The organism is Marivirga sp., assembly GCF_051117495.1.
GTDB lineage: Bacteria > Bacteroidota > Bacteroidia > Cytophagales > Cyclobacteriaceae > Marivirga.
Map to the genome: position 1 here is coordinate 1 of NZ_JBNPEF010000014.1, position 43,098 is coordinate 43,098.

The 43,098-nt window shown below is 35.2% G+C and carries 34 protein-coding genes; 26 read left to right on the plus strand and 8 right to left on the minus strand.

Translation table 11 applies throughout. The features are described 5' to 3' along the window. Window positions 1-399 precede the first annotated feature (399 nt). Complete coding sequence (locus ACFE0M_RS07645; protein WP_434545164.1) at window positions 400-2,664, minus strand: TonB-dependent receptor; 2,265 nt, start codon at window positions 2,662-2,664, stop codon at window positions 400-402. Window positions 2,665-2,736: 72 nt separating this feature from the next. After that, on the minus strand, window positions 2,737-3,057 hold the full coding sequence (locus ACFE0M_RS07650; RefSeq protein ID WP_434545165.1) for a hypothetical protein: 321 nt from the start codon (window positions 3,055-3,057) through the stop codon (window positions 2,737-2,739). A gap of 222 nt (window positions 3,058-3,279) precedes the next feature. On the opposite strand from ACFE0M_RS07650, the gene ACFE0M_RS07655 reads away from it, so the two are divergent. The 20 genes from ACFE0M_RS07655 (at window position 3,280) to ACFE0M_RS07750 (ending at window position 24,075) form a co-directional block, all read left to right on the plus strand. Then, window positions 3,280-5,541: a TonB-dependent receptor plug domain-containing protein gene (locus ACFE0M_RS07655; RefSeq protein ID WP_434545166.1), complete on the plus strand. Its 2,262-nt coding sequence runs from the start codon at window positions 3,280-3,282 to the stop codon at window positions 5,539-5,541. Window positions 5,542-5,552: 11 nt separating this feature from the next. After that, complete coding sequence (locus ACFE0M_RS07660) at window positions 5,553-6,929, plus strand: HmuY family protein (RefSeq protein WP_434545167.1); 1,377 nt, start codon at window positions 5,553-5,555, stop codon at window positions 6,927-6,929. Between the two features lie 2 nt (window positions 6,930-6,931). Further along, on the plus strand, window positions 6,932-7,372 hold the full coding sequence (locus ACFE0M_RS07665) for a DoxX family membrane protein (RefSeq protein ID WP_434545168.1): 441 nt from the start codon (window positions 6,932-6,934) through the stop codon (window positions 7,370-7,372). Continuing rightward, entirely contained in the window at window positions 7,369-8,307 is a 939-nt protein-coding gene (locus ACFE0M_RS07670) for a DUF6607 family protein (protein WP_434545169.1), read from the plus strand. The genes ACFE0M_RS07665 and ACFE0M_RS07670 overlap by 4 nt, the downstream gene beginning before the upstream one ends. A 111-nt stretch (window positions 8,308-8,418) precedes the next feature. Further along, on the plus strand, window positions 8,419-8,742 hold the full coding sequence (locus ACFE0M_RS07675; RefSeq protein ID WP_434545170.1) for a DUF6686 family protein: 324 nt from the start codon (window positions 8,419-8,421) through the stop codon (window positions 8,740-8,742). A gap of 118 nt (window positions 8,743-8,860) precedes the next feature. After that, entirely contained in the window at window positions 8,861-11,209 is a 2,349-nt protein-coding gene (locus ACFE0M_RS07680) for a TonB-dependent siderophore receptor (RefSeq protein ID WP_434545171.1), read from the plus strand. A 48-nt stretch (window positions 11,210-11,257) separates the two neighbouring features. Beyond that, window positions 11,258-12,586, plus strand: coding sequence for a PepSY-associated TM helix domain-containing protein (locus ACFE0M_RS07685; protein WP_434545172.1), 1,329 nt, complete (start codon window positions 11,258-11,260; stop codon window positions 12,584-12,586). After that, window positions 12,552-13,724: a PepSY-associated TM helix domain-containing protein gene (locus tag ACFE0M_RS07690; protein ID WP_434545173.1), complete on the plus strand. Its 1,173-nt coding sequence runs from the start codon at window positions 12,552-12,554 to the stop codon at window positions 13,722-13,724. The genes ACFE0M_RS07685 and ACFE0M_RS07690 overlap by 35 nt, the downstream gene beginning before the upstream one ends. Window positions 13,725-13,978: 254 nt before the next feature. Continuing rightward, window positions 13,979-16,357, plus strand: coding sequence for a TonB-dependent siderophore receptor (locus tag ACFE0M_RS07695; protein WP_434545174.1), 2,379 nt, complete (start codon window positions 13,979-13,981; stop codon window positions 16,355-16,357). 105 nt (window positions 16,358-16,462) lie between these two features. Further along, entirely contained in the window at window positions 16,463-17,617 is a 1,155-nt protein-coding gene (locus tag ACFE0M_RS07700; RefSeq protein WP_434545175.1) for a PepSY-associated TM helix domain-containing protein, read from the plus strand. An 89-nt stretch (window positions 17,618-17,706) separates the two neighbouring features. Next, on the plus strand, window positions 17,707-18,030 hold the full coding sequence (locus ACFE0M_RS07705) for a nucleotidyltransferase family protein (RefSeq protein WP_434545176.1): 324 nt from the start codon (window positions 17,707-17,709) through the stop codon (window positions 18,028-18,030). Then, window positions 17,999-18,340 (plus strand): HepT-like ribonuclease domain-containing protein, encoded by a 342-nt coding sequence (locus ACFE0M_RS07710; protein WP_434545177.1) that lies wholly within the window; start codon window positions 17,999-18,001, stop codon window positions 18,338-18,340. Before ACFE0M_RS07705 ends, ACFE0M_RS07710 begins: the two co-directional genes overlap by 32 nt. 75 nt (window positions 18,341-18,415) lie before the next feature. Further along, on the plus strand, window positions 18,416-19,114 hold the full coding sequence (locus ACFE0M_RS07715) for a DUF7255 family protein (RefSeq protein ID WP_434545178.1): 699 nt from the start codon (window positions 18,416-18,418) through the stop codon (window positions 19,112-19,114). Window positions 19,115-19,235: 121 nt separating this feature from the next. Next, window positions 19,236-19,541, plus strand: coding sequence for a DUF4160 domain-containing protein (locus ACFE0M_RS07720; protein ID WP_434545179.1), 306 nt, complete (start codon window positions 19,236-19,238; stop codon window positions 19,539-19,541). Next, entirely contained in the window at window positions 19,538-19,828 is a 291-nt protein-coding gene (locus ACFE0M_RS07725; protein WP_434545180.1) for a DUF2442 domain-containing protein, read from the plus strand. The genes ACFE0M_RS07720 and ACFE0M_RS07725 overlap by 4 nt, the downstream gene beginning before the upstream one ends. A 231-nt stretch (window positions 19,829-20,059) precedes the next feature. Further along, window positions 20,060-20,869 (plus strand): DUF3108 domain-containing protein, encoded by an 810-nt coding sequence (locus ACFE0M_RS07730; RefSeq protein WP_434545181.1) that lies wholly within the window; start codon window positions 20,060-20,062, stop codon window positions 20,867-20,869. A 14-nt stretch (window positions 20,870-20,883) separates the two neighbouring features. After that, window positions 20,884-22,566, plus strand: a complete 1,683-nt coding sequence (menD, locus tag ACFE0M_RS07735) for a 2-succinyl-5-enolpyruvyl-6-hydroxy-3-cyclohexene-1-carboxylic-acid synthase (RefSeq protein ID WP_434545182.1) — start codon at window positions 20,884-20,886, stop codon at window positions 22,564-22,566. Further along, window positions 22,563-23,408 carry a 1,4-dihydroxy-2-naphthoyl-CoA synthase gene (locus ACFE0M_RS07740; protein ID WP_434545183.1) on the plus strand — a complete coding sequence of 282 codons (846 nt, stop codon included), beginning with the start codon at window positions 22,563-22,565 and terminating at the stop codon, window positions 23,406-23,408. Before menD ends, ACFE0M_RS07740 begins: the two co-directional genes overlap by 4 nt. Before the next feature lie 77 nt (window positions 23,409-23,485). Next, the gene (locus ACFE0M_RS07745) at window positions 23,486-23,728 is read left to right on the plus strand and encodes a DUF433 domain-containing protein (RefSeq protein WP_434545184.1); all 243 of its coding nucleotides are present in this window, start codon (window positions 23,486-23,488) and stop codon (window positions 23,726-23,728) included. Next, window positions 23,725-24,075, plus strand: coding sequence for a DUF5615 family PIN-like protein (locus ACFE0M_RS07750; protein WP_434545185.1), 351 nt, complete (start codon window positions 23,725-23,727; stop codon window positions 24,073-24,075). The genes ACFE0M_RS07745 and ACFE0M_RS07750 overlap by 4 nt, the downstream gene beginning before the upstream one ends. 244 nt (window positions 24,076-24,319) lie before the next feature. On the opposite strand, the gene creD is transcribed toward ACFE0M_RS07750, so the two are convergent. The 4 genes from creD to ACFE0M_RS07770 are packed head-to-tail and all read right to left on the minus strand — an operon-like array spanning window position 24,320 to window position 27,891. Then, window positions 24,320-25,687: a cell envelope integrity protein CreD gene (creD, locus tag ACFE0M_RS07755; protein ID WP_434545186.1), complete on the minus strand. Its 1,368-nt coding sequence runs from the start codon at window positions 25,685-25,687 to the stop codon at window positions 24,320-24,322. A 52-nt stretch (window positions 25,688-25,739) separates the two neighbouring features. Next, complete coding sequence (locus ACFE0M_RS07760; protein ID WP_434545187.1) at window positions 25,740-26,036, minus strand: winged helix-turn-helix domain-containing protein; 297 nt, start codon at window positions 26,034-26,036, stop codon at window positions 25,740-25,742. After that, entirely contained in the window at window positions 26,033-26,677 is a 645-nt protein-coding gene (locus ACFE0M_RS07765; RefSeq protein WP_434545188.1) for a hypothetical protein, read from the minus strand. The genes ACFE0M_RS07760 and ACFE0M_RS07765 overlap by 4 nt, the downstream gene beginning before the upstream one ends. Before the next feature lie 41 nt (window positions 26,678-26,718). Next, a complete protein-coding gene (locus tag ACFE0M_RS07770) occupies window positions 26,719-27,891 on the minus strand; it encodes a hypothetical protein (RefSeq protein ID WP_434545189.1) in 1,173 nt (390 codons plus the stop codon). A 212-nt stretch (window positions 27,892-28,103) separates the two neighbouring features. Here ACFE0M_RS07770 and ACFE0M_RS07775 point away from each other — a divergent pair, with 212 nt between their 5' ends. From ACFE0M_RS07775 to ACFE0M_RS07800, 6 genes are all read left to right on the plus strand, one after another. Further along, window positions 28,104-31,355: a SusC/RagA family TonB-linked outer membrane protein gene (locus ACFE0M_RS07775; protein ID WP_434545190.1), complete on the plus strand. Its 3,252-nt coding sequence runs from the start codon at window positions 28,104-28,106 to the stop codon at window positions 31,353-31,355. Between the two features lie 11 nt (window positions 31,356-31,366). Beyond that, a complete protein-coding gene (locus ACFE0M_RS07780; protein ID WP_434545191.1) occupies window positions 31,367-32,782 on the plus strand; it encodes a SusD/RagB family nutrient-binding outer membrane lipoprotein in 1,416 nt (471 codons plus the stop codon). A 29-nt stretch (window positions 32,783-32,811) separates the two neighbouring features. After that, on the plus strand, window positions 32,812-33,582 hold the full coding sequence (locus ACFE0M_RS07785; protein ID WP_434545192.1) for an SGNH/GDSL hydrolase family protein: 771 nt from the start codon (window positions 32,812-32,814) through the stop codon (window positions 33,580-33,582). Next, entirely contained in the window at window positions 33,575-35,053 is a 1,479-nt protein-coding gene (locus tag ACFE0M_RS07790) for an SLC13 family permease (RefSeq protein WP_434545193.1), read from the plus strand. Before ACFE0M_RS07785 ends, ACFE0M_RS07790 begins: the two co-directional genes overlap by 8 nt. A 51-nt stretch (window positions 35,054-35,104) precedes the next feature. Continuing rightward, window positions 35,105-36,604, plus strand: a complete 1,500-nt coding sequence (locus ACFE0M_RS07795) for an Ig-like domain-containing protein (protein ID WP_434545194.1) — start codon at window positions 35,105-35,107, stop codon at window positions 36,602-36,604. An 88-nt stretch (window positions 36,605-36,692) separates the two neighbouring features. Then, window positions 36,693-37,772, plus strand: a complete 1,080-nt coding sequence (locus ACFE0M_RS07800; RefSeq protein WP_434545195.1) for a hypothetical protein — start codon at window positions 36,693-36,695, stop codon at window positions 37,770-37,772. 101 nt (window positions 37,773-37,873) lie between these two features. On the opposite strand, the gene ACFE0M_RS07805 is transcribed toward ACFE0M_RS07800, so the two are convergent. Together ACFE0M_RS07805 and ACFE0M_RS07810 are read right to left on the minus strand one after the other, a co-directional pair. After that, window positions 37,874-38,428 (minus strand): hypothetical protein, encoded by a 555-nt coding sequence (locus ACFE0M_RS07805; protein ID WP_434545196.1) that lies wholly within the window; start codon window positions 38,426-38,428, stop codon window positions 37,874-37,876. An 87-nt stretch (window positions 38,429-38,515) separates the two neighbouring features. Next, on the minus strand, window positions 38,516-43,098 hold a 4,583-nt coding region (locus ACFE0M_RS07810), incomplete at its 5' end, for a gliding motility-associated C-terminal domain-containing protein (protein WP_434545197.1).

Consider the following 43,098-nt stretch of genomic DNA (forward strand, 5'->3'; position numbering starts at 1 on the left):
TACAGCGGTTCGTCAAGCATAATATAGCCGCTCTTTACACCAACTATACCTCGATTCTACTTTTGGGATAGGGCTAGCAAAGCCTCCCTATCGGATTTTCGAATCACCTGACGTTCCGTCCTTCATCATTTTGTGAGACCTCCGTAGCTCTTACGGCTCGTTACCCATGACTACTATGACTTCTGCTGACTTCTTGGCTCATAGAAACCGAATCTATTCCAAGACCTCCCCAGGTAAGGACATATTCCTTCCTCCGATTCCTGCGGCATCTACCTAATAGAGATTGCTGGTTACGGGCTTTGCAAAGATGTGCTTGCTTACCCTCTCTATCTGGCCTCCGTATGCCGTTCCTGTTTGTCAGTACCGGAGTTTGTAGTCCCGCTTTCTTCACTGCATTCCTCACGGAAAACCAGCTTGCGGCTTACTAACAGGCTTCACCAACTTGCCTGCAAGGGACTTGCACCCTCTGGAATAATATGGTATCTTCGATACCAGATGCCCATACTGGGCACACACAAAACCATCTACGGGAGCATAGATATCACGAAATTGTGGATTTTCTATATTTCCTCTATACACAGTATCAAAAGCCGTTTGCCTGGTGTCTGTAAAATTCTCAAAGTTTAGAAATACAGAAAACATTTCACTAAACCGCTTTTCAGACATTAATCCAAAAATCCAATAGGATTGCCCCATTTCACCATCATTAAGCCTTTGCGGACTGAAATAGTAAGCTTCTAATCCCAACCAGAAATTCCCATGCTTTTCGTACATTAATACATTGTTTAATCGGTGCTTCGCAACCAATGGCATCTGAACAGTAGTATTATTATTGGTTCTATTAACATCAGCGAAAGTATATCCTGTGAAAAGTTTAAAATCTTCATAGCCCCATTTCAAGTTTAATTCAATTCCTTTAGAATCGATATAACCAGCTGACTGAATAAATTCAAATTGATTTTGAACTGGAAGCAAATTCAATGGATTCTCTATTTGAGTATAGAAGAATAAAGCATTAGATGTCAATGATAATTTTTCGGTAAAGCTATAGCTATAATTAATATCAAAATTAGCTCCGTAAGAACGCTCAGCTGATAATTCAGACCTATTCAGGGGTCTCACACTTTGAAATTGCCTGGTTTCTGCTTCTTCAGAAAATACGGTTGGCGTTTTATAACCTAAGCCTCCTCCCATTCGAAATGTAAGCTGAGTTGTTGGGTTGTACATTAGCGACAATCTTGGTAAAGGGAAAAACCCATATTGATTATTGTAATCCAATCTTAAACCACTCTCCACTGCAATATTTTTGGAGAAATCATAAGTATTTTGCAAAAATATACCTGCAGTATTTTCCTGGAAATTATGATTAAAACCACTGCCACCCTCGCTTTGATCAAAATTATCAGTCCATAAATTTAATCCTCCAATCCACTCTGAATTTTCCATGACATAATTGAAGTTTAACTCACTAAATGAAGAAAACTGCAATCCTGAAAAACTATAATCTGGAATTTCTATGGTTCTATCAAAATAGCTAATACTATTTTTAAAGGAAGCTTTAAAATTATCTTCAAAAGAATGATCAATTAAAACCTGACTAGAGACACGATCCGTTTCATTTAACTCAAAATATGGGTTATTGACATCCTTTCCATTTATAAAATCAATGTTTCCACCCAAACGCTCCTCTTTTACCATATTTAACCCAATTTCTATTTCAGTTTCCTCTCTAGGATAAATAAAAAGTTTAGGGTTAAGCGTAAATCGATCAAATTCTGGTATTGCGGTTAATCCTATACCTGCCGGATCATAGGCAGTTCCTTTATTATAGGAAGCAAAAATAGTAGTTCCTATTTTCTCATTTCTATTGGCATAAAAACTGCTAACATCCAATCCTAATGCTGATGTTCCATTAAACATCATACTCAACTCAGGCTCACTTTTAGGATCCTTGGATATCAAATTCACTAATCCAGCTATGGCACCTCCACCATACAAGGTAGAGTTGGCACCTTTAATAACCTCCACTTGCTTTAAATCCAAAGGGGCTATTTGCATCAAGCTCAAACTACCCGAATAACCAGAAAAAAGTGGCAATCCGTCACGCAAGAGTTGCGTGTACTTTCCGTCCAAGCCTTGAATCCGAATACTTGAATTATAACTTGTAGCAGAGGTTTGCTGCGTTCTTATACCAGTACTTTCATTTAATAACATACGGATGTCACCTGGCTTCATATTGCCTTTTTCGGCTAGTTCTTCCCCCGCAATCACTTCTATTCTTGTGGGAATATCATCGATGGTCCGGCTCGATCGGGTAGAACTAACCACTACCTCCTCCATTTCATCATGCTCATGATGAAGCTTAAATGTTAATAATTCAGAGGCATCTTTAGAAGGAAATACTAATTCGAACGTTAAGGTTTCATAGCCCACAAAACTAATTTGAAACCGATGTTTTCCTTCAGGAATATCACTGATTACAGTTTTTCCATTGGTGTCAGTTACACCTCCAAGTTCTAACTGTTCAGCATAGATAGTGGCTCCTATCAATGGTTCTTCGCTTTCTTCGTCAAGTACTAAAGCGGCAAATTGGTATTGGGCATAAAGATCTAGGCTATTGATAGTCAATAGCAAAGCACTAGCAAAAAATACTTTCTTAAGCATAATAAATACAGATTAAAATAAATGAATTAATTGAATCACTTTATTTGAAAATAAAATGTTGTTGAATTCTAATTATGATATCTGCATGGGTGGCTTTAACAATCTGAAATGAGCTTCTTTTTTAAGATAAGTTTCAAGAAAAGGAGAATAGACATTTGATTTTACCAAATGATCATAAAGTGCAATTAGAGGAGTATCTATTATAATATTTCCAGTACAATTCCCACAATTAAAAAAGGGTGAACATGGAAAATCCTCTTGATGGCTCTTGGGTTTTTCATTTTCACAAGAAGTTAATTCATTATCTGCACAAAGATCTTCCTGCTCACAGCAAAACGAAAGTGAGCTGGATAATACGATCATGATGAGTATAAATGAACTAATTCTCTTCAAAGTAAAATTTCACGTTTTAATTAGTACAAAATTAGGTCATTTTCTCATAAAGCCTAAAGCTTAGATAGCTAAATCTACTATCAGCTATTAAATCAGTCCTCATAATGGTCTATCATTTCTATCAATCAATTTTATAAAACCTATAAATTATTTTTATTTGGATTGATTATAAATAGTGTATATGTTTGCATCATTATTTTTAATCAATCTAAATATACTTAAATGAAAATAATTATTACCACTCTAATTTCTTTAATGCTTGGAGGAAAGCTTTTTGCTCAAGTTAGTATTGAAATTACAGATCAAAAAGGAAAGCAATTAGAGGAAGTATTAGTTAAAATTATAAGTATAAACTCTTCACAGGAAGACTTAAAATGGACTGACAAAAACGGGCAAACACTATCAAAACTACATCCCCCACTCGCTATTCAAGTATCGCATTTAGATTATGAAACCATAATCGATACCATTAAGACATCAGGAAATCACCAATATAAACTTACCGCAAAGAATTTAAATCTTAGAGAAGTGGTCGTAACAGGGCAATATGAACCAGAATCAGCAAAAAATGCAGTATATAAAGTAAGAAGTATTGATAAAGAGCGATTTGAAAGACAGGCGGCCAATGATATTCAAACCGTACTTTCACAAGAACTGAATATCCGTTTCAGCAGGGATAATGCTACCGGAAATGCCAATTTTCAAATGCAGGGTTTAAGTGGACAGTATGTAAAGGTTTTGGTAGATGGAATTCCTTTAACAGGTAAAAGTGGGACAAATAACGCCATTGACCTTAATCAAATTGATGTCAATAACATTGAGAGAATTGAATTAGTGGAAGGCCCAATGGCTGTAAACTATGGAGCTGATGCTTTAGCGGGTGTTATTAATATCATTACCAAAAAAACCAATCAGGATAGACTAGCAGTAGGAATCACCCTTCATGAAGAAAGCGTTGGAAATGACTATTCTTGGTTTGCTGAAGGAATTCATTCCCCTTCTGTGCAGCTAAGCGGTAAATTATCGAACCAAATTAGCGCTTTGGCCAGCTCCAGAAGATATGTTTTTGGAGGCTGGGTTGGTCAAGGAAATGAAAGAAACAGAGAATGGCATCCTAAAAATCAATGGCTGCATAATGCTAAGCTTAATTATACAAATGAGAACTTAGACCTTACCTATTCATTGCAATTGATGCAAGAGGAAATCCTTAATAGAGGATATATTAATAACAATAATCCTTTGCTCGACCCTTTTGCTATCGATGAAAGTTACAATGCCAATCGATTGATGCATCAACTACAAGCAAATTTCGATATTGGAAACTGGAATATTCATTCTGCTAATTCATTTACAGATTATAGCAGAGTGAGTAAGGAATTTCAAACCAATCTAGTTACCCAAACCGAAAGATTGACCGCTGATAGCCAACAAGATACTATTTTCTACAGAGATTGGTTTAGTAGAAATACCTTTCAAGGAACTATTGCTACTCTGGGCCAATGGAAGATAAATGGACAATTAGGTCTAGAAGTTCAATATGAACAGGCAGGGGGAACTACACTTAGCAGCGGTGATAAGGATCTGTGGAATAGTGCAGCTTTCATCTCCACAGAAATAAAGTATGGCAATGCCCTAAAAATCAGACCTGGAATTCGCTATACAGTCAATAGCATATTTGAAACGATCCCTACTCCAGCCCTCAATATCAAATACAGTTTATCGGAAAAACTACAATTGAGACTGGGATATGGCAGAGGGTTTAGAGCTCCTTCCATAAGAGAGCTCTATCATGAATTCATAGATGCCAATCACAACATTTTAGGTAACGAAAATCTGATTCCTGAAACATCGCACAATTTCAATGCGGATGTAAATTTTGAAATAAGCCAAGGTCAAGAACTCAATATCAGTGCCTTCTATAATGATATCAGCAATATGATTACCTATTTTATTCCTCAGCAAGCTTCAGCAGCCACTACTTATCGGAATTTAGAAAGTTTTAGAACGAACGGAATCAATGCCAGATGGAATTACAGCTACAAAAATTTCAATTCTAATTTAGGTTTAGCCTATATCGGCCGTTTTCAAAGACTATCAGCTGAGTACGAAGTAAACGAAATGCTTTACTCCCCTGAAGCGAATGCTAACATCAACTATGACTGGGAAAAACCCAGAATTAATTTTGGTCTTTTCTACAAGTTCACTGGAGCAAATCAAGCTTACCGTGAGATCTTAAATTACGAAAATAACACCATAGTGGAGCTCCAACAAATGAATGCTTTCCACTGGTTAGATTTCACACTTTCGAAGGCGTTTGACCATGGATTTAAACTCTCCACTGGGATAAAAAATCTGACCAATATCACTAGCATACAAAACAACTTCACAGGAGGCGGAGCCCACAGTGGCAACAATAATGGACAAACGGCCATGGCCTACGGAAGAAGCTATTTCCTAAGAATTAATTATCAGTTTAATCAATAAAATAAATAAAGATGAATAAAATAAGTACTATTTCTTTAATGCTCTTAAGCCTCATAGTTGCGCTTACTGGATGTCAGGAAGAAGAGCCTATTGCTCCTATTAATTTAAATTTCAATAGCACTAGTGTCAACATAAATGATGAGAATCAAGAAGCTCAAATTAGCTTAGTCTTCTCGAGAGCTGCCAATCAAGCTGGAACGATCTCAGTCAATATCGATAACTCAAATTTGGTTTATGGTGAAGAAAATGATTTCTATACTGAACCAGCAGCAGAAGGCGATGAATTGAATTTGAATTATGAATCAGGTCAGAGTGAAGTAAATTTTATTGTAAAAGCGGGTAGTGGATTGAATATCGACCGTGATGAAAGAATTGAATTTTCCATTAATTCGGCAGAAACTTTTCAAATCGGTCAAAATGCTAGTATTGAGGTAGCCTTTTCTGAGAATTTCATAGCAGAATCAGGCACATTGGAAATGAATGCCGGTGGCCCAGAATTCACCCAGCAGGCTTTTGTTGATCTAAGCAAAATCAACTCAACTTCCATAGATAAAAACACATGGGATTTAGGTTTTTATAATGGTGATGGATACCATGTAATGCTAAATTCTACAGCCCAAGTGATGGCGAGACCACTTGACAAAACAGATTTGGCAAGCGTAACAGCTGAAGATACAGTAGGATTTGCTTCCGTAATGCAAATTGGTTTTACTGCTACACCTCCTGCTGCCGCTTGGGTGGACGAACCGAATGGAGATTTTAGTCAAACAGCCATTGCCCCCATCTCTTCAAATGAAGCCGAAAACAAGGTTTACATCATCAAAAGATTGGGTGAAGGAAGGGATTGGAAAAAAGTAAAAATCACTCAAAATGGTGATGGATATACCATTGCTTATGCAAATATTGGTTCTAACGATATCGGAACTAGCGAAATCACTAAATCAGAAAGCCACAATTTTATCCATTTCGACCTAGACAATGGTATGACTGATTTCGAACCTAATAAAGAAAGTTGGGATTTAATGTATGGAACCTATACAGAAAAATTTCCTTTTGGCCCTAATGAAATCCCATACAGCTTTAATGACTACATCATTATAAATCGCCATAACACTTCCACTGCCATGGTGATGATTGAAGAAAACACTACTTATGAAGGATTTAATCTTCAGCAAGCTGAAACTTTAACTTTTAATAGCGAAATCAATGCCATTGGCTCTTCATGGAGACAAGGTGGTGGTCCGGGTAGTGCCCCCGCTGTTTTTAACGATAGATTCTTTGTAATAAAAGATAGCCAAGAAAATTATTACAAAATAAGATTCATCAGCATGTATGATGAAAATAATGAAAGAGGCATTACCACTTTTGAATTTGAAATCTTGAACTAATCATGTCAAAATTCATTAGCATATTCTTCATAATAGCTCAGTTAAGTTTAGGGAGTTTATTTGTGTATGCAGGTGTTCGGAAATTTCTTCCGAGCCCTGCCCGCAAATCCTCCTCAACTGAGTTGGTTACTGGAAGCACCAAGGAGCAAATGGTGAAATTCATAGGCGGACTCAAAGCCAATAGCTATTTCTGGCCATTTCTAGGAATAGTGGAAATAACGGCAGGACTTCTTTTGGTAAGCCAATTTTTTGCCGTTGCAGGAGCTTTCCTTCTTATTCCAGTAAGCTTAAATATCTTTCTATTCCACATTTTTTTAAAGCCAGATGATGTGAGCGGTGGAATTATGTCTGCTCTTTATCTACTGATCAATATTTTAATCATTAGTAAAAAATACAAAAGCTTAAAATCAATTTTATACACAAATAAACCCTTTCAATTATGAAAAAAGTTAGTCTAATACTCATGCTTGCAGTGTTCGTGATGAGTGCTCAAGCGCAGAAAAAGAAAAAAGCCAGCGACATTCAAGCCATTAAAGACATGTGCGGTTGCTATGAAGTAGAATTCAATTTTGCCGAAACCTTCTCGCCTATCGAAGATTATGAATTCCATGATAATTACCGTTCAGGTGCATTGGAATATGTATTCCCAGTAGAAGAAAGAAAAGATAAAATAGTACTTCAGCACTTATTGGTAATTGGAGACACCATGATTATTAAACATTGGCGTCAAGATTGGCTATATGAAAATACTGATCTCTATTCATTTCACAAAGACAACACTTGGAAATATCAGGCATTGGATAAAAATGACGTGAAAGGACAATGGACTCAGAAAGTTTATCAAGTAGATGATGGCCCTCGCTATGAAGGAACTGCAACATGGGTTCATGTTGATGGCAAGAGCTACTGGGAAGCAAAATCAGATGCTCCGCTTCCAAGAAGAGAATTCTCCAAAAGAGACGATTATAATGTAATGGCTCGTGAGAACAGACATGAAATCACAGAATACGGATGGCTGCATGAGCAAGACAATCAAAAGGTGCTGCGTGAAGATGGGGAAGATAAAGTATTGGCTTGGGAAAAAGGCTGGAATACTTATACCAAAACAAAGGACGATAAATGTGCGGTTGCCAAAGAATGGTGGGATGAACATGAAGCTTACTGGGCTGATGTAAGAACTGTTTGGGACGAGCTATTTGCTTCAAAGAGTACTGTGAAAATCAAGAAAAAAGTGAACGATAAAGTCTTGTTTATGCAATTATTTGTGTTGCAAGATGAATTGCTAGCAGAAGATTACGAAAGCGAAAAAGCCCAAAAAGAAATAAAAGCAGTCATTCAAAAATATTTGGATAGTGAGCAAAGACTGACCATGAATTAAGTGATTCTTAAAATACGCATTAAAATCAATCGATTGTAAAAAGTCCTCAGCGAGTCGGTTTTGTGAAACTCTTCACCGGCTCCTTTGAGGAACAAAAAAAGCCAATTAATCATGTGTGAAAATAAAAATTCCATCACCCTTTTTGAATCCGGAAGAAATAAGATAAGCTACTGCAAAGGCTGTAAAACTTACTCTCTCATATTTAAAACCACTTGTTTTAGCATACCTGAATCACACTATGAAGAATATCACACTCTTCTAAAATCATTAAGTCCAAAAGACTTCCATTATTTTATTGAGGATAATTATTACACTTTAATCAAAAACCCTATTTATCCTGTAGGTTTTTGCCTCTCCCCAGAAGACGCTTCCGATTTAATAGAAATGATGGAGCAGGCTAAATTGGTAGAAGAAGCATTTTCTAATCTTATATAACTGAGTAAAAACTTATCAATAAAATTTATTAAGATTTAATCTAAATAAATTGCATATTAAAAATCCAGCTATAATATTTGCATTGTTTTTAATCAATCTAAATAAACATATACTAAAAATGAAACATATTTTACTCTTGGTCATGCTAGCCTCTACTTCCTTTGTGGCTTTTGCCCAAACAGGAAGCTTGGAAGGAAAAGTTAAAGACGAACTTGGAAATCCAATCCAGTTTGTAAATGTAGTGGTTGACGGCACATCAAATGGCGCAACTACTGATGTGAACGGAAATTATAAAATTAAAAATATCCAAGCGGGTGAAAAACTTATACGTGCTAGCTATATCGGATATAAAACACTCAAACTACCAGTCGAAATTAACGAAAATAGTACTGCTACTTTGGATTTCACTTTAGCCGAAGCCATTGATGCGCTGCAAACTGTAGAAGTTATAGGGAGAAAAGAAAAGTCTTATAAAAATGACAAAACCTTTTCATTAACTAAGATGGAAATGCGATCTCAGGATATTCCTCAATCTATTTCCTATGTAACCAAAGAGTTGATTCAAGACCAGAATGCATACCGTTTGAATGACGTGGTTACTAATGTGGCAGGTGCAAATCAATTCTCAGTTTATGATGATATTACCTTAAGAGGATTCAGAAGTAGTGATAATAGATACATCAATGGCTTACGATATACTGCCAACTTTTGGACTTCTCCTTTATTAGTAAATGTCGAAAGAGTTGAAATCATAAAAGGTCCCTCTTCTGCCCTATTTGGAAATGCTTCTCCTGGTGGGATTATCAATATGGTAACTAAAAAGCCTTTAGATGAACAGCAAATTGGGATTAATTTTCAAGTAGGAAGTTTCAATACCATTCGAACAACAGCAGATTTTACTGGTCCTGTAAATGATGATAAAACGCTCCTATATCGTTTGAACGTGGGATATGAAGATGGGGATTCTTTCCGTGATTTAATCTATCACAAAACTTTTGCCGTTGCTCCTTCCATTTCATTTGTTCCAAATGAAAATACTAGATTAAATTTCGATTTAAGTGTTAATGACGTTAAAACGAGATTAGATAGAGGAAGACCTACTCTGGAAGGAGATCAAGATTTACTATCAACTCCTATCAATACCAATATTTCACAGCCTAATGATATCTTAGCACAAAACACTATAACTTCTACCCTATCGTTTTCACAAAAATTTAGTGAAAATATAAGCTTTAATGCGTCATATTTAAGACATGCCATTGATGAAGAAAACAAAGAGCACAGAACATCCAATCAATATATAGCTCCTGACACTATCAAATTGAGATATAATGATAGATTAGTTGGTTTTACAAACGACAATGTAACCGCCTATTTCAATTTTAACTATGATGCTTTCAATATGGAGCATAAAACTTTAGTAGGATATGATTATATTGGTTTTGGAGATTATTTTTATACTGAAAAAGCAGCTACTGAAAGTACTGTAGGGGTTATAAGTGTTTTAAACCCTGCTCAATATCCTAGAAATACAGCAAACTATAATTTCACAAGTATTTCAACAGTATCTGATTATCCGGAAGCCTATAGCATTCATGCCGTATATTTACAGCATTTAGTAAAATATGGGGATTTACAGTTTTTGGCCAGCTTACGTAGAGAATCCATCATTTTTCCATCATCTAACTGGAATGTTGGTGGTGAAACGGATGATAATCAAACAGCTTATATACCAAGATTTGGGTTAACGTATTCCATCACACCAGCCATTAATCTCTATGGTACTTACACTCAAGGTTACCAACCTGTTGCCCCTGCAACAAATCTAAACCCAAATGCTGGAGGTCCATTTGACCCACAATACAGTAATCAAATAGAATTTGGAGCTAAAGCAGAATTCTTAAATAATAGAGTTGCTACAAACTTAAGCGTTTACCAAATTGAACAAAATAATATTTTGGTGAATGCAAATGATGCCAATAACCCTGAATTATTAACTCAAAGAGGTCAAGAGGTTGCTAAAGGTGTGGAAATTGAAGCTATCGGAAGAGTTTTACCAAACTTTAGCATTTCAGTTAATTACGCCTACAATGATGCTGTAATCACGGAAAGCGATGTAGAAAGCGAAATCGGTTTAGTGAAAGAAAATGCACCAAAGCATATGAGCGGTTCTTGGCTAAAATATACATTTGATGAAGGAAAAGTAAAAGGATTGGGCATAAGCCTTGGTCATAATTTTGTATCTGAAAGAAGAATGTTTGATAGGTTTACTAGCGGTGAGCCGTTATTCTTGCCTTCTTACCTTGTATTCAATGGTGCTATTCATTATTCGGTTGATAAATATAGAATTGCATTCAACTTGAATAATATCACCAACGAAACTTATTTCTCTGGTGGATACGGCTTTGCCAGAAACTTCCCTGGTGCACCGAGAAACTTTATGATTAGTGTAGGTTATAATTTTTAATAATTAATCATAGTGGGGCTTCCTTATTTGGAAGCCCTTTTCCTGTTTATGAAGCTTAATAGAAAAAAGTTTTTTCAAATTCATAGTTGGATAGGCATTCAGTTGTCTATCCTTTTTTTCCTTGTATGCTTTTCAGGAACCTTAGCAGTACTCAGCCATGAAATGGACTGGCTTTTCAATCCTGAAATGCGTGCGGAACCTCAAAAAGAATTAGCTTCTAGAAATCTTATCTATGATAATTTTAAAAAAAGTTTCCCTGATGCGGAATTGACCTATTGGGCAAAATCAAATGAGCCCTATTTATGCGATATTATGTATGCTTACAATGCAGAAAAAGACCATACAAAATACGTTTTTGCCAACCCGTACAAAGGTGAAATTCAAGGCTCTTCAAATCTAACTATACAGCGTTTTTTTAGGGATTTTCATTACTATCTTTTTATCCCATTCAACCAAATTGGGAATTATATTGTACTTGTTTTTGCCTTTTTCTTATTGGCTTCCACCATCACTGCGCTGGTATTTTACAAAAAATGGTATAAAAAATTATTTCAGCTTACGCTAAATAAAGGGCCGCTTGTTTTATGGAGAAGTGCTCACCGTTTAATTGGGCTGTGGTCATTACCTTTTGCGTTGCTATTTTCTATTACCGGAATCTGGTACTTCGTAGAGCGAGCTGATGTAGGAAATCTAAGTGAAAAATTAGACACAAATGTACCCGAACTAGATGCGAAATTCTATGCTGATTATTCAAAAAAAGATAAATTTAACTTCACAATTGACATAGACAAAGCAATTAGCATAGCTCAAAATGAAATTCCCGGCTTGAAAGTTGAGAAAATCATACTTCCTCGTAAACATGGAAACTTTATCTATTTAAATGGGGAATCTCATGTTCCCCTAGTCCGAAGCAGGGCTAATCGGGTTTACATCAATCCATATAATTTTGAAGTTGCCCATGTACAAAAAGCTGAACATCTTAATTGGCAAACCTATATAAATGATATTGCCGATCCCCTGCACTTTGGATATTGGGGCGGAATATGGGCTAAAATCATTTGGTTTATAATGGGATTGGGCATTAGTGGACTTATTTTATCCGGAACATGGATTGCCATTAAAAGGACTTTCAAAAAGAAAAGAAAGACAGCTAAGATGAATAAAGTAATGAGGTTTGTTAATTATACGATCACATTAGGGTTTGTATTCTTCATGTATGGGATGCTCATAACATATTACAAAGTGGGCTTCCATGTACTCCTCATGGTGAGTATAAGCCTTATTATAACCTTGATTTCAGTCTATTTACTCTATATAAAACCTTTTAAGACTAAACAAAAAAGTGGGAAAGTCGAGCACAAAAAAATTTATTCGTAAAATCCATTTGGTTTTAGGTTTGATTTCAGGAATTGTCATTTTCCTGAGTATTCTTCCTGCTTCAATATTTGTTTGGGAAGAAGAACTCACCAAACTACGAGACAATGAACTGATTTATGTTAAGCAGCAACAAAACCGGCTAGAGCTCTCAGAGCTTGTAGATATTGCAAAAAATCATTTACCCTCATCGAAAGAATTATCTTATGTAAGCATTTATAATGACCCCACAAGGTCAGTTTTATTTGAAACCTATAAGGATAATGAAAATCCTGGTTTGACATTTTTCTCAGAATATGAGTATTGGGATAAAATTTACCTCAATCCGTATTCCGGGGAGATTCTAGGAGAAACCAATATGATTTATGACTGGATTTATCTTTGTCGGGTAATGCATCAACAGCTTTTATTGAATTATGAAATAGGCCATTGGCCGGTTGGCATAGCTACTTTAATTATGTTTGCCATGTTAATTAGCGGATTGTACTTATGGTGGCCAAAGAAAATTAAAAACACCACTCAACGCCTAAAAATTAAATGGAATGCCAAATGGAGAAGGTTAAATTTTGACCTGCATAGCAATTTAGGTTTTTACAGTATAATTTTCATTCTGTTTTTTGCTATAACTGGCCTAGTTTGGTCTTTTGATTGGTGGACAAATGGCATCTACCGACTATTGGGCACCAATTCAGAAGAAGTTTTTAAAGAAAATTATATCGAATACAATACGGACAGCATTCCGATACCTGAAACACCCATAATAAACATAGTTTATGAAGATGTTATTTCCCAACGGGAAAAATGGTTATATGCCAATATAAGTTTTCCTAATGAAGCAAAAGAAAACCCAACTTACAGTGTCTATTTACCTTTCAAAGGCTTTTCCGGCTGGGATCTTTGGGATACTTATACATATAATGCCGACAATGGTAAAATGAAAACCAAACTAGTTCATGAAGATAAAAGTACAGGCGAGAAATGGAGGAATTCAAATTATGCTTGGCATGTAGGCAGTATTTTCGGTTGGCCCACAAAAGTTTTAGCATCCATCATCTCCATTATATGTGCTTCACTGCCCATTACAGGATTTCTACTATGGTATGGAAGGAACAATAAAAAGAACAAAAAAACAATAAGCTAAATTACAAAAGGCCTGAAATTTTATAGTCAGATTATGTTGCTTTCTTAAACTTTAATATTGTATTTTTCATAGAGTCACACATCATTTTTTTTAATTTCTCAGACACTCATACAATTTCTTTAAGCATACCGAGCGAGATATATAAAAAATCTATTAAGATTTATTCTAAATAGCTTGCGGAAAAGAAATTCACACTACATCTTTGCATTGTTTTTAATCAATCTAAATAAACACTTAAAAATCCATTAATCAATATGCGCAAATTTTTACCCCCGATACTTTTTTTATTAATCGGCATGCAAACAGCTTTTGCTCAGCAAAGCAAAATCACCGGTACTGTTACCAAAACAGATGGCAGTCCAATTGAATTTGTAAATGTAGCCTTGAAGGAAGAAAATACTGGAGCAGTTACTGACCAAAATGGAAAGTACACTATTTCCAATATTGCTCCAGGCAGATATACGTTAATCTGCTCTTTTGTCGGCTACCAATCTGCCGAGAGAGAAATTCAAATTCAAGAAAATGAAAATTTAAACATCAATTTCTCTTTGGAAAATGATGAACTTCAATTGGATGAAATCACGGTAACTTACAGGCAGAAAAATAAATTTTATAGAGATAGTAGTTTAGTAGTCGCAAAACTTCCATTAAAAAACATTGAAAACCCACAGGTTTATAACTCCATCCCCAAAAAGCTTTTAGAAGAGCAAGTGGTGACTAATTTTAATGATGCCATGAAAAATGCTACTGGGGTCACCAGACTATGGGAATCTACCGGCCGTGGTGGAGATGGTGCTGAATATTTCACTATGAGAGGTTTTGCAGTTCAGCCCACTATGATTAATGGAGTTCCTAGCTTAAGCAATGGCGTTTTAGACCCGGCTAACGTAGAATCCATTGATGTAATTAAAGGACCATCCGGGACCTTATTTGGCAGTCCACTGGTATCTTACGGTGGATTAATTAATGTGACTACTAAAAAACCACAAGACAACTTTGGTGGAGAATTCAGCTTTGTTAACGGAAATTATAACCTTAACAGAATTGCAGCGGACATTAATACGCCTTTGAATGACCAAACTGCATTTAGAATCAATACTGCTTTTAATGAACAAAATTCATTTCAAGACGCAGGATTTAGAAAATCATTTTTCGTAGCGCCATCTTTTAAATTTGAAGCTTCTGAAAAGTTGACATTTTTGATCAATACAGAATTCATGCAAAATGAAGCTGCCAATGCACCGATGATATTCTTAAATCGTTTTGTGCCAGTTGCCTTTGATAACATTGATCCATTTGAGAAAAACTATTTAAACTCATTTACCAGTAATGATTTAACTATAGAAAACCCTACTTTCAATATCCAAACACAGGCTTTCTATGAAATTAATGATAACTGGACTTCCCAAACTGTAATTTCTAGAAGTAACGCGAAAACCGATGGTTATTATCATTACTTATGGGATTTAGGAGATGGTGATTCTTTCTTCAGGTATATGTCAAAGCGTAATGGAGAAACGCAAACTACTGATATTCAACAAAATTTCATTGGAGACTTTAAAATTGGTGAAATCAGAAACAGAATGATAGTGGGTGTTGATTATTATCAATCCAATATTTTAAACAGTAGCACCGGATGGGTAGGAAATGGAATCGTAACATTGTCAGATGCTAATGATACAGGAATATTAACCCAAGCAGGGGTTGACAGCCTTTTGGTAGGTTCATTTGAGGGAGTTTCCACCGCAACAAGTGAAGTAACTAGCGCTTATTTATCAAACGTAATTAATTTTCTTCCCGAACTATCTGCTATGGTAAGTTTAAGAGTTGATAATTTCAAAGGAAGTACAGCATATTGGGTACAAGAAGAAGTTGAAAGCCAAATGGCTGTTTCTCCTAAGTTTGGATTGGTTTACGAACCTATTAAAGATAAAATATCGGTATTTGCCAATTACATGAATGGTTTTTCAAATGTAGCACCTGTTCAGGTAGCGGATGAAAATGGGGAAAACTCAAGGCTGAAAACATTTGAACCGGAGCAAGCTAATCAATATGAGGTGGGTTCTAAGTTTAATTTATTTGAAGATAGAATTTCACTTACTGCCAGCTACTACAATATAAATGTAAGTAACAAATTAATGAGCGACCCTAACAATGTGAATAACAGCATTCAAGGTGGTGAAGTAGAAAGTAAAGGTTTTGAATTTAGCACTATTGCCAATCCGATAAATGGGTTAAATATTGTGGCAGGCTTCAGTAAAAATATGGCTGAAGTTGTGGAAGATAATCCTGAAAATGGCTACTTAGGATTAAGACCTGAAGAAGCAGGGCCTTCTGAATTAGCTAATTTATGGATAAGCTACACACTTCCTAAATCATCCTTGAAAGGGTTGGGAGTAGGTTTTGGTGGAAATTATGCGGGTGAGCATATTGCACTCAACAGAAATGAAACCGGAAGCTTTACTTTGCCATCTTATCAAATTTTCAATGCTTCACTTTCATATAATACATATAACTATAGTATCATTTTAAAAGTGAATAATATATTGGACGAGAAATACTATTCTGGTTGGTCAGGAGTAATTCCTCAACAATTAAGAAATTTCTCTATCAACCTTAATTACAAATTTTAATCTGAATAGATACATTGAAAAATTTCAAGAGGGAAATTGCACCTCCAGCTCGGACTTCGGTCCGGGCTTTTTCTTTATCTAACTTTTTATAAAAGATAAATTTTCATGAAGAAGTATATTGGCAAAATTCATCTCATCCTTGGTTTAGCATCTGGACTCGTAGTATTTATAGTAGCTATAACCGGTTGTTGCTGGGTATTCAAAGAAGAAATCAAAGCATTAACGCAGGAAGAGATTATCATTGAAAAAAAAGGAAATGAATTCCTAACAATCACTGAGGCGGAAAAAATTGCACACGAAGTCTATCCCAATAAATTAATTCATGGAATACTCTATGATGATACCTCAAAGCCGGTTGAGGTAATCTTTTATCAACCTGAGCCACTTTTTTATTCTTCCGTTTTTCTTCATCCCACTCAAGGTGATATTCTTAAAACAGAAAACCATTTAACAGGCTTCTTTGCTTTTGTATTAGATGGTCATATTCACCTTTGGTTACCGGAAGCAATCGGAACTCAAATAGTGAAATGGTCAACCGTACTGTTTTTTGTGTTAGTATTGAGCGGTATTTACCTTTGGTGGCCAAGAAACAAGAAAAACCGAAAGCAACGCTTCAAATTTGATTGGAAATCCACCACCAAATGGAAGCGTAAGAATTTTGACCTCCATAGTATAATAGGTTTTTATAGCTGTTTGTTTGCCTTATTATTTATTATAACAGGCTTAATCATGGCATTTCCTTTAGTAAATGAAGGAGTCTATAAGGCCATGGGCGGAGATAAAAAAGCTACCTTTTTGATTCCTGATGGGAGCACCTTAAAGAAAGACAATGACAACAAACCAATAGATTTACTTCTATCTAAATTAGAAAAAGAATATCCCTCAGCTAGGGATTTTGAAATACATCTTCCTTACACTGATTCTGCATCCATTTATGTTGAAATCTCAAATCAAGATGGTGTTTTTTATAATTCTGATTTTGTTTTCTATGACCAAAATACACTGGAAGAAATTCCTACCCCCACCTATTATGGAAAATATGATATCGCAAGCTTGCCTGATAAAATCATCAGGATGAATTATGATACTCACATTGGAGCCATTGCTGGACTCCCAGGTAAAATATTAGCTTTCTTAGCCAGTTTAACGGTTGCTTCTTTACCTGTAACAGGATTTTTGTTGTGGTTTGGTAGGAAGTTTAAAAAGAAGAGAAATAAAGCTAAAACTAAAGATATAAGAAGTTTAGCAAGTGTTTCATAATTATTAGGTAAGACAATTTTTATATGCAAAGCCAATATCAAAAAGGTTAATTGAAATGATAATTACTCAAATTTTGTTAAATTGGTGTTATGGAAATAATTAATCAACATCTAGCTGAATTGAAAAGCCTATGTGATAAATACCATGTTGAGGAATTATATGCAATTGGCTCTATCACAAAAGAATCCTTCTCCGATAATAGTGACATAGACTTTTTAGTTCAATTTGAAGGTGTAGAACCGATTGAATATTTCGACAATTACATGGATTTAAAAGCCGATTTAAAAAAGCTTTTTTCAAGAGATATTGATTTAGTTGAAAAGCAAACAATTAAAAATCCAATACTTAAAGAATCTATTAACAGAGATAAAATATTGCTCTATGGACGAGAAGATTCTAAAGTGGCTATTTGATATAAAATTAGCCATAGCAGAGATAGAAAGCTATTTTCAAGATCTTCCAAAGGATTTTAATCAATATTCAAAAAATTTGATTCTAAAACGCGCAGTTGAACGAGATTTAGAAATAATAGGAGAAGCTGTAAACCGAATACTCAAAAAAGACCCTGATTTCCCAATTGAAAATGCATATAAAATTGTAGGATTGCGTAATCACATCATTCACGCTTATGACAACATTTCAGATGAAAACTTATGGGCAATAATCCAAAAACATATCCCGTTGCTAAAGCTTGAAGTACTTAAATTGATTGATTCAGAATGAAAGGAACAAATCAAATGTTAGGAAATTTATTTATTCACTTCATACTCCCTTCTTAACTTTTCATAATTTTGCTTAATGGCAACATTATCAATTACCCAAAATAAACTTATCAATCCACTCCAGCAATATCTGGAAAAAATAGACATCAGAACTGATTTTTTGAATGTAGAAATTGATTTTAAAAAACTCTATCAACAATACATCTCTCATTTCAATGAATTAGGTGAAGAAATGGAACTTGAGTGGAATAATTTCTTAGAAGCCAATTTAAATTTTTCATTCGACTTACTACATCTCCAACCAACTGATTATCATTTGATTTTTGAGCCAGAATATCATTTAAATCGCTACAGACTCAAAACTTTAAGGAACAGTTTTTATCAAGACATATCCTTCTTTGACCTACAGAAATGGAGAACTTATTGCCGATCAAAAGAGAAAGAAGCTTTCAAAGGCGGTTTAACTAATGAAATCTGGACTTATCCACTAGCCGAGAAATTATTAGGAAAAGCAGATGAACCTGGTTATTTCGGAGGAAATGGCAGTTCGGGTTGGAAGCTGCACGCCATTGCCAATTTCTGTTTAGATTTGTATTGTCATCAGCATAAAATTAAATTCCTTAGATTATCTTCTTATGACAGCTTTATGGCGCAGGGAAAAATTGAATTATTAGGAAATTCTTTAAAATTAAGGAAGCAAGAGCAGCCCATTCAGCAAATGATGAGTCGTAAAATTGGATATAAAATGCCAAAGAATGAAGATTTGTCAAATTAATCATTGAATTGACAATATAAAATATATATATGTAATTATATTATAACTTTGTTTTGATTAATCGTTAAACTCTTAGTAACAACATTGCATTTAGTTTAAAATAAGATTTAAAAATCGTATAATGCCAAAGATATTCGAATATTTAGGTATTGTAATTTTCTTTTACTCAAATGAACATGAACCGATTCATGTACATGCAAAAAAGAGCGAGTTTGAGAGTAAAGCAGAATTCAATATAATAAATGGTGAAATTTCTGAAATAAAAATCAAAAATATTTCAGGAGCAATCCCACTAAAAGGAAAAGATCTTAAAAACTTTGAAGTTTTTCTTGAAAAATATGCTGAGAAAATAGTTGAGAAATGGATTAACTATTTTGTCTATCATAAAGACGTTGAGTTTGAAAAAATCACAAAAAAATTAAAATGAAAATAACTGTTGACTATAAAGAATCAAAATCAGATATAGAGGAGTTGAAAATCGATTCTGCAAAATATTTGTCTGATTACGTAATTCGTATAAAATTTAATGACGGTAATGAGAGGATTGTTGATTTTAAACCGTTTTTATCAAAGTCTGTCCATCCAGCAATTAAAAAATACTTAGATGAAAACAAATTTTCGAACTTTTCATTAATTAATGGGAATTTAAACTGGAACGATTATGATCTAATTTTCCCGCTTTCTGATTTGTACAGTGGAAAAATAGAAGCATAAACCACTAAAATTAGTATTGTAAATAACTTATATTAAAAAAAATCCTCTTTTCCCCTAACAATATACAAGTCTAGCGTTTACTTGTGATATGAAATAGTCATAAACCCTGAATACCAACCGAAATGAATATAACAGGTCATTGAAGGTCGGTCAACTAAGCTATTAGACTTTGACTATTCCATAGCCTGTCCCGGTTTATCGGGATGGCAACTTAAAAACAGTTATATACACATGAAATCAATTCTCTTATTCTATTTTCTTGTAATACCTTTCACCTCTTGGACTCAGTGCCTTGAACAAAACACCGCCTATCAAGCAGGCGAAGAAATATGGTATGATGTCAAATACAATTGGGGCGTAATCTGGGTAGATGCAGGTGAAGTGATGTTTGCTGTGGAAGATGCCAAATGGGAAGGTTATGATGCGCATTGGTTTAAAGGTTATGGTCGCTCTATGCCAAAATGGGACTGGGTTTATAAAGTGCGTGATACTTTTGATGCTATTGGCACCCAAGAACAATTAAAGCCCCTCTATTTTCATAGAAATACTAGCGAAGGAAGTTATAAAGTCAACAATAAATATTGGTTTGATAAAGAAAATGAAACTATAAAAGCCGAGGTATATAATTCTGATGATGAGGAAAAGATAAAGAAAAACGTAGCATTTGATGATTGTATCTGGGATGTGCTGTCAGCAATTTATTATGCTAGAAATCTAGATTTTACAAGTTATAGTTCAGAAGAAAAAATTCCATTCAATTTGATTGTGGATGGTAAAGTTCATAATCTTTATGTTCGCTATCTAGGTAAAGAAAAACTGGAAATGCCTGATGAAAAGGTTTATAACACCATAAAATTCAGTGCTTTACTAGTAGAAGGTACCATTTTCGATGGTGGAGAAGACATGACCGTCTGGGTAACTGATGATAAAAATAAAATCCCATTAAAAGTACAGGCAAAAATTCAGGTTGGCTGGGTAAAAGCCTTTCTAAAAAGCACAAAAGGACTAAAATATGGTGCAATTACTCCGCTCAATCCCTAAATTGCATCAAAATTATGCAACAAGATATTATCAATAATATAGCGGAGGTTTGTTTTCAGCAAGGAATTGAAAAAGCTATTATTTCGCCCGGTAGCAGAAATGCTCCTTTAACCTTAGCCTTTGCACGCCATCCTAAAATTAATTGCTTTTCCATTAGCGATGAGCGTTCAGCTGCTTTCATCGGAATGGGAATGGCTCAAGCTGATAGAAAGCCCGTAGCGATAATTTGTACCTCAGGATCAGCCGCTCTCAATTATGCTCCGGCTGTTGCTGAAGCTTATTTCCAAGAAATTCCATTAGTAGTGTTCACCGCAGACCGACCACCTGAATGGATAGATCAGTGGGACGGACAAACCATCCGACAGGAAAATATTTATGGTAAACATGCCAAAAAAAGCTTCAATATAGCCGTTGATTTATCTCATACTGATGCGCAATGGCAGACTTATCGGATCATCAATGAAGCGGTACTGGAAAGTAAAATAGGAGTTCAAGGACCTGTTCATATCAATATTCCTTTTCGTGAGCCTTTTTATCCTGAAAAAGATAAAAGCTGGAGTTATGATCAGAATATCAAGATCATAAAAAACATTTCTGGAGATAAAAAATTGAATGAAAATCAAATAAATGAGCTTCAAACAGAATTACAACAGAAAGAAAAATTCGCTTTTGTTTTAGGTCAGGAAGATTACAACGAAGAGTTTTTAAAATCACTCGACCAAGTATCTCAAGAACTAAACATACCTATTTTCGCTGATATTATTTCCATTGGTCATGGGTTGAAAAATGCCATTCATTTACCTGACAGCATTTGCATGAAAATGTTGAAGGAATCTAAAGAAGAAGAAATACCAGATTTGATTATCAGTTTTGGTAAAAGCATTATCTCTAAAAACCTTAAATTATTTTTACGCAAAAATGTAAAAGCCCAGTGGCATGTGCGCGAATATCATGCCTTTATAGCTGATCCATTTCAAGCTATCACAAAACAAATTGAAGCAGAACCTTCTTCTTTTTTACAAAATTTAAATAAAAGTTCTCCTGCTGAATTCTTAAAATTATGGAAGGATAAAAATACGGAAGCAGAAACTAAAACCAATCAGTTTCTAAGCGCTCAATCTTACAGTGAATTCTCTGCTTTGCAGGAGTTGATGAAAAATTTACCTGAGGACAGTCATTTACATTTAGCAAACAGCTTGAGCGTTCGATATGCCAACTTCATAGGGATAAAGCAGGATCGAATAAAAATATGGGGCAATAGAGGCACAAGCGGAATTGATGGATCTACCAGTACAGCCATTGGACATGCCATTTCGCATAAAGACCAAAATCATTTCCTTATCACAGGTGATGTCGCTTTCTTTTACGATAGAAATGCATTCTGGCATAAATATCCTTATTCGAATTTGAAAATTATCCTGCTTAATAATCAAGGAGGCTCCATTTTCAGAATGATTAAAGGCCCAAATCAACAAGCGGAATTAGAGGAGTTTTTTGAAACAGAGCAAAAATTAGATGCCAAAAGTTTATGCAGTGAATATGGGATAGCTCACTTTTCTGCATTTGATGCAGAAAGCTTTGAAATTATTAAAGATAAATTTATGAAATATCCTCAGTCTGCCATTTTGGAAATTAAAACGGATGCCAAAATCAACCAAAAAATATTTGAAGACTTTAAAAATCAATTGATATCATGAGTAAAATTAACTGGACAACGGTAAAACAATATACCGATATTACTTATAAAAAGGCTAATCATGTAGCCAGAATTGCATTTAACCGACCTGAAGTGCGTAATGCCTTTCGCCCGAAAACAACGGCTGAACTTTTCGATGCATTATTGCATGCCCGTGAAGATGATGATATAGGTGTGGTGTTATTATCAGCTGAAGGACCTTCACCAAAAGATGGTAAATATGCCTTTTGTAGTGGTGGTGACCAAAAAGCCAGAGGTGAGCAAGGATATGTAGGAGACGATGGTGTTGCCCGATTGAACATTTTAGAAGTGCAAAGATTGATTCGATTTATGCCTAAAGTGGTAATTGCAGTAGTTCCAGGCTGGGCTGTGGGTGGAGGTCATAGTTTGCATGTAGTTTGCGATATGACCTTAGCCAGTAAAGAGCATGCCATTTTCAAACAAACCGATGCGGATGTCACCAGCTTTGATGGTGGATACGGTTCGGCTTATTTAGCTAAAATGGTGGGGCAAAAACGGGCTCGTGAAATTTTCTTCTTAGGAAGAAATTACTCTGCACAAGAGGCTTTTGATATGGGAATGGTCAATGCTGTAGTTCCTCATGCAGAACTGGAAGATACCGCCTTCGAATGGGCTCAGGAAGTCTTAGGCAAATCTCCACTTTCTATTAGAATGTTGAAATTTGCTTTCAATGCCACAGATGACGGAATGGTAGGTCAACAAGTATTTGCTGGTGAAGCCACTAGGTTAGCCTATATGACTGAAGAAGCCAAAGAAGGCAGAAATGCATTTTTGGAGAAGAGAAAGCCTGATTTTGAGCAATTTAAGAGGGTTAGTAATTGAGAAGATTTAAGACTTCTTAGTCAGAATTATATAATGAGTACGAAAATATTTTTTAAAAAATTACGTATATTTAATATATGGATTGGAAAAGTCATATAATATCAGACAAAAAGATTTTATTAGGAAAACCAACAATCAAAGGGACGCGAATTTCTGTAGAATTCATTTTAGAAAGATTAGCTGATGGATGGACAGAAGAAAAAATTTTAGAGTCTTATCCTCATCTTAAAAGAAGCGATATTCAAGCGGTTTTCTCCTATTTGAATGATTTTGTTAAAGATGGATTGATGGTTGAACTTAGAAATAAAATGGAAGAATGAAGTTTTTGGCAAACGAAAACATTCCATTTCCAAGTATAAAATATCTAAGAAATCTAAATATTGATATTAAGGCAATTGCAGAAATTTCTCCAGGAATATCTGATGAAGAAGTTATGAAATTAGCTATCAATGATAAAAGTACTATCATAACTTTAGACAGTAATTATGGAGAATTGATATTCAAGTATGGCTATAAACCAAAACAGGGAGTTATATATTTTAGATTATTAGAACTTGAACCTGAAGAGGTTGGCGAAGTTTTAATTCAAATGATTGAAAATAATATGGTTTTCAACAATTATCTCACTGTAGTAAATAAGAATTTCATCAGACAAAGACCATATTAATAGGTCTTGGCTACAAAGCCAAGACCTATTCTTTTTACCCTATCGCCAGCGTCCCGCTGGTGATGGATACTGGTGCCTCCGGCACGGAATAACTACTTGCTCTACAGCATAATTTCAGCATTTCATAGCCAATAAACGCCTGAAGCGAAAGTAGTTTCCACCAGCCAAAGGCAGGTGGAAGTGTGCTTTTTTTGCCTGGCTAAAACAAATGGTGGGTGACACACTTTAGGAACCTTAATTATGATCAATTCCCTTCAGCCTCAACCATTTTATCCTGTTTAGCAGTCTGTAAATTATACCAATCAATTTTTCGAGTGAAATACATGGTCAATCCTAAAATTACTGCTAATCCTATGCTTCCAATCAATAGAGAATAATCAGCTAATTGTAGGGTGACATATACAAATCCATAGATTCCTATTAAGGTCAGAATTAGGATAATAACCAATTTACGAGCTTTGATAATATATAATGCATAAAAAGAAATCATACCCACAATCCCGAAAGTGGATATGGCATATGCTAAATTAAAATTGGAATGTTCTGAAATGGAAATAAGCAAAATATAAAATAGACATAAAGCAAGCCCAACTAATATATATTGAAAAGGATGAATCCTTTTTTTATTAATCACTTCCACCAAAAAGAAGACTAAAAAGGTCAGAGCTATGGTCATAACTGCGTATTTAGCGGATCGCTCTGATTTTTTATAATCATCTATTTCATTAAATAAATTGACACCAAAAGCAGAGGCATCCATTTTATCTTTCATGCTCCTCCCCGACCAGCTCTGGGGATAGTTTCTATTCAATTCTAATACATTCCAATCTGCATTAAAACCAGCTTCATTTACATCCCTGTTCTTAGGTAAGAAATTACCTTTGAAGCTTGGGGAAGACCATTCTGATTGTAAATTCACATGAGTAGTCCCTCCTACCGGAATAAAAGTTAAATCCTGGCTTCCTTGTAAAGCTACTGAAAAATTAAAATCAATTTTTTGATTCTCTTTAGAAGAAATATTCTGAGGATAAATCGTAATTCCCGAACTAATTAAATCTGTTATTTTACTACCTGATTCTACCTTTAAGCTTTCGTCTCCCCAATTAAAACTGATATTATTACCTATTCCTCTCAAATCAGAAAAACCTATCGTTAGAAATGCCTTTTGGTATTGAATCTCTTTTAAATGATTTTCATCAACACTGATGTCCAAATCAAATTTACCATTTACTGCAATATCCGAATCATAGACTACAACCTCATAAATTCCCCTTCTTAGTTTTTGAGGTTTTAAGATACCATCTACTTTCAAGGACTTTGGTAAAACATATTGATAGACAACACTTTCTACCACCTTACCCTCTTTCTCAAATTCATATAATAGCGGAATGGTCAAAATCGGTCCATTAATTTGTTGACTATTGGCCCACTTACTGCTGACTTCAGTTATAGCATCTTGCTGAAGGCTTTGTCTTTCGCTAATCACATCATTAATCATTGCTGAAGGTATTAACAGCAAGAGCATTAAAATTGTGATGGTCAGCAATTTTAGCATTACTGAATTTCTCAACCAGGTGCTCACTTTTTCGAATAAATTGTTTTCTTTTTCCATTTTTATAATTTTTAAGAGTACTTTGTGTCTCAAAGTATATGTGTAAAAAATTTTATTTATTATTTAATAATTTTTCAATTGCGTTGATATGCGCCTTAAAAGCAAGTTTACCAACCTCCGTAGCATAATAGCTTGTATTGGGTTTTCTATCCACAAATTCTTTCTCAAAATTGATATAATCCTTTTTCTCTAGATTTTTAAGATGACTGGCTAGGTTTCCATCAGTTACACCTAATAAATCCTTTAATGAAATAAAATCCATTTGGTCATTTACCATCAGTGCAGACATAATTCCCAAACGCACTTTATTTTCAAATGCCTTATCCAGTTTATTTAAAATATCCTTCACGATCCGTATTTCAAACGCATGATAACACCATACACAATATGTAATATCCCAAAGCCTATAGCCCAAAATATCAAACCATATCCAATGAAATATAGGCCTATTAATCCTAATATAATTTGAACAATACCCAGACTTCTAATGTCATCCAATGTATATTTACTTGCATTGACTAAGGCCAATCCATAGAAAATCAAAGTCAAAGGAGCAATTACACCCATGTATCCATTCAAAATCAGAATGATACATACCAACCCTCCGGTAAGTAATGGAATAGCTAAATTCACCAATACTAGCTTTGCATGTTTATTTAAAAGCTTTTGACCTTTTTTCTTGCTAGTTTGATGTGTCAAAAAAATGACTGATCCAATTGATAGAATAAGCGTAACCAGTGCAAGCAGGAATATATCTTGAATAGTTTCAGGAGATAAATAAACTACTTTAAAGCTATGATAATCAGTATCCAAATAAATATAATGATAAGCAACAAAAGCAGATATTAAGGCAATGATACCTGCAACCACACCTGATATTCCACTTAATGAAATGAATCGACCAGAACGATCCATCATTTCCCTTATCTCCTTAATGTCTTGAATATATTTCTCTTGATCCATTTTATTACTTTGTAATTCAAAGTACATTGAAATAAATTAATTATGCAAGAAAAAAATTAAATAAATTATTATTGAGGTACTGAAGGCTGACAGCTATTCTCAATATATTGATCCTCCAATACATAAGTTTTATTGTAATTCAATGGGACCCTTCCTGTGGTTAGCGTACAATTAAAACTGATTTCATCCCCTTCGCTAATTTTGTGAAAATCAGGATTAGGAACGAAGGTTATTTCGCAGTCAATAGGACGTGAAAAATCTTGAAGTCTATTAAAGACAATACGATTGATTTGATTGGTTATATAACTGATTTCTACTTCAGTAGGTAAATATTTCAATAAAGATTGAGTTGGAATAAATTCAATATCTCGACCTACAACTTTTCCTGACCGATTTATAGTATCATTGTCGATTCTAAATTCATTCTTAAAGAATGTATGTACATAAGCAATTTTTACAAAATTATCATCCTCTGAAAAATCCAAACTCTGGTATTCTGGAAGAATTTTCTTTCTATTGTTTAAATTAACAAAAGAATCTATCGGTAATTTTCTTTTATCATACCATATTTCATGTTTCTGATACTCATATCCTTCCAATACTGTACCATCAGACTGTTTTTCAGTCATACATCTGGCATACATATTGACCTCAGTAGCTAAATAGTGAAATCCATTTTGTTCTCTAAAGAAGGGCAATTTGTAAGGCTCTTTCAATTCCCATCTTCCTTGATACTTATAACAAGGAAAATCACAATCATTAGGTAGTTGGCGAAGTTTTGTATATGGACTTACAAATGCTGATTCAAAGCTCCATTTTAAAGTATAATCTTTAGGTATTTCTGAATTAATTTTTCCATTATCAGAAGGACTGACAATTAAAAAGTAAATAATTACAATAGTAAAAACACTTAAAACAAAAATTATAAAAGGCTTCAATTTAGAAAACCAATCTACAGGATTTCCTTTTGCCTTGCTTTTAAGCTTTTCTACTTCTTTTGTGAGCTTAATTTCGTTAAGGATTCTGTCAATATTTCGAATTGCACGCAAATATTCCCCTTCTGAAGCAGATAAATGTATTAAGCGTGAAAATTGAGCATCACTGTAATTTAGATCCCTAGCGACTTCAGAATTACTTGCCTCTTGAAACCGAAATTGCTCATCCATAAATTCACCATACCGTTGCTCAACCTTCTTTATGAACTCATCATGTAAAGATTCTATTGAATGTTTATCCGTCAATTCCCTATATTTTATTTGTTAAAATTCGTTAAAATTCGTTAAAACAAGATAAAGTTTTTTAAAATTTTATTTTGTCAAAATTTTATTTGTATAATGCCAAAACATTCGAAATTAAAACCAATCAATTGTATGCACTATAAAACATTAAAATAATAAATAATTACTTAACAAATGGCTAAAAAAATCTAATTAAATACAATAATCAGATAATTATGAAAACGACTAAACTTTTACTCATTATTTTTTTAATAGCTGTGGGATCCAATTCACTTCTGGCACAAAACGCTTTGACAGTAAGCGGTACTGTTTCTGACCCTGAAGGTGAAACCTTAATTGGAGTCACAGTATTGGAAGAAGGAACTGATAACGGAACAGTAACGAATATAGATGGGGAATACAAACTAACCTTAACTCAAGATAATGCTAGCTTGATATTTAGCTATGCTGGCTTTAAAAAAGTCAAAAAAAATGTTAATGGCAGAACTACCATAAATGTCAAAATGGAAATGGACATTGAGGAGTTAGACCAGGTGGTGGTAACTGCTCTAGGATTTAAGGAGGACAAAGATGAGTTGGGTTATGCAAATTCAAAAATAGAGACTGATAATGTAACTAGATCTGGAGAAACTACTTTATTAAACGGAATGGCAGGAAAAGCTTCTGGCGTTAGAATTAGTAGAAGCTCGGGTGACCCAGGCTCTGGTTCTTTTATCCAAATTAGAGGGCTATCTACTATCAATGGTAATGGTCAACCTTTAATTGTTTTAGATGGTGTTCCTATAAGTAATGATTCAAGAGGTTCAGGAGAACAAAGATCCGTGGTCCAGCAATCAAGATTAAATGATATCAACCCAAATGATATAGAAGACATTCAGATTCTTAAGGGTGCTTCTGCCGCTGCTCTATGGGGTACTCAAGCTGTTGGTGGAGTAATTTACATAACAACTAAAAGCGGGAAATATAATGAAAAGTTAAACATTACAGTAAGATCAAGCTATTCATTAGATGAGGTCAATGTTAGATATCCGATTCAAACAAAATTTGGTCAAGGTGCAAATGGTAATTTCATTGCAGATGAAACTGTAACATGGGGTGATAAAATTTCAGACAGACCTGGAGGAGCAGATGATTTTGATACATCAGGAGAATTTTTTATAGGCGAAAATGGTCAGACCTATTATCCAATTGCTTCAAAAAACTCTCGTGAGACGTTTATAGATTCCAATTTTGATGACGTCATCCAACAGGGAAGTTCGTGGGAAAACAGTGTGAGTTTAAGTGGTGGAAATGAAACTGGACGATTTTATTTCAGCCTGAGCGATATGGATCAGGAAGGAATAATCCGTAATAATTCGGATTATAGGAGATCAACCGTACGTTTTAATGCGGAACAAAATTTCTCTGAAATCCTTCAATTAAATGCTAATGCCAATTACACCAGGACTACCTCGAGGAGAATCCAAAAAGGTGCTTCAGCTTCTGGACTATATTTAGGTTTACTTCGGACTCCAATAGATTTCGACAATAGAGGCTATGTTGGCGATTATTACGCATCAGAGAATGCAGCACCAGTTACATACCGTCATAGATCTTATAGAAATTCTTTGGGTCAGAATTTCAACCCGGGATTCAATAATCCCGCTTGGACTATAAATGAACAAGAAAGTGAAGCTTTAGTGGATAGATTTACCACTACAATAAAAGCGACCGTTTCACCAACAGTATGGTTAGATTTAATTGCTCGAGCAGGGGTTGATCATTATAGTGAAGAAAGACAGGAATTTTTCACTCCTGGTTCAGCAAGACCAGAATTTGATGAGGGTTATTTTGGCTCTGAAATAGCAACCAATACGATTTTTAACTCCGATTTAATTGCAAAAGCTACAAGAAATTTCGGAAGTGATTTTAATGGAAATTTATTGGTAGGCTTTAACTTTAACCATAAAAAAAGAGCAACCAATAGTACGGCTATCAACAGTTTTTTACAATTCGCCAAAGTTAGTGATGGTTTAAGAGATATTGATAATGCAGTCCCTCAGAACCAAATTATTGGAAGCACTTTTGGAAGTGAACGAACTGCAGCAGTGTATTCTTCATTCCAGTTTTCAGCTTATGACATGCTTTTCCTAAAAGGTACTGTAAGAGCAGAATCAGCTTCTACTTTTGGTAATACAGTAAATAACACATTTGTTTTTCCTTCAACATCATTGGCATGGCAATTTACGAAACTTGATATCCTTGATAACTCAATATTAAATTTTGGAAAATTGAGATTTGCCTATGGAGAAGTTGGGGTTCAGCCATCCAGATACCAAACTTCGAATTTATATGTTTCCCCTACTTATTCCGATCAATTCGGAGGAGCATTAAATACTGCCCTTTTTGGAAATGGTGTATTTGTACCAAGTGTTGCAGTGGGAAATACGCAACTAAGACCGGAACGAAAAAAAGAATTTGAAGTAGGAACTGATTTGAGGTTTATCCAAGATAGATTATCATTTTCAGGTACTTATTTCTATAATCGAACGGAAGATGTTTTACTTAATTTCCCGATAGCCCAATCTAGGGGATACAGAAGAATATTTGACAATGGTGGTGAAATTGAGAATAAGGGAGTCGAATTAGATTTAGGTTATCAAATCATTCAAAATGAAGAATTCAGTTGGAATGTAAATTTCATTTATAGTAGAATTAGAAATAAAGTACTAGACCTAAGAGGAGTAGAATCCATTGATTTAGGAGGTACTGCACAAATAAGTGGTCGGGCAGTGGAAGGTCAACCACTTGGGGCCTTTTGGGGAGGTCGCTACAGAAGAAATGAAGATGGTTCATTAGCACTTTCTGACAATGGATTTCCTCAGTTGGATCCAGAAGACGGTTTAATTGGCGATCCCAATCCAGATTGGCAAGGATCTGTGATTTCAGGATTCAGTTATAAAAACTTCAATTTAAATGTACTATTTGAAACCTTTCAGGGGGGCGATGTAACAAATGCCACCCAAGGTGTAATGGTGGGCTATGGTTTAGATGAAGAAACAGGAAATGAAACAACCGCAGAATCAAACTTACTGGATATCAATGGCAATATAATTCCGGTCGGTACTACTTTCAGAGGAAATGTAGAGGATTTTGGAGCTGGAAATGTAGCACTAACAGAAGATTATTACAGAACTATTGGTAATTGGTTTGGAGGGTTACATGAACAATACGTGGTGGACGGATCTTGGACAAGATTAAGAGAACTCTCTTTTGGATACACTTTAAATAGTGAAAAATTCAAAAAAATTACAAATCTAACTTCTGCTAATATCACCCTTACTGGTAGGAATTTACTTCTATGGACAGACTACGTAGGGAATGATCCTGATACAAATTTAACAGGTGTCAGTATTGCCAGGGGAATTGACTATTTCAATAATCCGGGTACAAAATCCTACCTCGCTACTGTAACATTAAACTTTTAAAATTTAGAAAAATGAAAAGCTTAATAAAAATAAATATAATCGGATATTCAATTATTTTATTCTTCACTTCATGTGGAAATTTAGTGGAAGGATTAAATGAAAACCCAAACAGTCCTACAAGTTCTCCTTACAATTTTGTATTGACTGGAGCTGAGGTTGGAACAATTATGGTTCATGAAGGAGAAACGGCACGAAAAGCCAATATCTTTAGTGGTCATCTAGAAGGTATAGACAGGCAACATTTAGGATTCAGTGAGTATATTGTTAGTTCTGGAGATTTCGACAGTCAATGGGACGATGCATACGTTCATGCTATCAGAAATGCTATTGTTGCAGAGGAATTGGCGATTGAAGAAGGGAGAATTGGAATCGCAACAGGAATTTCAAAAGTGCTCCAAGCACTCTCATTTGGTACTACCACTTCTCTTTGGGGTAATATTCCATTCGATGAGGCAGGTTCAATTGAAGTGGAAAATCCAGCATTTGAAAACCAAATTGAAGTTTATGGAAAATTACAATCTTTATTAGATGATGCTATAACTGAATTACAAAGTGGGGAAGGCAGATTGGTTTCTAACACTGATTTTTATTTTGAAGGAGATGCAATTCCATGGATAGAAGTAGCCTATACTTTAAAAGCAAGGTACTTTATGCATACTGGAAATTATAATGAGGCTTATCAAGCCGCAACGAATGGGATCTCTTCACATGACAATTCTATGTTGGTTCCCCATGTTCAAGCACAGCCCGGTTCTAACTTATATAATCAGTTCTTTGCAGTTTCTAGGCCTAATGATATCAAAATTTCTGATTTCTTTGAAGGATTCATGAATCCTTCAAGTACAGAATATAGAGGCGATGCTAAAACGGATGAAACTGCCAGATATAACAACTATTTTAGAACTAATAATAGTGGTGTAACGGTAAACACCAATGGATATATGTCAGCAGACGCCCCTTTCCCTTTAGTTAGTTATGCAGAAAACCTACTTATATTAGCCGAAGCAGGTCTCAGGTCCAATAGCTTCAACACAGGATTAACACATCTAAATGAATTCCGCTCCTTCATGCAATCAGGTGGATATTTATACAATGTAGATGGAGATACAGAAGGTTTACAATATGACAACTACGTAAATGCTGATTTTCAAAATGGCGGAATGGCTAATTCTGATAATTTAAGTCAAGATGATGCACTACTAAAAGAAATCTTGGAAGAAAGATATATTACACTTTTCGGACAGATTGAAAGCTTCAGTGATACTCGAAGGACTTATGAGGAACAAATTGTGAGGGTCCAAGTTCCGCCAAATGCTGGGGATGAACTACCACAAAGATTTTTATATCCTCAATCAGAAATTGATCGGAATAACAACACTCCAAGCCCTATTCCAGATTTTTTTGACAAAACACCTATTAACCAATAAATCATAATTTATCACTAACAACCAAGAAAATGGAGGATAAAAAGAAATACCATATTATTTTAATACTATTCATTTTTTTCTGGCAACCTCAGTTATTGCAAGGCCAAACTGAGGAAAAAAGAGTATTGTTTGTAGGAAATAGCTACACCTACTTCTGGAACTTACCACAATTGGTATCCGCTATGGCCGAAAGTCAGGGAGAGAATTTCTTCACACAGCAATCTACAGCTGGAGGGGTGAATTGGAAGCAACACTGGGAAGGTGATAAGGAGCTGAAAACCCAAGAACTTATTAAAAATGGCGATTGGGATGTAGTGGTTTTACAAAACCATAGCTTAAGCACTGTGAGAAATCAAGAAGAATTTTTCGAGTATGGGAGAAAGCTAATTTCACTTGTGAAAAGCACTGGGGCACAACCTCTTTTGTACGTTACATGGTCTAGGGAAGACAATCCATTGATGCAAGATAACATAAATGAGGCTTACCAGAAACTTTCTGAGGAAACGGATAGCGAATTAGTTAATATCGGTTCTGCATGGAGTAGAGCTAAACAACTTAAGCCAGCACTTGAATTATATCATCCTGATGGGAGCCACCCATCTCCACAGGGATCCTATTTAACGGCTACTTTATTTTACAAAAAATTGTCAGGGAATACAGTTTTAGGAATCCCTGAACGTCTTACTTCATTCGACAAACAAAATCAAAAAATTTACTTGGCAATACTAATGGAGTATGATGCTAAATTTCTACTTCAATTTGTTGAAGATTTTAACTTAAATACACAATATAGTGAGTAATAAAAAAAGGAAATATCTTTTTCAAGCTTTAGGGCCTTTGGCATTTATTATTATTCAAATGCTAAACAAGCCGGAGAATATGACTCCTGAAGCCTTTCAAGTATTGGCAGTTACAGCTTGGGTGGCTATATGGTGGGTAACAGAGGCTGTAAATATTGCTGTGACAGCTTTACTGGTGATAATTCTATTTCCACTTACAGGAGCTCTAGATATATCTTCAACCACAGCTGCCTTTGGCCATAAATATATCTTTCTGTACATAGGAGGGTTTATGTTGGCAATAGCCATTGAAAAATGGAATTTACACAGAAGAATAGCCTTAAATATTATTTCCCTAATAGGCACTAATGTGACCAGCATTATTTTAGGATTTATGGTTGCAACTGCATTCCTATCCATGTGGATATCCAATACGGCCACATCGGTCATGATGCTCCCTATAGGAATGGCTATAGTAAGTCAATTTAAAAATGGGGGTGAAAATTCTGATAAACTCAACAAGGATTTTGGAAAGGCATTGATGCTTGCTATTGCCTATAGTGCATCCATTGGCGGAATTGCCACTTTAATAGGTACTCCACCTAATTTGGTTTTTGCCGGAATTGTATCTGAAACATACCAAATTGAAATATCATTTATGAAATGGTTTATGTTTGGAGCTCCTATTTCCGTAATCCTATTAATTCTATCGTGGAAATACATCACGAAATATGCTTTTAATTTTAAGGGGGATAATTTCCCGGGTGGAATGGAAGAAATCAATAGATTGAAAAGAGAATTGGGTCCTTTAAGTAAAGAAGAAAAATATGTTCTGGTTGTATTTTCATTAACAGCTTTTTGTTGGATTACCCGTTCTTTTATCCTGCAAAAAATTAATCCTAACATAGATGATACTATTATTGCGATGACCGCAGGTATTTCACTTTTTATAATACCTTCTAGTAAATCCAATAAAGCCATTATTAACTGGAAAGAAGCCGTTAAAATGCCGTGGGGTATTATTATGTTATTTGGTGGTGGAATGGCTTTGGCACAGGCATTCCAAACTACAGGACTTGCTTTATGGATAGGGAGCCAACTTACTTTAATTGAAGGCATGTCGCTCATTCTGGTGATTTTAATATTAATAGCCAGCATTAACTTCTTAACTGAAATGACTTCAAATTTAGCGACTACAGCCATGCTTTTACCCATTTTGGCACCATTGGCTTTAGCCATGAATCTACATCCTTATATGTTAATGGTTTCTGCTACTTTAGCTGCTTCCTGCGCCTTTATGTTGCCTGTGGCCACACCGCCTAATGCGGTAGTATTTGGTTCGGGCTATTTACATATTCCAGATATGATAAGAACAGGGATTTGGATGAATATTATATCGATCATCCTGATTACACTTATGACATACTTTTTATTACCAATAATATGGGACATAATTCCAACCAAATTTCCTGATATGTGGAGACTTGAATAAGACTACAATAATAATTTTTAATTAAATTTTTAAATTTTAAATATAAGTACTATGGAAAACACAAACATTTTAAAAAACTCGATAATTTCTCTTAGAAAATTATCAATGGTGCTATTCTTAGCATGTGGCTTAATATGGACATCTTGTGGAGAAGATGATGATAATGGACCTACTGAACCTCAACCAGTAAATGTATTATCATTAACTGCTAATAATCAAGATTTAACTGATGGAGGAGAAAATATTGCAAGGGAACTTGAAATAGAAATTGTTTTCTCGAACAGTTTGAACACAGAAGCTTTTGAAAGTTCTTTTTCTCTTTCATCATCTAATGGAGAAGTTTCAACCTCAATTAGCTACACTGCCAGTAATACAACTGCTACCATTACTAATGATGAAGCCTTGGGATATTTAGAAGAATACAATTTAACAATATCTGCAGGCACTATAGGTGAAGATGGCGGAGAATTAGCAAATGCTGTTGACATTTCATTCACAACAGTAGATGCAACCTTGTTTAGCGGAGGAGAAGGTACTGAAGCAGATCCTTACAGAATTGAGGATGCTAGCGATTTGGCCTTAATAAACTCCTACTTAGATTCTTACTTCATCCAGATTGCTGACATTGACCTTAGTGGAGCAGGTGGAGAAACAGGCTGGGAACCATTAGGCTCAGACGAATTTCCTTTTACAGGTTCATATAATGGTGATGGATTTACTATTTCAAATGTAGAAATCACTAATCTAGTAGCCGATAACATAAATAATGTTGGCTTATTCGGAGTTGTTGATGGAGGTAGCTTATCAAATATGAGTGTAGAAAGTACCAATACAGGTATTACTGGAACCCAAGGAAGTGGTATTTTGATTGGTGAAATGAGGAGCGGGACAGTAACAAGATGTCATACTGCAGGATTTGTTTCAGGAGATACCAGAACAGGGGGATTAATTGGCAATATGGAATCTGGCTCAGTTCATCAATCTAGTTCCTCTGCTACCGTAAGTCCAGAAAGATCGAGAGCAGGTGGATTAGTGGGTATCATGTCTGACCCAAATAGAGAGGGAATTGAAGCAGCGGAATCTACGATTACTGAATCATTTGCTTCTGGAAATGTAACTTCCGGATCTGCAAGAGTGGGGGCTTTGGTTGGATCAGTCAATGATTTAGCAACCGTTGAAAACTCTTATGCAACAGGTTCAGTGACTGCACCAAATAGAGCGTCTGCAATTATTGGTAGATTAGATGGAGTGTTGAGAAACACTTATGGAACCGGTAATGTGACTGTAACAGATGAAGATGACGGAAGTGATTACCCTGGATATGTGGTGGGTCAATTGGAAGAAAGTGCTACACTTGAAGGTGTATATTATGATATGAACATAAATCTAACCTACAATGGAGGTTCGCCAATAACTGAGGCTGGAACTGCAATTGATATTTCAGGTTTAAACTGTGGTGATGCAAATGCTACCTTAGAAGGTTTCGATTTTGATGGAGTTTGGTTTTGTGAAGACGGTAGCTGGCCAAAACTAGCATGGGAAAGTGAATGATTTGTTTTAGTTTAATTGTTTAATAATAAAAGTGTCCATGAAAAGGAAGGTCATTAAAGATCTTCCTTTTCTTAATTAACTTCAAAAAATGAAAAATATCCACTCATTATTAATAATGATTATTTTGGGTCTTACAGCATGCGACAATGGTGAGGTTACCCCAGATAATGATCAGAAAAATGGAAATACAGATACAACTGAAGTGGAATATACGATTGTTGATCCGTGTATGACCGGTGATGAAAACTGTTTGGAGAGCATCCCCATTAAATCAGAAGCGGGAAGAACAGCTGTCTTTAATTTTTACAGAAATTACCCTATTATGAATGATACCGCTAAATGGGGCAATATAAAACAAGCAGTATTTGTTGTACATGGTCAAAATCGTGATGCCGATAATTATTTCAATTTCATGACCTCCAGCTTAAATTCAAGTAATATTATGGATAGTACTTTGCTAATATCCCCCCATTTTAAAAATAATTCGCAAGTCGGACCAGGAGAATTATTTTGGCCAAATGACTGGCGCTCAGGCGCGCTATCCGGAAACCCTTCTGTAAAGATTAGTACCTATTCTTTATTGGATTCTTTAATCGATATTATTTCTAATAAAGACCAATTCCCATTTTTAGAGAAAATTATTATTACAGGACATTCATCAGGGGCACTTTTCACTCATACTTATGCACTGGCAAGTGAAGTGGAAGAACTGTATGAAATAGATTTTGATTACATAGTGGCCAATAGTCAATATTTTTATTACCCCTTAGATGTCCGATATGATGCAAATTCAGATAGTTTCACCACGCCTAATGAGTGTGAAAATTATAATGATTGGCCATTTGGTTTTGAATCACCTGTAGAATATATCGCTTCAAAAAATAGAGAAGAACTCAATGAAAAGTTTATTAGAAAAAAAATTACTTATTTACTTGGTACTAGTGATACACAAACCTCTGGTTCATTAAATACTAATAATTGTGCGGCAGTATTATTGGGTGAGCATAGATTTAACAGAGGAGAAAATATGCAATTATTGATGGAGACATTCTATCAGAACGAGCATAATCATCAAAAAAAGTTAGTTCAAAACATTGGGCACAATGGTAATTCAATGTATAATTCCAATAGTTATAAGGAATTAATGCTTCAAATTTTTTCAGAATAAGTTTAGGTTGATAAATATTAACTTTTCCTGTGTTATCTAAAAAAAGGAAAAGAATTTACAAAGCCTGTTAGATCGAATATCTAACAGGCTTTCTTGCTGAATTAATTACGAAAATCTTCCCACCATTCCCGCCGTTTCTCTCTTCTTTCCTCTCTCCTTTCCCTTCTTGCTTTACGTTTCTTTCTTTTTTCTCTTTGTTTTATTCTTTTGGCCTTGGTTTCTTTTGAAAAGACATAATGAACAGAAATCGAGGCAGGAAATTCAAACCAATCTTCATGGTTAATATGATAAGCTGGTTTAACATCAGCCCCAATTACTAAAGGCAATGCTGGTATTTTCCATTCAATTCCACCCATCAAATCATAACCGTAGGTGGTTCCAAATTCTTTCAAGCCTCCAATATGGGCTCCCGCCCCGAAAAAAATATTAAAGCCCTCTCCAGTAATAGGTAAGTGGTATTTGGGAAGAATGGTAAATTGATAGGAATCGGATTGCAAATCAGTAATGGCTTCAGCACTAAACCTAGGTAAAATTCTTTGTTTTACACTCAATCCAAATTTAGCATCACCTATTCTAGAACCAATAGCTGTTCCATATTTTTGTGCTGATAGATTAACACTTAAAATGAAAAGAAAAATTAAAAGTTTGAATTTCATCCATTACGAACGAAAGTTTAAATCACATATTATAAAAAATGCCAGCTCGATGGAGCTGACATTCAATTGGTATTCAATTCTTAATACCTATCTTTTACCTCTTATAATTTCAACCCAGCCAGATTGTACATTTCCATCTACTGTCAATTGGTAGAAATAGATTCCATCTGGATTGTCACCACCATCCCAGAGGTTACTAGATCGATAATTACTGTCTCTGTAAACGATAGTCCCTGTCCTATTGGTCACGATTAATTCAGCACCATTATCAGGTAGATTCAGAATTCTAAATACATCATTTTTACCATCATTATTAGGAGTGAAAACATTAGGAATAAATGGACTTCTATCAAAATCAACCGTTATATCTGAAGAACCCTCTCCGTCAAACACCAATCGGTTTCCATCCAGACCGCATCCAAATGAATCATAGTATTCAATTTCATAGATACCTGGCAATAAATTATCAAATGTAATGGTTCTATCTGAATCAAAATCAATCGCCTCAGAAGGCAAAACATAATCTGAGCTGTTATTACCTCCTAATGGCGTTAATAAGAATATTTGAGCAGAATAGCCATTAGCGCCTGAAGTAGGTTCAACAAGTCTTATACTGATCGAACCATTCGCTCTATCAGGTCTAGTAGTTGGCATTGGATTCATATCCGTTCTTTCTCTTTCAACCCCAGGTGGCAAATTAGGCTCTGGTACCAATTCCACATTTAATTGTGCCACCGGTGCATCAATAAACACACTTGCGTTTTCAGATTCAATAGCACTACTACAATTACTTGGTTGTTGTAGTAACTTCACTATATAATCACCTCTTGTCATCATTCCATAAATACTCTGATCTATCACAAATCTTCTGCTCTCAGGTATAGAATTAAGCGTGAATGTTTCAGTAGGATCAACATCATTGCCTTCATATACCTCAATAATTAATGGGATAGTTTCATCTGCAATAATATTGGATAGTTCAATTGATCCCGATTCTTGGAAACAAGCAACATCACTAGCTTCTATAGCAAAAGTTGGGATTATGGCACCACCATTTATAGTCACAAAATTATCTGCTGAACATGTTTGATCATCATCTATTGCACGTACAGTCCATCTATACCTTGCCCCTTTAATAAATGGAACATTCTCATCAATATTAAATTGAGAAATTACAAATTCATTGCTTCCATTTGTATTGATATCCAATACATATTCAGATGTAACCGTTTCATTTACCCTATTCAAAATTAGATTATATGGTCCAGGTACATTTTCTATGGTTGCCTCATCTATAGTTACCAAAATACCTTCTGGATCATCAATACAGTTATTATTAGGATTGATTTCAGTTACAATTGCCCTTACCTCATTTGGTGAAACAATAGATCGAATATCAAAACTTTCACTACATCCAGTATCATCCGTAATGGTCAATTGGTTTACATTTCTAGCTAGACCACCAATGTTACGATCAGCATCTAATTCCACTACATTTCCATCAATTGAAAATACATAAGGAGCAACACCACCGGTGACCGCAGGGACATTGATTTCGCCTACTTGTTCCGAAACAGTACAACTAGCTTGCGTAATTAATTCAATAGTTCCGTCTAATTCAATCGGTTGACTTAAATATTCTATACCAACGGCTACCGATAACTCACAATCAGAAGTACCTGGTTCATCACTTATCAATAAATTATTTACAGCCGGTAATCCTGTTATTCTGTTACCTGATGTAAACTCAGTCCACAATTGTCCATTATCTATAGAATAGAATCCTGTTGAGATTCCTTCCAAGGTAATTACGGCAGAACCGGTATCATCCCCAAAACAAAGGATGTTTTCGACTTCACTTGCAACGGCAGAAAAGGAACCATCATTTTCAATTACAATACCACCTCTATCTGCAATAGGGCAAGCTCCTGGATCCACAACATTTTCAAATTTAACCACATAAGTACCTTCTGGCACTTCATTGAAAATACCAGTCGAATTTCGAGCTATTTCTTCATCATCTCCATCGACTAAAATAAATTCATAATTACTAGGTAAATTGTTCAAACTAGCTGAAATAGTTCCGAATATTTCACCACACTCTGGGTTCGTGATATTAATATCAACTGCACTAGCATCAACTAATGCAGTATTTTCAATGGTAAAAGTTTGATTCTCTAATCCACAAGCATTAGTATTTTGGTTATTGAATTCCAATTCATAATCACCTTCTTCTAAATCAGCAAATACTCCAGAAGTATTAGAGGTTAATGAATCCCCTTCAAAATATAGAATGTATTCAAACTCATCATTAGTTCCTCCCACATTTGCCGAAATAGAACCTGTTGCTACTGTACAAGTTGGTTGTTCTATATCAATAGTAGCTGATAGCGTAGTTTTGGTACCTATATTGATATTTACGGTATCAGCAACACAATCTAAATTCGGATCAGAAGCCACAACAGTATAAGTTCCAGTAGCAAAAGTTGTATCTATTTCAATAATCAATCCCTGTCCGATATTGGCTACCGTAAATCGATTATATAAAGAATCATCAGTTCCAGCCGGCTTGATATCAAAATTCAATTCAGGAGAACTCTCGTTAACATCCCTTAACAAGAAAAACATTTTTCCATCATCCACACCCAAACAAGTTGCCGCTTCCGTAATTGGAGAAACCCTGAAATCTTCACAATCGTAATCACATTCTGCTGGTTGGGTGATTTCGATATTAGATTCTATAATAGTACAGGTACCATCAGTAATGGTAACGTCAAAATTACCGGGTTCTGTAATATTCAAGAATGATTCCTCTCCCCCTACGTTTACTATTTCTCCATCTTGATTCTCCCAAGTATAAGTCAAAGTAGAACCATTTGGATTATCTATTGTAAGCTCAATTGAGCCATTTGGATTTTCACAATCCGAGATATCAACAACATCAATATTAGTGATGCTAAAATCTGCTGCTTCGTTTACCACTACTCCTTGACTAAATTCACAGTTCGTAACCAAATCCGTAACCACTACAGTATAAGTACCTTGACCTAAACCGTTAAATGTAATCGGGTTCGTTGTTCCGTCTTGATTGAGTTCACTAGCAATTTCAACATCAGCATTATCAAATAATACTACATCATAATTATTATCGACTACTTGAGTCACATCGACTGAAATTTCCCCGTCTTCATTTCCGCAATTAGCTAATTGGGAGTTATCTACTGCGGCAGTAATTTCTTGAACTGGATTAATACTAAAAGAAATGAAATCAGTACAGCTTCCTTCTTCTACAAATAATTGATAATCTCCAGGAGCTAAAGCGTTAAAAGAATAAGAAGGATCAGCTTCATTGTCTAACTGATCAACTTCAACTCCATTTTCATCTTCAATGTAATAATTAAATGGTCCAGTACCATTATTTACTTCAATTTCAACAAATCCATTATCAACGCCACATTCTGTTTGATTTTCAACACTGATTAAATCAATTGTAAATGGAACTGGATCTTCAACTTCATATGATTCGGTTACTACACAGCCTGTAGCATCATCAGTTACTTGAACTTCATAAATACCAGCTTCAAGATCAGCTAAATCCTCATCCGTTGAAGAAAATCCATTTGGGCCAGTCCAAATTATAGAAAGAGGCCCTGCTGCATTTGAGCTTACATCAATATCAATTACTCCATCTGTTGCCCCACATCCAGAGGTATTATCTAAATTGGCTAATTGAATATCAATTGTATTAATATTTAAAGTGAAAGTAAAAGTAGAATCGCTGCAGGTTCCACCTCCAAATGCTGTTAAACTAATATCTACACTACCATTTGTGGAATCATTCACTCCTGGGGAATAAATAGCGTCTAAAATAGAATTATCATCAAAACTACCATCTCCTGCAGTTGACCATTCAATTCCTATTTCATTATTCACAACTGCATTTAATTCTAAAGTTTCTCCTGCACAAATCGTAGCATCAGCTATTGGTTTAATAGTTGGCTCAGCACCTATTGATATAATAATTTCATCTGTAGCATCTCCGCAAATTGCATCCCCTGTAACAGTAACCGTTAAAGTCACAGTACCATTAGAAAGGTCATCGCTACCAAAAGTGTAAACCGGTGCTTCTAAAGTTTGATCATTAAATGTTCCCTCAGCTGATGATGTGGTCCATTGTATAGTTCCATTTGCTGTACTTGGTGGTGTATCCAAAGTACTTAAATCAATTTCTGAAATATCGCAGAAAGCTTGGTCATCACCTGCAAAAGCACTAGGTGCTGGACTAATAGCTAAGGTCATGCTACTCACCGCATCAGCACAACTACCAGGCCCTTCTGCTGTTAAGGTTAGATCAACTGTTCCAGCAGTAATATCATCAGAACCCGGGGTATATATTGGCTCCAAGGCTGTGTTGTCATCAAAACTACCGTCTCCTGCTGTGCTCCAGCTTAAGGTAGAGAAATTGGTGGCCGATACCGTGCCGCTTGCTGATAAATCAAGGGCATTACCTTCACAAATAGTCTCATCATCACCCGCTTCTGCCGTTGGAGCCGCTGTGATCGTCAAGGTCATATTGTCCGTGGCAGTTTCCGTGGAACAGGCACCGTTTCCAGTCGCCTCAAGGGTCAATACCACACTTCCGTTTGCAATATCCGTTGCACCTGGGCTAT

Bases quoted from the DNA above. Each gene is read 5' to 3' on its own strand.
- ACFE0M_RS07780 (WP_434545191.1), top strand. From the start codon at position 31,367: ATGAAAAGCTTAATAAAAATAAATATAATCGGATATTCAATTATTTTA.
- ACFE0M_RS07765 (WP_434545188.1), bottom strand. From the start codon at position 26,677: ATGTACTTTGAATTACAAAGTAATAAAATGGATCAAGAGAAATATATT.
- ACFE0M_RS07685 (WP_434545172.1), top strand. From the start codon at position 11,258: ATGAAGCTTAATAGAAAAAAGTTTTTTCAAATTCATAGTTGGATAGGC.
- ACFE0M_RS07670 (WP_434545169.1), top strand. From the start codon at position 7,369: ATGAAAAAAGTTAGTCTAATACTCATGCTTGCAGTGTTCGTGATGAGT.
- ACFE0M_RS07775 (WP_434545190.1), top strand. From the start codon at position 28,104: ATGAAAACGACTAAACTTTTACTCATTATTTTTTTAATAGCTGTGGGA.
- ACFE0M_RS07750 (WP_434545185.1), top strand. From the start codon at position 23,725: ATGAAGTTTTTGGCAAACGAAAACATTCCATTTCCAAGTATAAAATAT.
- menD (WP_434545182.1), top strand. From the start codon at position 20,884: ATGCAACAAGATATTATCAATAATATAGCGGAGGTTTGTTTTCAGCAA.
- ACFE0M_RS07655 (WP_434545166.1), top strand. From the start codon at position 3,280: ATGAAAATAATTATTACCACTCTAATTTCTTTAATGCTTGGAGGAAAG.
- ACFE0M_RS07675 (WP_434545170.1), top strand. From the start codon at position 8,419: ATGTGTGAAAATAAAAATTCCATCACCCTTTTTGAATCCGGAAGAAAT.
- ACFE0M_RS07730 (WP_434545181.1), top strand. From the start codon at position 20,060: ATGAAATCAATTCTCTTATTCTATTTTCTTGTAATACCTTTCACCTCT.
- ACFE0M_RS07665 (WP_434545168.1), top strand. From the start codon at position 6,932: ATGTCAAAATTCATTAGCATATTCTTCATAATAGCTCAGTTAAGTTTA.
- ACFE0M_RS07680 (WP_434545171.1), top strand. From the start codon at position 8,861: ATGAAACATATTTTACTCTTGGTCATGCTAGCCTCTACTTCCTTTGTG.
- ACFE0M_RS07645 (WP_434545164.1), bottom strand. From the start codon at position 2,664: ATGCTTAAGAAAGTATTTTTTGCTAGTGCTTTGCTATTGACTATCAAT.
- ACFE0M_RS07660 (WP_434545167.1), top strand. From the start codon at position 5,553: ATGAATAAAATAAGTACTATTTCTTTAATGCTCTTAAGCCTCATAGTT.
- ACFE0M_RS07705 (WP_434545176.1), top strand. From the start codon at position 17,707: ATGGAAATAATTAATCAACATCTAGCTGAATTGAAAAGCCTATGTGAT.
- ACFE0M_RS07695 (WP_434545174.1), top strand. From the start codon at position 13,979: ATGCGCAAATTTTTACCCCCGATACTTTTTTTATTAATCGGCATGCAA.
- ACFE0M_RS07800 (WP_434545195.1), top strand. From the start codon at position 36,693: ATGAAAAATATCCACTCATTATTAATAATGATTATTTTGGGTCTTACA.
- ACFE0M_RS07715 (WP_434545178.1), top strand. From the start codon at position 18,416: ATGGCAACATTATCAATTACCCAAAATAAACTTATCAATCCACTCCAG.
- creD (WP_434545186.1), bottom strand. From the start codon at position 25,687: ATGGAAAAAGAAAACAATTTATTCGAAAAAGTGAGCACCTGGTTGAGA.
- ACFE0M_RS07795 (WP_434545194.1), top strand. From the start codon at position 35,105: ATGGAAAACACAAACATTTTAAAAAACTCGATAATTTCTCTTAGAAAA.
- ACFE0M_RS07700 (WP_434545175.1), top strand. From the start codon at position 16,463: ATGAAGAAGTATATTGGCAAAATTCATCTCATCCTTGGTTTAGCATCT.
- ACFE0M_RS07710 (WP_434545177.1), top strand. From the start codon at position 17,999: ATGGACGAGAAGATTCTAAAGTGGCTATTTGATATAAAATTAGCCATA.
- ACFE0M_RS07720 (WP_434545179.1), top strand. From the start codon at position 19,236: ATGCCAAAGATATTCGAATATTTAGGTATTGTAATTTTCTTTTACTCA.
- ACFE0M_RS07740 (WP_434545183.1), top strand. From the start codon at position 22,563: ATGAGTAAAATTAACTGGACAACGGTAAAACAATATACCGATATTACT.
- ACFE0M_RS07745 (WP_434545184.1), top strand. From the start codon at position 23,486: ATGGATTGGAAAAGTCATATAATATCAGACAAAAAGATTTTATTAGGA.
- ACFE0M_RS07805 (WP_434545196.1), bottom strand. From the start codon at position 38,428: ATGAAATTCAAACTTTTAATTTTTCTTTTCATTTTAAGTGTTAATCTA.
- ACFE0M_RS07785 (WP_434545192.1), top strand. From the start codon at position 32,812: ATGGAGGATAAAAAGAAATACCATATTATTTTAATACTATTCATTTTT.
- ACFE0M_RS07725 (WP_434545180.1), top strand. From the start codon at position 19,538: ATGAAAATAACTGTTGACTATAAAGAATCAAAATCAGATATAGAGGAG.